Below are 57,671 nucleotides of genomic sequence, written 5' to 3' on the forward strand. Positions count from 1 at the left end.
AAGAAACGATATCATTAACGTTTTGTTGTTCAGTTTTCAAGGTTCATTCATTTATTGCCGCTTCATTTTAACAGCGACTTTTATATCATATCACTGTGCTCGTTTGGCGTCAAGAACTTTTAAAATAAAGTTTTTTCATTCAATCGAGACAACTTTTATATAATATCAACTTATCAATCAGAAGTCAACTATCTTTTTCGTTTATTAATAAGTTTTATTGTGCGTCACATCAGCGACTTTTAATATACTACATTGTTCATTCGTCATTGTCAACACTTTATAAATATAAAATCATATTGTTTTACGGCGTACGTTACAATATAAAAGAAAAGAAGCTATTTAATTTAATCTAATTAGAAGGAAAAACAAGTTTCTTTGCTTTAGTCAACGCCTTAGCAACAAAGGAAATTTACTTTTAGAATAAAAAGAGTGCAGATAAAAATCAGGCTAGACTTTATCTGCACATCTATATTGTTATAAATTATTTTCATACCACTGTTTTGCGGCCTGAACTTCATTCATGGTTAATTGGTGGCCGTGATTTTCCCAATGCACATCAACCTTGGCTCCAGCCGCTTCCAGTAATTGCTTAAGTTCCACCGACTCCTGTTGCGGACAAATCGGATCGTTTGTACCAGCTGCTATATATACGTTCTTAGCGGTTAGATCCGGCAATTCAATACCTCGTCTAGGTACCATCGGATGGTGTAAAATTGCTCCCATTAAAGCATCTTTATAATGGAATAAGAGACTTGCTGCAATATTGGCTCCGTTTGAATACCCTAATGCCAGGATGTTTTGGCGATTAAATCTATATTCCTTTGAAGCATGATCTAAAAACTCATTTAATTCCTTTGTGCGGTAAATTAAATCCTCTTCATCAAATACACCTTCTGCTAAACGTCTGAAGAAACGGGGCATGCCATTCTCCAATACATTCCCTCTCACACTTAAATATGAAGCTTCGGGATCTACAATATCAGCTAGTGGAATTAAACCGTTTTCGTCGCCTCCTGTGCCATGCAATAATAGCAATACCGGCTTATCCTGGTTTGTTCCCTCTTTAAATATATGTCTCACGCATTATCCTCCTTGCAATATTTATTCAGGTCTTATAATGGAGAATAATTCTCCTATTTCGGCGTATTCAGAACCCGCCAAACGGCTGACAGGGTTTAATATTTCCGCATTTATTCTGCCATTTTCCTCGTAAATCTCTTCATTTAAATGGAACTGAATTACTTGTCCGATTAGTAGATCACAGAGCGATCCACCTTCTGAATCCAGTGGGATGGCTTTGACCAGTTTGCATTCCATCCGAACTTTCGACTCCCTTATACCCGGTACGCTGATTGATGTGCTTGGAACCTGTGTCATCTTCGCAAGCTCTAGTTCACTTTCGTTAAAAGGCAAAGGTGCTGCTGTTTCATTGACCTGCGTCACATTATCGCGATCGACAATATGAACGACAAATTCTTCATTACTCTTTATATTTCTTGTAGTATCTTTCATGGCCCCATTCTCTCTTTGAATTGCCAAAGAGATCATCGGTGGATGGGCACATACAATATTGAAGTAACTAAAAGGTGCCCCGTTCACGATATTTTGATCAGAGCTTGTTGTCACAAAGGCAATAGGTCTCGGAATAATAGTGCCTTTAAGAATCTTTGAAACTTCGTGTTCAGTAAGATCGTTGGGATTAATGGAAATCATGTCGCCCTCCTTAGTCAAGTGGTCTAACTTCAATAGGGATCAGAGATTTCTCTAGTCGATCCCGTAGATGTTCGTATTGTTCCGGCAGCATTAGCTGGTTACCCATTATCTCGTAAGTCTCATCATGGGCAAAACCAGGTGGATCTGTAGCAATTTCGAATAAAATTTCACCCGACTCACGGAAGTAGATTGCATCAAAGTAGTTCCGATCCTTGATTTCAGTAACGTGTTGGCCTTGATTCATCGCGTAATTCTGCCATTCTCGGTGGTCTTTTGCATCGTTTGCACGCCATGCGATATGATGGACTGTCCCAACACCCATTGTGCCTCGAACACCAGTAGTCATTTTTACATCTATAATATTTCCAATTTCAGCCGTTGCTTTAAAGCGAGTATAATCTCCTTCTGTTCCTACTATCTCTAGTCCCATTACATTAACTAACGTCGCCGCTGTTTCTTCCGGATGAACGGAGTATAGAGTAGCGCCGCCAAATCCCTTAATGGCCACATCTTTTGATATCCCACCAAATGTCCAAGGATCCAACGCTCCATCTCCACGTTCCACTATTTCAAGATGAAGACCATGTGGATCGTCAAATTGGAGATAAGTTTCTCCAAACCGTTTTGCTTCCATATATTCAATTTCAAATTTCAATAAGCGATTTTTCCAAAAATCCAGAGCTCCAGCAGGTACTACATATGTAGTCACACCGACTTGGCCGTCTCCTATTCTCCCCTGGTACGCATTCGCCCAAGGGAAGAATGTAATAATTGAACCAGGATTACCGCTTCCATCACCAAAATATAAATGATATGTTTCTGGATCATCAAAATTAATGGTTTTTTTCACAAGTCTTAAACCTAATACCCCTGCATAAAAATCGATATTTTCTTGAGGATGGCCAACAATCGCAGTAATGTGGTGAATCCCCGTTGTTTGTTTTTTCATAGTGGTGCCTCCTAAAGTTATATGAACATAAAATCTGAGCACATCCTTCAATCGAATTTAATTGATTTGCTCAAATTTCATATTGTTAGAATTAGAATGATGCTTACCTTACAACACGTACACAAATAACTGTGTACATGTTGTCTTTTGTAAGCAATTTTTATGTCCCCATCAGTCAGTTTCTCCAAGCGAATGCGAAAAGTAAGACAATGCCGCATTGCCGTTATCAACAACGCGGAGGCTTGCACATGCACCTTTAGAGCTTTTCTATTAGCGGATAGTTTTTAACGCTGTCGCCCAAGGAATTACTTGGTCCAACATCTGGTTAACAGAATCTGCTTGAACTTCTTTCGGCTTAAAGTCAGTGCCATTTTCAAAATCAGTGAATAAAGATAATGCTGGGTGCACCCGTACGTCCGCTACTAATAATTCACCCAAGATACCGCGCAAGTGCTCTGCAGCACGCGCCCCTCCTACAGAACCGTAAGATACGATTCCAGCCGATTTGTTATTCCACTCTTCTCGCAAATAGTCCAAGGCGTTTTTAAGGGCACCCGTGATAGAGTGATTATATTCTTGTACAATAAAAACAAATCCATCTTGAGCAGCTACTGCTTGTGACCAAGCCGCCACCCCTGAGGTGTCACCGCCTGCTTCCCCTAGCAACGGCAGCTTGTAGTCTGCGATATCAATGATTGTATAGTTTGCGTCCCCGCGTTTGTCTGCTAATTCTTTTACCCAAGAACCCACTTGAGGGCTTACTCGTCCTTCACGAGTTGAACCTAAAATAATACCAATATTTAACTTCGTCATTGTTTGTTCCTCCTCTTGTTTGTTTCCGAATAGTCTATTCAAAAATCCCATCTGATTAAATTCACCTTCTCATTCATATTGTTTTTCGAAATGTTTTGTACTTCGTACTGTATCGATCGGTCTGACTAAATTTACTATTTCATCACGTTTTTCTTCGAAGAATGGTGGTAACGATAACTTTTCACCAAGCGTTTCATATGGTTCATCTCCCATAAATCCCGGGCCATCTGTTGCCAATTCAAATAAAATCGAAGGAGCTACATTTGTGTAGAGTGATCCAAAATAATATCGCTCCACATAACCTGAGTTAGGCAATTTGAATTCTTGCAGACGTTGCTTCCAAGCTTCTAAGTCAGAACGATCATCCACGCGGAAGGCTGTATGATGCACAGTTCCAAATCCCTGTCTAGCTTGAGGTAACACCGTATTGTATTCCAAAATGACTTGGGCACCATTCCCACCTTCGCCCATTTCAAATAGATGGAAAGAATCTTCCTGTGCAATTTCTCTCATAAAGAATACTGTCTCCATAACCTCTTTAAGGTAATCAAAATAAGAAGTGCGGATATGGATTGGTCCCAACCCTGTGATGGCATATTCTAAAGGGATAGGCCCATCTTGCCACGGTGTTCCTGATTCTACACCCTCGTTTAATTCATCAGAAATTAATTGATATTGTTGTTCATCAAAATCGGCGAAACCGATAATTTTCTTGCCGAATTGTTCCTTAATCCCTGTATGCTTCACCTTGAATCGATCAAAGCGTTTTTCCCAATATTGTAATGCGGCATCATCCTGTACACGGAATGATGTTTTTGAGATTTCATTTGTCCCGTGTATTCCTTTTGGAATTCCGGGGAAATCAAAGAACGTCATATCCGTTCCCGGGCTGCCCACATCATCCGCAAAATATAAATGATATGTTTTAATATCATCCTGATTAACGGTTTTCTTTACTAAACGAAGGCCTAATGTGTAAGTAAAGAAATCATAAATCTTTTCCGCACTACTAGTAATTGCTGTTACATGGTGCAATCCTTTTAATTCATCCATTAGTATCACTCCAAAACTATCTCGAATTCGAGATATTTAATTAAAAAAATTTCACTTCTGTCTTCTATATTATTATGGATTGTTTACTTCGCTTTTATTCAGCAACTGTTATTATTCAACTTTGAAAATTACTATTAAGTGAAGAAAACTGTCATCTTGATTTCTTAATTTTTTAAAAGAGGGCAACCAACCTTGTTGTATTGCCCTCTTGTTCCCATTCTTAAGCTTTATGCTACTGGGTTAACTTCCAATTCAACTTTAATTTTAATGTCTTTACCAACTAGTACGCCACCTGTTTCAAGTGCAGCATTCCAAGTTAAACCGAATTCTTCACGGTTAAGTTTAGCTTCCGCTTCGAAACCATAAACTTCTACACCCCATGGATTTTTGCCTTTACCGCCATATTCAACGTCAAATGTTACTGGTTTTGTTACGTCCTTAATTGTTAAATCACCAGTTACTTTGTAGTCATCGCCATCTCTAGTGATGTTTGTTGATTTGAACTCGATTGAAGGGAATTGTTCTGCATCAAAGAAATCCGCACCTTTTAAGTGATTATCGCGGTCTTCGCTGCGTGTATTAACACTTGCAACATCAAATTTGAATGCAATTGTCGCTGAAGTCAAGTCTGCAAGATCTGCTGCTTCTACATCAGCAGTATAAGAATCGAAAGTTCCTTTCACTTTTGAAACCATCATATGTTTTACTTCAAATCCAACACTCGAATGAGATTGATCCACTATCCATTTTGCCATTTTATTTTCCTCCAATGTGTTTATCTTGAAATCGAGATATTATATTAAAAAAATTTTTGTTTGAATTCATTATATTATTTCGAACTGAGTTATCTCTAATTCGAGATAAATTTACCATGATTCGAACTATCTTGTCAATACGTCAATAAAAGTTTTTTAAAAAAGATTGCTCATTTCTGAGCAACCTCCATTTATTTCCTTTGTTGTTTCGTGAATTTTTCCCACTGTACAAGAGAGGGATATGGATCAAATGCCCATTCTGTCCGACCGTTAAATTTATACATTCCATAGTGCAAATGTGGCGGGAATTTCCCGGAAGTGCCTTCTTTCCCATAGCCAGAGCTCCCCACACCGCCTAGTAGCATTCCCGGTTCAACCATGTCGCCTACCTTCAAATCCTTGTTGAAGTATGCTAAATGGGCATAGTAGTGATACGTATTGTGATTATCCCTTATTCCTACACGCCAGCCACCAAATTCATTCCACCCCATCACTTCAACGACGCCATACGAAGTAGAAACTACAGGTGTACTGTAACCGGCAAATATATCAGTTCCTTCATGTATACGTCTTCCACCCCAGCCCCGGTTGGCACCCCAAGTTCCCCTGTAGCTATAATTATATCCACGCACCGGTACAGGGAAAACGTGTGTATCTAAGTCGATTGTGTCATAGTGTTTATACATTTTAGCAATCGTTAGTATCTGATTAACAGCCTCTTCGGTTTGGTAATACTCATACAAAGCAAGTTTGAAATCCTCCTCTGTCGGCCCAAACTGGCTTAAATAATTTGCTATAGTAAAAATCACATCTTCGTCATCGTCCCGGCTCGCATCGCCATCACCATTTCCATCGAGCCCTAAACCTCCAAAATACTCTATTGAGAATGGGGATGTATCATCAGGTTGAGGGTTCAATGCCCCTGCCCAGGACTCTTTAGAAAACTGTATGGCAACGGTGCTTTCTCGTTTGGGTATATCCGGCCTAACTGCTTGGATGTTTCGTTCATATTGGTCGATGGCTGCTAAGTTATACCAAGGGACAATATGGTCTTGAAATTGTATATACATAGACATACGTTGCTCGATTACTTGTTCCCTCGAGGGCGCTTCATTTGCATTAACATCCTCGGAAAGAACTGTAGTGCCAATTAACAGGAATATAGACAATAGTACTAAATGCCGAACCAAAATGAACCCTCCTTCTGCTTTTCACCATTTAGAATGTGCATAAATTTTTAATCCATGACTGCGAACAATTGCATCTATATTTTACAGTCTGAAGGAATCTCGCTGATCGCGTTTAAAAAACTATAACCACATAAATATTTTGTTCGAAATGTGGGATATTATTTAAAGAAGTTTTTGTTATTCCTTAGCTTTCTTATAGGAAATAACCAATTACTTATGGTAAGATGAGGGAAAAGTATTGGGGGAATTTAAGTGGAAAACTTACAATCCGTTGAACAATTTGAAAAGTTGAAAGCAGTAGGAAAAACGATCTTCATGTTTTCAGCAGATTGGTGTGGAGATTGCCGTTTCATTGATCCAGTAATGCCGACAATCGAAGAGAAATATTCGGGCACATATCAATTTATCAAAGTAGATCGGGATGAATTCATCGATTTATGTATTCAGTTAGATATTTTTGGCATCCCTAGTTTCGTTGCATTTAATGATAATGAAGAAATAGGTCGTTTCGTAAACAAGGATCGTAAAACTCAAGAAGAAATCGAGTCATTTATTGATGGTTTAAAATAACAAACATGATTTTTGATTCTGCGGGTACTATAACTGTACAATCAATCATTTAAAAAGCGCCTCCTTTAAGACGCTTTTCATAATAAAATGGACAGATGGCTGCAGAAAATAACATCCCCGACGCAATAGGCGAAGGGGGTTTTTCGCTTTTAAAATAAGCCAATCCTTACTATGAAGGATTGAGTGAACTTCGAACAAGCCATGTTGCTGTTCGAGCTAAAATTTCTGTCCGTAATTGAACCAATTCCTCATACTCATAAAAAAACAAAAGCTTTTCTTCCATTACATTTTTTCCGGAAGGAGTTTCAGTCAACACGAAATGAGCAAAAGATTCCGAGAAATCCTCTTCGGGAGAAGACATGGCATACCTTGAAACATAAAAATCCTCTATCTTCCCATGACCCCCCGGCTCCCAAAATCGTTTATAAAAAGCATTTAAGTAGGCATCCTCATAAAAACAGCCTGAATCCTTTAAAACTAACGAGGTACACCCATCTATTTCTGTCCAATAATCTATTTGACTCTCGTTTAAGGACAGGAAATGTGCATATTCATGCAAGTATGTCACCAATGTTTCAGAAGCAAGTTCAATATCTTCATTATTCATTCCCAACGTCCAAAATCGCCCATATTTATCACGCAAAGAGATATAGGCAAGTGTGTCACCACTTTCAAACACCTCGAATCGATTGATCTCTTTTCGATATTTTTCAGGTATTAGCCAGCTAAAGCTATTCCAAAGATGGGAATGATAATCCGTTAACTCTTTGGAAAGTTTCTGCTCTTCTGCAAAAATCATTTCCCCATCATGATCGACATTATAGCTAGCAAGCAGGGTAATTCCTTCCTGTCCAGTTGCAACAGATTCTTCATAAACTAGTGACCCGTAATCAGCTTCAAGATTTGCAACTATTGTATTGCCCCATTTTGCACAGGAATCAGCATCGTTGCATTCAATGTTCAATGAACAAGTTTTTTCATCTTCGATAAAAACCTCATTCTCGTAGCATGCATTTACCAACTCAATTTCCTCACTGGAAGTCTCCAATTTTAGTTCTTGTTCTGAAACTTCTATAGTTGGACTAGTTTCAATTACTGGTTTTGCATATACCATGACAACTGGATTTTCTTCCACCGACTCTTCACAACCAACTAAAAAAATAATGATGGAAACTAAGAGAAAGCGGAAAAACTTCAAAAAGGCACCCTCCTCCTTTCATAAATGTCACTATATATTACTAAACATAATGATTTGAAATGAATGAAATTTAAACTTTTTCCTAGGAGCTATAATAGACAGCAATTTACTCAAAAGAAAAAAGTGCACAACTTTGTAATTTCGGAACGTGTGCACTTTTGTTATTTTTTTAGTTATATCCATTTTCCCCATAAGGTTTCAACTGTTCCAACCATTTCTCTTCCAGCTCTTTTAAAGCTTCTTTCTCATTATAGTATGGATTATTCTCATCTTTTTTCAATGTCTCCAAGATTTCAATGGAAAAATCATCTTTACCAAATTCATTCCAGTCCGATTGCAATTTTTTATTCATATGTGTATTGTTATTCAGCGTAAATTTAACCCCGTTAATGGTTTTTAGATTTCTCGTACTCTCGACAAATCGCTTTCCATTCATATTATTCTTGATTTGATAAACTCCTGCAACAATTTCCAGTTCCTGGTACATATGTTTTAATTCCTTTTTTCTATCCATATTCTTCACTCACTTCCTGCTTCCCCGCTTTATTTTTTTACCCAATATTCGCTTCCATCAGATTTTCGATCAAAAAATCCATACTCGATTAAATACCTTCTCAGCAGTACAAAATCTTCGTAAATTTCTTTTAAGATCCCGTTCATCTCTTTCTCGTTGTATACTGCCGTTTCATCAAATCTGCCTACAATCGCCCGCAAGATTACAATACGCTGCTTTTCCTTCGGGGGGAATTTTACTAATGGTCCGTTAAGTCCATTTGCAAAATATTTTTCCAATATCTTCTCCTGTTCCTCCGTCGTAACCGAATAACGGTCATCCACCATTGTTGCATGCTTATGGGGAGTTACAAATGATGGCGCATTATGATCTCTTTCTTTTAGCAACTCCATAATGGCTAGCAATGTTTTTGCCTGACGTTCTTTTTCCTTCAATACAAAACGGTGATGGCGAATTGTCGAGCTGCTTCCTATTCCCATCTCTTCCTGCACTTCTTTATCACGTTTTCCTGCATAAAAATATCGTAAGAGTGTTGTTTGATGCTCTGTTAACCCTGTAAATTTTTTATCTAAGTCAACTAAATATTCAAACACCGAACCGTGACTTTGTTCAATATGCAGCCTGATAAAGCGCTGTGCTTCATACAGAATCCCGCCTTGAGGATAGATAACGCCTTTTTCCACTGTTTGCCCACACATCAGACATATAAATTGGTTCGCATCCTCTGTGTATCCTTTCTTCATTTCATCCAACTTAGCATTCCAAAACAATTCTGATTGGCTCATATATAGTACAAACCTCTTTTCTCTAAACGAACATCAATTATGTTTGCTATAAATTAAACTAAATAACATTTCGTTTGTATTATTACTAACAATTTAACAAAACGTTTATTTGGTGTCAAGATGGATGGTAAAAGTTAATATTTGTTTTCACGAACAAGTGATAAGAGTCTAAAGGGGAATTTCTTCATTATGCTAATAATATAAAGATAGATGGGAACACAAAAAAAGAGAGAAGTAACTCTCCCCTCCGATTCGGTCCTCTTCGTTTAGTTGACGAACAATAACTTTGTAGCAATATATTTCCTAGCTTCGGCAGTTAGTAATTTTAGTTGGACGACTTCCCGTTCACTAGCCCCTTCACCTGTAACAAAATCAACAAATGTACCACTTAAATTCTCAAAGATACTGATGACTTGATAGCCTCTGTCAAAGTAACTATCGATTTTACTTTTCTCCTCCATATATGTTTCATATTCAGACATACCCACACCTCGCTTTATACTAGAAGTCGATTCACTGACCAAAAGCATCATTACAAGATATGTGGTCATATTGCATTTTATGCCTGCCTTTCACATTTATGTCCAAATTAACCCCATTGGATCTTTCTTTACGGGAGCAACACCGGTGAAAGAAAAAAGTGAAAAGCTTGAACTTTTCACCTCATCGTTTGTCTATTTAATTCACTGTACTTTTTTTGCTTCGAACCGCATGAATAATAAAAGTTAGAATAAACGCCAAAATCAATACGATTATAAATATTTCGTTTGGAATATGTATATCTATAATAGTGAGTCCCATTTTGACAGCAATGAAGACAATCAAAACGTAAGCAGTCGTTTCCAGTTCCGGCACTTTATTCATCAAGGCGATAAAGAACGTAGCAATCCCTCGCATTAACAGAATTCCAATCATACCACCAAGCAACACGACCCAAACTTGTTCAGAAATGGCTAGTGCCGTTAAAATACTATCTACGGAAAAGGCCAAATCCATGAGCTCCACACTTATAACCGTAGCCCAAAACACTCCGAATACCCTAACAAGCCAGCCCTTTGGTTTGGCGTCAGCTTCGTCGTCTCCATCTTTTCCTTTACTTTTCTCGCGGAAAAACTTAATAGCGAGGTACAATAAATAAAGTGCGCCGATCAATTTAATTGCCCAGAATTTAATCAATACAGTACCCAGTCCAATAAAAATGAAACGGAATATGTAAGCTCCCCATAAGCCATAAATTAGCGCCTTTTTTTGCTGTTCTTTTGGTAGTGGCTTTACAAATGCAGAAAGCACCAATGCGTTATCTGCAGATAATATGCATTCCATGACAGCCAAAGATAAAATAAGTCCCCAGCTTTCCGAACTTGATAAAGCTTCTACCCACATATGCCAATCGAACATGGAAGCATAGGTTGAAAATATTTCTTCTAGCACTTGATTCGTCTCCTTGAAAATATGAATTGTCAATTATATTTCGTAACAGAAAAAGATATATCTATATAATTGTTGAACTTCTTTAGTTTTTTGCATCAATTATATAGCATATTATTTCTGATAGTTTTTATTATATACCTTCAAATAAATTTCAACCATTTTCGACTACAATTATTATATATATTTACTTCCCAACATCCCCCCTCTTCTTCATCGAATTACTTTTCTGGAAAAATTATTGTCATTATGAGTTTAAGATACTAATTCCCCTAATTTGCGAATATGATGAATAACACTACGTATAGATGGGGGTTAGGGAGTTGGAAAATGTGAAAGCAATCGCTACCTTTCAACTAATTGGGGAGGAAGTTTATCGGACAAATACGTATATACAATTCGGCACTTCCCGGAAGTCGCTAGGTGCAGTAGTTATGTTAAATCCCGGTTCTGCCGATTTGCAAGGAGAAGCAAGGAAGAAGCTGATTATGAACGGTTCCCATACCGATGAAACAACTATTGACAATACCATGCGGCAACTAATCCAATTTATGAAGGAAGCTCACACAAATTTGGATGGCCGGCTTCATATCTATAATTTATTTTACGTAAGAAATACGAACGGGGTGGAATCCATAAACCTTTTTGAACATTTAAAGGCCACTGGAAAATACCCTACCATTGCACTGCCTTCTTTATTTGAAATGACGCAGCATCCCTGGTTACTAATTGGCTGGGGTGTCGAGAAAAGAAGCAAATGGAAGTATTTCGAAAAAGAAAAAAGAGAATGGCTCCAGCTAATCCAGGATAGCGGTATTCCTTCATTCGGAATACTTTCCGAAAACAATGAATACTACCACCCGTGCCCAAGAGGTCCCGTCAAGACTGAAAGACTCCAACAACTCATCGAAGCATATAACTCAAACATCAAACCGCTATCAATAAAAAAGCTGTAAAACCCTCCTTTTCAACCGATTACTACTCACTAGCGTATTTACTTTCTAGCCAAATGAGGAAAAGAGCTAGGATACCTTTCCTAGTTCTTACTCATTGTCTAAGTTTGGCTTGTTTCCGCATTCGGTCAACTAAGAAACCGCCCTTAAATGATTTTGGTTCATATGATATGATAAACGCTTTTGGCTCAATTGATTCAACTAATGTAAATACTTCTTTTTCGCGATTTCGTTTTGCCAATATCTCATATTTGTAACGGTCACTATCTCGCCCTTCGCCTATGTAGGTTGTTATGGCAAACCCATTTATTCTTAACGTATCAATCAGCTCTTGATTTTTATCTTGGGTATTAATCGTGATATATACATAGCCAATAGCCAATTTATTTTCTATCTTCGTTCCCAAGAACATTCCCAATCCAAACCCTACAGCATAGACAATCATCGCTACCAAGCTTTGATCACCATTGAATACTAAAGAAAGCCCGAAAACATAAATAAGCATCTCCAATATTCCAAAAATCGCCGCAAATAAAGTAAGATTTTTTACCAGGAAAATCGTTCGTAATGTTAGTAGGGGGACGTACACGAGCTGTAATATCAGAATCAAAATTATGTTAGACATCCGAACTCCTCTTTCAAAAGTTATATACTCTTATTGTTTACCCATAACGCCGCATTGTACTCTTATTATTTTTAAGGAGCGGAGCTGTGAATGATGAAAAAAAAAGAGTCACTAGCTTCTGACTAGCGGCTCGAAGTGATTTTTTAAATTATTTTCTTGTCAGTGCTTCTTTAATTTCCTCAATTTGACCAATGTGCCGCTGTTCATGGTAGCCAACCAATGCAATCCATTGATTTATGCTCAGTACTCCAAAACGGCGATGAGCAAACGTCTTTTGGCTCAACTCTTCCTCGTTATGCAAGTGTGCAATCTGTTTTAAAGATGCTCTTGATGCAGCTAATTTCTCATTCAGCTCCTCTAACGTGTGAAAATTGTTGGATGGGACTAAATAATCTGGAGCATCGATTTTCTTCGTGCGGTCTACAACAACATGAAGAGGGAATGTGCCGGGTTCTTCATGTTCCTCCTCGTTGAGCGCGTTGTGGATCTGCCCTACTATCTTTTCTTCCATAATATATAAATGCTCAAGGACCTGAGCGATACTCCATGACCCTTCCGCCACAACCTCGTTAAGCTGTTCATCTGTTAAACTACCAACACTTTCCAGTATTTCCTCACGTACTCTATCAAGATTCTCCATTATCCTTCACCCCATAAATAGTCATTACTATAACATATTCCTTTCCTAGCTGACTTAGAACAACCCGAAAACATCAAAAGTGAGATACACGAGGCATCTCACTTTGCAGTAGGATTGATTCAAAATTTAGGGGTGTGAATCACTAGATTAGCGGATTAATAGCATTGGAAGAACAAGATATTATTTCGGTTGATAGAGTCATAAACCCAGCCTCTTGTTCCTCTCCATCGGAAACCGATAATTTGGTTTCCAAAGGCCAGCATCGGGAAGAACCAAAAGCTATTGCCGTTTCTCATCCACACAAAAGTGTTTCTGAAAAAGCAACGTCTTATTCCACCTACTCCACCACCACGAGTGAATTGTTGTTGCTGAAGTGTTGTCATTTGAGGTGTAAAGTTGGGTGGAGGTGAAGTCGGTGCTTGTAGTTGACCTTGACCACCCCCTGGGAAACCTCCTGGACTACCCGGGAAACCTCCAGGGAAACCGGGCATACCTGGGAAGCCACCAGGCACACCAGGTGCCCCCCCTGGAAATCCAGGTTGTCTTCCACCTCTTCCACGACCTCTTCTCGGAGATTCATCATCAAATCGATCTAAAAAATCATCATCATAATCAAAAGGGTACATTTCACTCCTCCTTTCTACTAAACTACAATCAATTTATGTAGAAATCGGAAGCCCACATAGGTTGAATATCCCTACTTTAAAAGTTTATAAGGAAAATTGGCGTACTTCCTTTTTTATTGCAAAATAAAGAATTGAACATACTTATTTTATCGGTAACCCATACTGCATCGATAGATAAAGCAATAATGATGAATATTATTAAATTTTGTGAATATGTTTTAACGAATCGCTTTTTCTTAAGCAGCCAAAAATTGGCTTAACAACCTAGAAGGAGCTGAATGCTATTCTTCAATTTGTCATTCCGAGGGAAAAATACAGCCTATGTCTTGTAAATCCAAGTAAAAAGGACGTTCATGATGTTTATTTGAAGTATTCTGGTCACGCGGTGGAAGGTTCGACTTATTACGAATTCGAACCAGTCCAAATGCAGACTGATGTACTTTACGGAGAGAGTTACGCCATTTTGGAAGAAGACAATACATGGGCAGTCGACACAACATTTCATTATGAAGTACTTTATGTTTCTGATGAAGGTCTTATTTTAAAGAAATTTTATCGCAAAAAATTAGACAATGTGCAAACGCTGGAATCCCATCCACTATTTCAATCGGCCATCTGTGTAATAGAAGAAACGGCGAGCGAATACATTAACGAGGAAGATATTATTCAAATTGTCACAAAAGATGTGTACGCTTCGAAAGTCCCCATGAACAGTAGCACTTATCGGTATTTGATGGAAAGAAGCGAGTTATTCGAGCAGTTTTTTGAAGATCTATATAGTGAGATGGACCAGTATTATAATGGAGTTAAACAGAATGCCCCGGAAAAATGGGATTTTGCAAATTTCCTTCAAACAAGTTATGGTGTGCAGTTTGAACAATCTGAAGGAGCAGACATTATATTATCGAACTGTCTGGGAATAATGCGAAAATTAAATTTAACTTATGAAGAGATGGCTGAGTATTTTTGTAAATACATCTACTAGTGAATAATTGGCCTAATCATTAGTTGGGCCAATTAAATTTATCATTCCGCACATACTTCCCCTTCCTATTTTAGATTCCCCCTTTTATTTTAAAAGCCATATTCAATATCCTCGAAAGATTACAGATGATAAACAATCCCATTTAACTATTTTTATTGAGGATCGGCCAATTCGTATGTTGGGTATAATAGCGTTTTTTTGATTTTATGAACAATTTTTTCTTTGAAAATCAATAATATTGTGACGATTTTCCTCATAAGTTTTAAACATAAAAAAATTTGCTGGCGAAGAAGGAGGTCATTGGTCATTTTATACGTATTTCTAGTACTCTCAGGGCTCTGTTTATTAGTCGCTTTAAGAAGAAAACGCTTTGGCGTTTTAGCCGTCCCGTTTGTTGCGATCGCACTATATATAGTTGCTGAAATCATACTCGTACCGGCCCCGTTTATCGATACCGTAAAATTTATCTTTAGCCTGCAGTAACCATACTGCCTTAACCTCCCATCAGTAATTCCAGCTAACCAGCCAATCAACTAATTTCTCATCATTTACTCGCATTTTTATTTTTCCCATGCCCCAACAAATGGGGCAGGTAAAAATACAATCCGTTCATAAAGGAGGTTGGAGGAAAGACTTTGCAAGAAAGATGATAAACATCCTTGCAACAAAAAATTTTTAAGGAAATCGAGAACAGGGGTGATATAGTGAAAAAAATCGACAAAAGTAAAGCAGATGCGTACTTCCGTGAAAAAAATACTTATATGATCGTTTACTTTATCATTTGGGCGATTGTTTCTTATGGCATAGTTCTTTTTGCTGAACCTTTAAGCGATATTTACTTTAATGGATTTCCATTACACTACTACATGGGAGCACAAGGCGCTTTAGCAGTCTTCATCATTTTACTGTTTGTTAATGCCGTTATGGGGGATAAAATCGACAAAAAGTATGGAATTGACCCTAACAAGAACGAGGCGATTGGACGGGGGTCTACGGTCGATCATTAATGTTTGGAACATAGCGACAAAGGGGGATGATTTTTGGATACACAGTTTATTACATCGTTAGCAATCATTTTAGCGACATTTGCTTTGTATATTTTTATAGCCATTTATAATAAGGCAAAAGAAACATCAGAATTCTACGTCGCCGGCCGTGGGGTTCCACCGATTTGGAACGGTATGGCTATTGGCGCCGACTGGATGAGTGCCGCTTCTTTCATCGGTATGGCCGGGACAATTATGATGTTGGGCTACGATGGTTTAGCCTACATTATGGGTTGGACTGGTGGTTATTTACTTTTAACATTCTTGCTTGCTCCCCAACTAAGAAAGTCCGGAAGTTATACTGTACCTGAATTTATCGGGGATCGCTATAAAAGTAAGACAGCGCTCATTATTGCCGCTATTTGTACGATGATTATCAGTTTCACTTACTCGATTGGCCAGTTATCTGGATCCGGTGTAGTTATCGGCCGTCTTTTCGAAATTGATGCGAAACTCGGAACGATGATTGGTGTGGTATTAATAGCATTCTATGCCGCATTTGGGGGAATGAAAGGGATTACATGGACACAAGTTGCCCAATATATTGTGCTGATTGTTGCTTATCTTGTACCCGTTATCTTCATGTCGCTGCAGATTACGGGCAACCCGCTACCATGGTTATCATATGGGGAGATTGTTGGAAAGTTGGGTGAACTCGACCGGGAATTAGGGTTATCTGAATACTTTGCACCATTTGAAAAAGGTACCAAGTGGCAATTCCTTGCATTGATGTTTACTTTAATGGCGGGTACTGCCGGTCTTCCTCACGTTATTGCACGTTTCTATACCGTATCAACGATGAAAGCCGCTCGTTGGTCAGGTGCTTGGGCGCTATTATTCATCGGGCTATTATACTTCTCTGCACCGGCATATGCGGCATTTTCCCGTTTCATCCTAATGACTCAAGTTGCTGGCAGTAAAATTGCGGAACTTCCGGCGTGGACAAAAACATGGGTGGACACCGGGCTTTTAAAAGTGGCCGATACTAGTGGAAATGGAATTCTTGAGTGGAGTGAGCTAATTATCGCAAATGACATTGTCGTAATGGCCACACCGGAAATTGCAAACCTGGGCATATTCGTTATCGGCCTAGTTGCTGCCGGTGCTATGGCTGCAGCCCTTTCAACGGCAGGCGGCTTATTGATTGCCATTTCATCTGCATTTGCTCATGATATTTATTATCGTATTATAAAACCGACTGCCACTGATAAACAACGTTTAAATGTTGGACGTATTACAATTGTTATAGCTACACTTTTAGCTGGCTTAGTAGCCCTAAATCCTCCGGGAGCCATTACACAAATTGTGGCTTGGGCATTCGCACTCGCTACAGGAACATTCTTCCCAGCATTAGTGCTAGGTGTATGGTGGAAGCGTTCAAATTCGAAAGGTTTAATCGCCGGCTTACTGGTTGGTTTGGGCGTAACTTTAACTTACATCTTTGCGGCGAAATACGGAGGCTTTACAATTCTCGGAATTATCGATACTGGTGCAGGAGTATTCGGCGCAATTGCGGCATTTGCAACGAACATCATCGTATCCCTTGCAACAAAACCACCTTCACAAGAAATCCAAGATGCCGTTATCAACCTTCGCTACCCTGAACAAATGACCTACAAAGACGGCGAAGTTTATATGGAAGAATAAAAAAAGAAAGTGCCAGGCACTCAAACAATTCAGAATTGTTTGAGTGCCTGGTACTTTTTGTGGACCAAGAAGTAGTATAAAACTAGAGCCAACAGAATAATAGGCACCATTGCCAGGAATAGTTGACGATAGGTTGTGTAAGGTTCTACCAGGCCTAATATAAACGGACCTACCCCTAAACCAATATCGAGCAGTATAAAATAAGTAGATGTCGCCAATCCGTAACGATGCGGTTCAGTTGATTTGACTGCTAGTGCTTGTGCAATTGAGTTCATATTTCCATATCCGATGCCGATTAATCCCGCAGCAATCAAGAAAACAATTGAATTCGTCGCTTGGCTAAATAGAAACATACCCATTGCAAAGATAGCTAACGCTGGATAAGAAACTATATTCGCCCCTTTGCGATCCATCAATGGGCCCGTAATCGGACGTGTGCAGAGGATTGTTATAGCATAAACAAGGAAAAAGAAACTTCCCGCTTTTACTAAATTGATACTCTCAGAATAGAATGAGAGAAAAGACATCACACCGGAATATGCAAATCCGATAAACAATACGATAATGGAAATCGGCAATGCTTTCGGTTCGATATAATTACTTAATTTAAAGCCTTTTTCATCTGTTGCTTCTGTAACTTTTGCCGGCGCTTTTATATGATTCAAGTTCACCGTGAAGTACATCAATACACAGACAACCACCAATATGGCATTAAACAAGAAGATCGAGGTGAAACTCTCTGTATGTTGAGTAAGCAGTATTCCGATGAAAGGACCAATTGCCGTTGCCAGAACCGCACTCATGGAGAAATAGCCAATTCCTTCACCACGTCTAGATGGAGGAATAATTTGTGCAATTAATGTTCCTGTCGTGGTCCCTATAATTCCGACCGCAATCCCATGCAATAAACGAATCAATATTAACATTGGTAAGTTGATGGCAATAAAATATGCCCATGTTGTAATGAAGAAGGCGATCAACCCGATTTGAAAGGTTCTCTTACTTCCTATAGAGGTGATCACGCGCCCTGTCAGTAGCCGTCCCAATAAGGAACCAACTATAAAAATACTGGATACTAATCCCGCTATGCTTGTCGACGCATTGAATTTATCTACTGCAAATCCAGCTATGACAACAATTAACAAATAAAAAATTAACGTAACCAAAAAGTTGGTCAACGATATCATGATAAAATTTTTGGTCCATAGCGGTTCTTTTTGTTTTACCATCTTAATTCTCCTACCTTAATAATTTTACTAGTATTTGATTTAACACATCCCGGGTAGTCTTTAAATCCGCTTCGTCAATTCCGACCGTAAGCTCATCTAAGAATATAGATAGCTCTGTTTGCAGGGATGTATACACTTCCGATCCTCGTGCAGTGAGGTGGACATACTTTTCTCTTTTGTCATCCCCTTGCTGTATTTCAACGTACCCTAGTTCCATCAGCTTTTGAATAATACGTGTCACGCTAGGTTTTTCCACTCGTGTTTCTTTTGCCAATTCTGCCAAAGTACAAGATTTTTTAATGCTGATCAAGCGCAATACCACCCACTGAGATGTATATAGTTGATGCTTCGCCAATCGATTGTTCACGGCGTTCACATAAGGCCTGTACAAGTCCCTGTAGCTATCAAAAAGGGTTGGTTCCATATTATTCATTCAATAACCTCCATAATAGATAGTTAACCTAACTAACTATTATACTTTACACTAGATTAAAAACGAAGTCCAGATGGTAAAACAAATAACATTCACTAATTTAATGAAACTAATATTACTTTTAAACGTATAATAAATAACAACAAAATTAGCTACAACATTTTGATATAACTAAGACTATTAGGAGGAATAATTGTATGTTCGATAAGATATTAAAGGGATTGCTAGGTGGCAGCCATGGAAAGCGCCGGAACCATTCCAGCAGTAAAAGACATTATTCCAATAAGCATAATTATTACGGGCATAAGCATTACAAAAAAGGTTACAAACGAAGCAGCAAATCCGGCTTTTTCGGTTCAAGAAGTTCTCGCAGCTTTTTCAGTAGCTGATGATTTTTGAATACTTCTCCGAAAAGAAATATGATCGACTCGTAAAAGGCTTTGTTAATAATGAAACGCCCTATAACTTTATAGAAGAAATTGGCATAGGTGCATATGGTGTAGCATATTTACTGGAGGATGCCGCCTCTGATAAAAAATATGTGCTAAAACGCTTGAAAACAAAGCATCGCCACAAGAAAAAAATAAGGCAAAAATTTGATCGAGAAATAAAAATATTAAAAGAAACCGGTCTTCACCATGTACCAGCCATCATTTCGCACGGTAAAATACAGGATATTCCATTTTATATTATGGATTATATAGAGGGCAAGACTTTTGAACAGGCTATTTTTGCAGAGGGGAAGAGATTCCCGCTGGAACGGTCACTTCAAATTACGAAAGAACTCCTTTCAATTATAAAAGAATTCCACAAAAAGGGAATCGTCCATCGGGATCTACGCATTCCAAATATTTTATTGAAAGGCAACACGCTCTATATTATTGATTTCGGACTGGCTTCATATATAAATGAAGAAATCAAATACGATAAAATAATCAATCCAAAGCGGACTGAAAACCATATAAGTGATTTGTATTTTATTGGGCATTTCTTGCTCTTTCTACTTTACTCCAATTACACGCCAACAATCAAAAAGGAGAAAAGTTGGCAGGAAGAGCTGCAGCTGCCATCTGCTGTTGTTGACTATATCGAACGACTTTTGCTAATACGCCCTGCCTTTTCCAGTGCCGAAGAAGCATTCAATCAAATTCCTGAAATTTAGCTTACCGCATAATATATCTAATTGTTCATCTATTCTGTTGTAAAATTTGTGTATCGCTTCTTCCATATTTGTCTATCCTTATAATAAGAAATAGATGGAGGAGTTAGACGCCAATGCTACAATTCGAATCTGAACTTGAAGGAAAACATGCACAGTTTGGTTATTTACGCGATAAGCTTAAAAACTATGGTTTTTGTCTTGGGGGATATTGGGATTATGACCGTGGTTTTTTTGATGCTATTTTGTCCAGACAAGAGGGAGAAACAATTTATTTACGTCTGCCCTTCGTTGTCATAAGTGGGGAGCTTGACTCCGATCATGCTCATATACAATTCAAAACACCGTATGTCATCAAACATATTGTAAACTATGGGCTGGATTTTGATGATGGCTCGCTTCTTGATGCAACTGGGTTTAGTCAATTCCAAACACCTATAGATACGGACGGGAATATTCAAAATAAACACAAATGGGTACAAGCCGGTGAGCAAGTTGTAGATAAAGTACTTCAATACGTCCATTAATAATTTAAAGGCCCTAAAGAACCGCCCCATTAAACGGTTTTTTTAGGGCCTCTTTTATGTCCTTTGGAAATAACTAGAAACTTGTTCGTAAACAAATTCTGTATTTGGTATCGGTTGATTCTTTATTCTTAGTGTAGTCATTTGATTTATGAGCCGCGCTAAATAATCTTCATACGTCCGATTTAAACGGAACAACACCCCATAGGAATAGACGTCCGGAAGTTCCTCCTCAATCCATCGCAGCCTTCCATACAGTTCAATCACCTCTCCAAGTACTTTAAACTCAAATTTAAATTTCATATTGGAGTTCACTGGCAGTTTTAAATTGGATAAGACTCTTATGCCGCCCAAGCTTAAATTTTCAATTAAAATCGGTGTCGAACCAACATGGACAACCTGATCATTGACTTCTGCAATCGTCATTTCACCTTGGATATGGAGTGGCAACTCAAAACGATAGAATTTCCTATTTTCCCGCATGCCACTTTTCCTTTTAGATTTTTGCACTGCTTTTAAATAACCAACTTGAATCATTTTCTCATATTTTTCCTTCGGTACAGGCTCCGAAAATAGAAAACCTTGGATCATATCACATTCATTGTGCTTTAAGAACTCCAGTTGCCCCTTTTCTTCCACCCCTTCCGCAACAACTTTCATTTCCAACCTTTTCCCTAAAAATAAAATGGAAGCAATCACACCTTTATCGATTTCACTGTCGCTTTTAATATTATTGATGAACGTTTGATCGATCTTGATGGTATCTGGTTTAATCTTTCGCAAATAGTCAAGGGATGAATATCCTGTTCCAAAATCATCAATCGCTATTTTTACACCTAATTCCTTCAATTCATTTAAGATGGTTAATACCGTTTGATCCGTTTTTAATAGAGAACTTTCTGTTATCTCTAACTCTAGATAATGGGGCTCCACATCGTACTTTTCTAGTTGTTTTTGTATCAGTTCCACCAAGCCATCTTTCATAAAGCGCATGGGTGAAATATTGATTGAGATCGGATAAATTCGATAACCTTTTACCTTCCATTCATGAAGGATTGCACAAACTTTTTCAATCTCCCAATCAATTATGTTATTAATCATATGATTTTCCTCTGCTAATGGGATAAATTCTGCAGGGGAAATATCTCCCCATTCAGGATGCTGCCAGCGAATGAGCACCTCTGCTCCAACAATGAACCCTTCCCTAGGCTCAACTTGGGGTTGGAAGTATAAGTTAAACTCGTCATTTATTAGTGCCAAGCGCATATCTCGGTCCAAGACATATTTTTTATAGGATGGAATATCTTTGGAATATGAAAACAACTGGTAATTATTTTTTCCCTGCCGCTTTGCTTGATAAAGGGCTGTATGGGCATTTTCCAACAAAGTTAGCCTGCCTTCCCCTTCTTCAGGGAAAAACGTTATGCCGATACTCGTCGTCATATGTAATACATAGTCCCGGATAGTGATGGGCTTTTCAAAAGAACGAAGTATTTTGTCTGCTACTTCGTAAACTTCTTCTTCGTACTCATAGTTTTTCACTACCAAAATAAAGTCATTACTATTTAAACGTGCTAAGTATCCTTCTTCTGGTGTTAAATCGGAAAGGCGAAGTGCAATCTTTTTCAGTGCTTCGTCTCCAATTTGATAACCTAAGGAGTTATTTATGACATGGAATCGATCAATGTCCAGGTAAAGAAGGGAAAACTTTATGCCCTCTCGACAAAAATGATCCAGCTTTTCAAACAGGCTTTTCTGATTTGGAAGCCGTGTTAACGAGTCATAGTGAGCCAAGAAATTCAGTTTTTCTTCGATTTTCATTTCGTGGGTGACATCTGTGATCATGCCGAAAATTTGTGTAACGATTCCATCATCCTTGACTCTCGGAATAATTTGTTCGAGTAGCCACTTTTTTTGACCTTTGCCATCGTTGATAGGATAAAGCATTTGGACCTTTTTTCCTTCAGCAACCATCTCTAGATGAGCAGCCACTTCTTTTTTATGCATTGAATGAACCATTTGAAACCTTAATGACGGTGTTTCATAAATTTTATCTAAAGGGAGATTTAGGATTTCTTCAAAGCCCTTTGAAGCATAGACTAAGTCCCCTTGTATTTCCTCACGCATCCAAATTCCGGATGTTAAGTGGTCAAATATGTATTGAAAATTGTTAAATTCGATTTCAAACCCATTTTCAGCCAAATGTGTATGCTCAAAATAATCTTCCTTCATAGCCCCGCTCAGTTTTGTTGTTTCCACATTATTGAATAGGCGCTTCAAAATATTCAACTTTTGCTCCTTATACTTCAAATCCCCACCTCCTCCTAAACTATTAATTATTAGTGATTTGGAATTGTATAATATAAACATTTTAGTTCAAAGGTCACTAATTAGACATAGGTAATATTTACTTATATCAATATTATAGTCCCCCTGCACGAATAATTGCAAAAAAATGCCCAAAAGCTTGTTGAACAAACTTTGGGCATTCTCGTTTTTAACTGTATTGATGTTGATGTAATCTAGCAAAGATGCCATTCTCTGCAACCAGATCATTATAGGAACCATCTTCTTCAATACCATTCGGAGTTACGACCATTACACGGTCCGCATCTTTTATGGTTGCCAATCGATGGGCAATCACAAGCGTTGTACGATTTTCTGCTAGTTCCGCCAGCGATTCTTGAATTATTTTTTCTGTTTCCGTATCAAGAGCAGAAGTTGCCTCATCTAAGATTAGAATCGGTGGATTTTTCAAAAACATGCGGGCTATCGCCAGTCTCTGTTTTTGCCCTCCTGAAAGCTTTAATCCACGCTCGCCAATCTCTGTTTCCAGACCATCAGATAAATTATTAACAAAGTCTTCTAAATGGGCTTTTCGGAGTGCTTCCAAAATTTCTTCCTCTGTAGCACCAAGTTTTCCGTAAGCAATATTTTCCCTGATTGTCCCAGTGAATAAAAATACATCTTGTTGAACAATCCCGATTTGATTGCGCAATGAACGTTTCGACATATCGCGAATATCAATGCCGTCAATAGAAATGGTACCGCTCGTTACATCATAAAAACGCGGTATCAATGAACAGATCGTTGTTTTCCCTGCTCCAGAAGGTCCAACAAAAGCAGTCATTTCCCCTGCTCTCAAATCGAATGAAATATTATTTAAGATGACCTTGTCTCCCTCATATCCGAAGGTTACATGTTCAAATTTTATATCGCCATGCAAATAAGAAACGTCAATTGCACCCTCTTTATCCTGCACTTCCGGTTGCTCATTTAACATCTCCTGGAACCGTTTGAATCCAGCCATTCCTTTTGGGTACAATTCGAGCAATGCACTAATTTTATCGATTGGTTTAATTAATACATTTGTATAAAGGACAAAGCTCACTAGTTCCCCATAAGTTAGTTTTCCATTAAAGCTTAACCACGCTCCAAAAACTAAAACGACTAGTGTTAGTAGCCTTGTCATCATATAAATGCCCGAGTGGGTTCCGGCCATTACTTTATAACCTAGTAGTTTCGCTGTCTTGAATAACCCATTTTGCTTACGGAAACGTTCCATTTCAAACTTTTCGTTTGTGAATGATTGGACGACACGAATCCCCGAAACGCTATCTTCTATACGGCCATTTACATCCGCAATTTTGCCGTACATCTCTTTCCAGGCAGCATTCATTTTTTTATTGCTATATGTAACAATCCAAATCAAAAATGGTACTGCAACCAAAGCGACCAGAGCTAATGTCGGATTGACATTGAACATAATTGCAAATGCCCCGATAAAGGTCATAATGGCGATGAAAAAGTCTTCCGGTCCGTGGTGGGCAAATTCGCCAATGTCGAACAAATCGTTTGTAATACGGCTCATTAAATGTCCGGTTTTGTTATTATCGAAAAATCGGAAAGATTGTTTTTGGAAATGGTTAAATAAGTCTTGTCGCATATCCGTCTCAATATTGATTCCTAGTTTGTGCCCTAAGTAGTTGACGATAAAATTCAAGATTGTACTCAGTACATACACCAACAACAACAATACACTTACTTTGACGATCATTCCCCACTCATTGGTTGGAAGCAGTTCATCAATGAACCACTGAACAGCTATAGGAAATGCTAATTCTAAAATTGCAACAATTATCGCACTTGAAAAATCGATTATAAATAACCGTTTGTGCGGTTTATAATAAGCAAAAAACTTTGAAAACATAGATGTCTCCTCTCATTTCGGTTTACGAAGTATAATGTCTTATTCTAACCTATCCAAAGGTGAAATGTTAGCGAAAGTTAAGTCAGCCTCAAAATTTTAACAAGCTGCTCATTTAAGTAGTTTGCCTTCTGCTCAAAGTCATCCTGATACCATTGTATAATAAGCCCTAAAATAGCATTGGCCGCGTAAGATGCTTGCCATTTCAGGTCAATCTCCCCTTCTTTCCTATAATCCTTCTCTAGGTTGCCCGTTAATAAATTTTTAACTTCTTCAAGCAGTAAATAATAATAAGTAAGTGGTACATTTTTTGATAATATAATACGATAATAATCTTTATATTTTTCCACATGATGAAAAATACGTATCGTGGATGGGTTAAGTTCTCTTGGGTTGAGTTTTGCCACATAACGATATGGCTCATGATAAGAGGTTGCTAAATCATCCATGATTTCCTTGAAGTACTCTTCAAATAAGTCTCCTACTTGTGCGTAGTGCAAATAAAAAGTTCCCCTATTTACTTTTGCAATTCGGCAAATTTCAGAAATTGAAATGGCTTCTAACGGTTTATTCTTTAATAAAGTTAATAATGCTATATGAAGTGCTTCCTTCGTTTTCACTACCCGTAGATCTATTTGGCCCAATTTTTTCACCCTTTGTTGAACAAAAATTTTAAAATGTGTTCATTACTCAACATTATACTCTTTTTTGCTGATTGAAAGCGTTTACTTATTTCCCTTATACTTTTATTGTACAACTGTTCATTAAATTTATTCAGGAGGTTTTCTTAATGAGATTACAAGGCAAAGTAGCAATCGTTACAGGGGCAGCTTCCGGTATGGGAAAAGCTATAGCCGAAGCTTATGGAAAAGAAGGGGCAAAAGTTGTTGTATCCGACTTCAATTTCGAGGGAGCTAAAGCTGTAGCAGAAGGCATTAATGCTAGTGGTGGAGAAGCAATTGCAAACCGTACGAATGTTGCTGAATTAACCGATCTAGAAAATCTATTTGCTGAAACGAAAGCGGCCTTCGGTAAACTAGATATTTTAGTAAACAATGCTGGAATCATGGATGGCATGGAGCCAGTTGGTGAAATTTCGGATGAAAAATGGGATCGCGTATTTGCGGTGAATACAACGGGTGTGATGCGAGCGATGCGTATCGCAACGAATATTTTCCTAGCGCAAGGCCATGGCGTCATCGTTAACAATATTTCTGCTGGTGGCCTACGGGGAGCTCGTGCCGGCGCTGCATATACGGCGTCAAAACATGCTGTAACCGGGTTAACCAAAAATACTGCTTACATGTATGCGAATTCCGGCATACGTTGTAACGGAATTGCTCCAGGGGGAGTTGAAACGAATATCGGCGCGTCAATGGCAAATATTTCAGAGTTTGGTATGGGGCGTCAAATGACTGGTAGCGGGACGATGCCGCGAGTTGGTAAACCCGAAGAAATCGCCCAACTTGCATTATTCCTCGGCTCCGACGAATCAAGTTTCATTAACGGCCAGGTGATTGCTGCTGACGCAGGTTGGACTGCCTACTAATGCTTTTATATTGATAGAGGGGACCCAGAAAATGGGTTCTCTTTTTCTATGGTCATACTTGTTGGCGATGTTTAATCAATAGGGAATAGGGAGGGTTATCTTGGACGCTAGCTTGGTGCTGTTGGGGAGACGAGACACTCAGAGATCAGTTTTCACTCGATTGCTTCTTAACTGCTTGCTCACGGACACTTTCAGTAACGTTTTCGCTCAACTTGTCTTTTAACTGCTTTCTTATGGACAGTTAATGCTCGCCTTTCGCTCGAACTGTCTATTAGCCGCCTTCTTTTGGACACTTTGAGCACGTTTCCGCTCAACTTGTCTCTTAGCTGCTTGCTTATGGACAGTTAAAGCTCGCCTTTCACTCGAACTGTCTCTTAGCCGCCTTCTCTTGGACACTTTGAGCACGTTTCCGCTCAACTTGTCTCTTAGCCGCTTGCTTATGGACAGTTAAAGCTCGCCTTTTACTCGAACTGTCTCTTAGCCGCCTTCTCTTGGACACTTTGAGCACTCCTTTCCCTCGAACTGTCTATTAGCCGCTTTCTCTTGGACACTTTGAGCACTCCTTTCCCTCGATTTGTCTATTAGCCACTCTCTCTTGGACACTTAGAGCCCAACTTACGCTCGAACTGTCTATTAGCTACCTTCTCTTGGACACTTAATGCTCGCCTTTCACTCGAACTGTCTATTAGCGGCCTTCTTTTGGACACTTTGAGCACGTTTCCGCTCAACTTGTCTCTTAGCCGCTTTCTTATGGACAGTTAAAGCTCGCCTTTTACTCGAACTGTCTATTAGCGGCCTTCTCTTGGACACTTTGAGCACTGCTTTCGCTCGAACTGTCTATTAGCAACCTTCTCTTGGACACTTTGAGAACTCCTTTCCCTCGAACTGTCTATTAGCCGCTTTCTCTTGGACACTTTGAGCACTGCTTTCCCTCGATTTGTCTATTAGCCACTCTCTCTTGGACACTTTGAGCACTGCTTTCCCTCGAACTGTCTATTAGCCGGCTTCTCTTGGACACTTCGAGCACTGCTTTCACACGAACTGTCTATTAGCCGCTTGCTTATGGACGTTAATCACTCAACTCGTCTATAATACCCCTCCTCATAAACTGTAGGACCCTATAAAACTCGACGTGTTCTTTTATTATCATCGGCATCAAGCTTCTTGGGTGAATCTGCCGTAAGTGCTAAATTTACTCAACCGACTCCAAATACCGATAAAGTGTAGACTTGCTGATCCCTGTTTCATTTTTAATCTCAAGTAAGGTGTAATTTCCTGAATGGTACATTGAAATCGCTTTTTGGATATTATCATCCGATTTTTTCGGCCGTCCTATCGATTTGCCTTGCGCTTTTGCATTTGCAAGTCCAAGAATGGTTGATTGTTTGACGATGTCTGTTTGAAAGGCTATCAAGTGCTCCAAAATATCCGTCAATTCTAAAGATAACGTCTCCTTGCTCCGTATCCCTTCCTTCATAAACTGAATGGTTACACCGTCTTTTTCACATAATTTTAGTAGTTCCATCAGGTGCCTTGTCGTGTCAGCTATGGCAAACATTCGTTCAACAACAATGACATCGCCCTTTTGCAAGCACATCAACATTTGTTCAAGTTCTACTCTTTTTTTGGGGTAACCGTGTGCTTCCTGATAGATCTCCCCGCAATTTTGTAGCTGATTCAACTGATTTTCGCAGTTTTCATCGTTATATAAAGGGCGTATGTACCCATATTTCATATTTTTCACTCCCAAGCACTTCCCATAAGGGTTCCTTTATGGGAATTAAAATGTTATGATATCCAAAGAATTTTATTTTGAAGGAGAATTCCATGCAAAGTTTAAAACAACAATGGTTCGGAAATATTCGTGGCGATATTTTATCTGGTATTGTCGTGGCCCTTGCGCTTATACCCGAAGCCATTGCCTTTTCCATTATCGCCGGTGTTGACCCTATGGTAGGTCTTTATGCATCCTTTACTATGGCTGTGATCATTGCATTTGCGGGCGGGCGTCCTGGAATGATTTCGGCAGCAACTGGTGCAATGGCTTTAGTGATGGTTCCATTGATAAAAGACTATGGTCTGGAATATTTATTCGCCGCAACCCTTTTAACCGGAGTCATCCAAATACTATTCGGTGTTTTAAAAGTGGCAAGATTAATGAAGTTTATTCCAAATGCAGTCATGATTGGTTTCGTAAATTCATTGGCGATTTTGATTTTTATGGCTCAAGTACCGCATTTCATCGGAATTTCTACGATGACCTATATTTTTGTCGGAATTACTTTATTGCTTGTCTATACATTACCACGTTTTATAAAAGTGATTCCAGCACCACTTATCGCAATAATTTCTTTAACCATTGTCGCGATTTTTAGCGGCGTTAACTTAAGGACGATCGGAGACCTGGGGACAATCACCCAATCCTTGCCAACCTTTATGATTCCCGATGTTCCCTTCAGTTTGGAAACATTGAAAATCATATTTCCTTTCTCTCTTTCACTCGCCATCGTCGGTTTGGTCGAGTCATTATTAACCTCTCAAATTGTTGATGATATGACAGGTACCGAGAGCAATAAAAACCAAGAAGCGAGGGGACAAGGGATTGCCAATATAGTTACGGGATTTTTCGGAGGAATGGCTGGTTGTGCGATGATCGGTCAATCTGTTATTAACGTCAAGTCTGGTGGGCGGGGACGTCTGTCCACATTGATTGCCGGACTCTTCCTTATGTTTTTAATACTTGTTCTTGGGGATTTAGTAGTCAAAATTCCAATGCCCGTACTTGTAGGAATCATGATCATGGTGTGTATAGGAACCTTTGATTGGGCTTCGTTTAAGTATCTTGTCAAAGCCCCGCGTACAGATGCCATTGTCATGCTTACAACAGTTGTAATTGTAGTTTGGACACATGACCTTTCAAAAGGGGTTATTGCTGGAGTCATACTTAGTGCCGTATTTTTCGTTGTCAAAATATCCTCCGTCAGTATCACCCATGAGGATAATCGTTATTATGTAAATGGGCAGCTTTTCTTTGCTTCAACCGATTCTTTTATCGACTTCTTTAAATATAATGAAATTAATAGCAAATCGATTCTTATTGACTTCTCCAATAGCCGCATTTGGGACGAATCAGGTGTTGGAGCGCTTTTAAAGGTAAAGGAGCTCTTAAAAGAGAAAAATATTCACATTGAAGTCGTGGAACTGGATTCTTCCAGCAAGAAAATAATTTCGAGACTAGAAGGTGCAACTTCATCACATTAGGAGGGGTTCAAGGTGTACAAACATATTTTGCTAGCTGCAGATGGTTCAGAAAACGCAGCCCGAGCCGCAAAGGAAGCGATTAAGATTGCTTCATGCCGCAAAGATTCAATGATTGAAGTCGCCTATGTGGTAGACTTCGATCAATCGAAAACCGATGTGTTGCACTCGGGCTCAAGTGAGGCAATCAATCTGGAGCGACGTAAAAAGATTGTCAAAGTAGAACAATTACTTAAAGATTCTGGGGTTTCTTATAAAGTGACATTTTTGCATGGTACACCTGGTCTGGAAATCGTCAACTATGCAAACGAACAACAAGTTGAATTAGTTGTGATTGGTAGTCGCGGTTTAAATGGTCTACAGGAGATGGTATTAGGAAGCGTTAGTCATAAAGTAATGAAGCGCGTCAATTGTCCTGCATTAATCGTGAAGTAGTAAAGACACAATCAAAACAAGCATCTCCTTTTCATTTGAGATGCTTGTTTTTTTGAATTTGTTACTTTACATAAAAATCTGCTTAACCATATTCCCATTATTATTGTATATTCTTACTTCTGCATAGGCCCCATTAATAAAAGTTAGCTGTGGAGGCAAATGTCCACAATCCATATCATACGCAATCGGCACATTTAGCTCCTCGGCAAGCTCCATATAGACATCCAAAACGTGGTAATCATTGACTGTCTCATTTGCGTTGCTTCTACCAAAGAGAATCCCGCTGCAACGCTCAAACCATCCCGCCAGCTTCATTTGGATGAGCGATCTGCGTAAATCTGTCACCGTCAATTCACAATTCTCAAGGTACCAAATAATCGGTTCATTGTTTATGTACTTTTTCTGGAAGCGCCCTATATCTCCAAATGGTGTACCGATTAAATGGCGTATTACATCAATACAGCCTCCCAATAAGCGTCCTTTAATATGTATGGGCGTATTATTAATGGTTTTCCATTTCGTAGGTTCGGTTAAGTGATAAATCCAATCCGTAACATAATCGTGCTGCCATCTTAACTGATACAATTCGGATGGATATTGAATGATTTCTTCACCAACTTTCGTACTTAACACTTTCTCCCACATAGCCGTCGTTGGGTCGGATGTTTGCCCACGCAGATCGACCAAGTTTGGGCCATGTGCTGTGGCAATTCCCGTCTTTAACGTCATAGCCAGTAAAAGTACACTGATATCTGAATAGCCCAAAATCCACTTGGGCTTAATGTTCTCGAAATCAATCAACCCCAATATTTCAATTAACAACTCCCCTCCCCAGGGAGGAAAAATTAGCTGTAACGAGTCGTCCTGCAGCATGGAGTTCAGTTCAGCTGCCCGTACTTCCGCAGGTGCAGATTTCGCCTTATATTGGGTCCAACAGGTTTGTCCGATTTTAAAATGATAGCCTTTACTTTCCATTCGGTAAACTGCCTCTTCCAAAAAGGGATGTTCATCTAAATGCAGCCCTGATGACGGTGCAGTTACACCCACTCTAATCGGCTTACTTAAACTTGGATAACGTATCATCGCCTTCAGCCCCCCTCTCTCTTTTAATTCTGTCTTAATAGCATATTATCGGCTTCTTTTATTTACGAATGAATTTTAAAAAATAAAGCCGATTTCTTAGTAGAAATCGGCTCGGCTTTAATTTAATTATCGTTCTTCATCCGCTTTATCCATATCCGTTGTTCCGTCAGTGCCCGTTCCTGTACCGCTTGATTCATTACCATCAGTAGCTGTTCCTCCAGCACCACCTGTTCCAGTGCCACCAGTACCTGTTCCTCCAGTTCCACCTGTAGTGCCGCCAGTACCTGCACCATTTGTAGTACCACCCGTTCCACCTGTCGTACCGTTTGTTGTTCCGCCTGTGGAATTATTAGTGCCGCCCATGCCGTCAGTTGTACCGTTGTTAGTGCCCATGCCATCTTGTGTATCCAACGCTTCATCATCGCCAACACTATTGTTATTAGTACCTGTATCGTTATTTGTACCATCATTTAAGTTGTTAGTACCTTGATCATGTACATCTTCATTTATAATGTCATTATTTTGTCCTGCTTCATCATTCATGCCACAACCAACTAATGCACCTGCAAAAAGAAACATAAACGGTATCGCTAATATTTTTTTCAATATCTTTTCCCTCCTTGACGTGATGGTAATAGAATGCGTTTTTTCAAGGAGGTTATACATAAAATTATTTAAATATCCTCACCATAAATTGCTGCTGTTTGGCGCACAATAATAAACTCCCGGCCGTTCCAATGGAGAAGGTTTTCAATGTACCCCAATCCATCTGCATGGAATCGTCCTGCAATTTGCTGCATGCCGAGCAAGTCATACTTCCCATTGCGTGCCAAATCAATTGGATATAAAGCACTCGGAGGGTCCACCCATCCTTCAATCGGTTGTTTTAATGTTCCATTTGCATTATAAATTTCATCTAGATATTCCTTTCCTTTATATTGCAGATCTAAAGTATATTTTTTTCTTGGATTCTCACTATATACATTCGCCTTATAATTATTTGCATATTGTACCTTAAAGGAATGCTGTTCATTAAATTGAATGGAATCAAAAATTTTTGTCATTCTTCCATGGAGAGAGGCATATACATAGGCCAAAATGATGCCTCCGCTCCCGCCAGAATCCATGACGACAAAGACATCCTTTACACCATTTCCCGTCAAATCGCCCAACCAGATTGTCGGCTCATATCCCGCACTTTCTGGAAGTGTGATTGCTTGAACTTGATTTGTACGGCCATCTCTAATCATTAACTTTACATTCGTAATATACGGGCTATCCGGTTGTTTAGTGCCGACTAGATATACCCAGTCCAAAAATCCGTCCCCAGTTACATCACCGACTTGGCTTGCAATAACAGTTTGGCCTATGGATTGAGGTAAGGCAGGCACCCTTCTCCACTGGAATTGATTATTCAACTTCATTCTCCTCGCTCATCAAGTTTCTTCTTACTAGTAAATGACAGGACATTCAAATGTGTCATGAATCTACCATTTTTTATGGTTTTCAACGGAATTTATGGGAAGCGAGGTAGCCCTCTAACAATTTTTCATTCTTTATAACCAAAATAACCCCCGCTAGCCACGGAGGTTACCTTTTCGTTATCCAGGAGAAGAAGATGGCGATTATGATGAAAAAGCCCAAATACCCCATTAAGGAATACACCTTGCCAACCAAAGTAGTAAACCCTATAAAGCTTGCCATAAACCCAATCGCACCTACCATAATAACTGCTGGTTTGTAAGTTGGATCTTTTGCGGGAACAAATCGTATGATAAACGAGTAGAGAAGCCCCACCGCGGTACTATAAATCATTCCCAACAGCGCGATAGCCATTATAATTCCCAATAACGGATGCATATTAGACGCAATTTCCAAAATCGGCATGTCTTTACCTGCAACAATATCCATTTTGGCGAACATTGCAATGTTGATTAATAGAATTAAAATTCCAAGAATGATGCCGCCAATCAGCCCTCCAGCTCCAGCAACCTTCCGACTGCTCGCTGTACTGCCGATAACCGTCATCATTGCAACTCCTGTAGCGATATTATAAGAAACATAAAGCAAAGCACCCATCAGCCAATTAGGAGCCGCTACCCGTTGATGCTGTGCTAACATATTCTGTTCCGCTATAGTTAAATCCATTGTGAAAATAGAATAGATCGCGATAATGAGCATGACGCCCAGCAAATAAGGTGTAGCTACGGCAATAATACTAATAATGTTCTTTACGTTCAGCATTAAAGTAAGCACCGTGATGATGACCATAAATAGACTGCCTATTATGGGATCCATACCCAGAATCTGATAAAATGTAGCCCCAGCCCCTGCAAACATGGCTACTGTGACAGCGAATAAAAAGAACGTGATCAGAATATCCAATATCGCTCCAAAAGAACGCCCTGCTATGTGATAAACAACTTCCTTATGCGATGTAGTATGTAGTTCATACCCTAATTGTGCGATACTCATCCCCAAAAATGAAAATCCGATCATGGCGACAATGGCACCGGTAATTCCGTAGGTACCAAAGCCAGTAAAAAATTGCATGATCTCTTGTCCGGAAGCAAAGCCCCCGCCAACAACTAAACCAACAAACGCTCCGCCGATTTGAAAACTTTTTTTCACCAATTCCCTCATTTCTAAATTGGACAATCATATCTTTGAAGCGATCAAGATATGTTTTCTCTATATACATACGTCAAATAAAGCCATGAAATGTTTTTCAAATTTCGACGAAAAAATCGCAGGAGGTCAAAGGTTAAAGTCTCCTGCGATATTGCACGCTATTTGTATGTTTTACTAGTTGTTGTATATTTGTTGATGGCCTCCAAATTTGGAGCAAAGCCTATTCCAACTTCTTGAGGGACTGTAATATAACCATCCTTTACAACTACTTCCGGCGTAATAATATCTTGTTCAAAGTAATGATTGGAGCCTGCTGTGTCTCCGGGCATAACGAAATTCGATAGTGCCGTCAGAGCGATATTGTGTGCCCGGCCTATCCCGGATTCAAGCATACCGCCGCACCATACCGGAATCCCCTTTTTCTCACAATAATCATGAATTCTTTTAGCTTCTGATATCCCGCCGACACGGCCAATTTTAATATTGATGATACCACAGCTTCCCATTTCAACCGCTTTTCTAGCATCCTCCAATGAAAGGATGCTTTCATCTAAACAAATCGGGGTTTTGATCATTTTTTGCAACTCAGCATGGTCAATAATATCGTCCGGTGCAAGTGGTTGTTCTATCATCATTAAATTAAATTCGTCCAATTGTTTAAATATCTCCACATCCGCCAAAGTGTAAGCCGAATTCGCATCAGCCATCATTGGCAGTTCAGGGAAATTTTCACGTAGAACGCGCATTACATCTACGTCCCAACCTGGCTTGATTTTAAGTTTAATACGCTTATATCCTTCATTAACCGCTTTAGCGACTACCTCAATTTGTTTTTCAATCGTCTCTTGAATTCCTAGGCTAATACCCACTTCGATTTTATCCTTTTTACCACCAAGGGCCTGTGCCAAAGATTGGTTTGTTTGTTGGGCATAAATATCCCATAGCGCTCCTTCGATCGCAGATTTAGCCATATAATTTTTTCGAATCCCTTTAAATAACTCGATTGTTTCTTCGGGATGCCGTATTTCTCGGTCCAAAATTAAGGGAATTAAAAAATCCTCCAGCATATGCCAAGTTGTTTTCATTGTTTCCTCGGTATACCACGGCGCCTCGAAGGCAACCGATTCTCCAAATCCGATTGTTCCCTTTTCATCTTCTACTTCTAAAAGCAAAAATCCTTTGTTAGAAATAGTGCCAAAGCTTGTCGAGAATGGATGTTTAAGTTTCATATTTAAATGGCGTATAGTTACTTTTTTTATTTTCATCTTGATTTCCTTCCTATATGCTAACTAATTCGTATTTTTTCGAACATCAATGCAATCTCTATCTTGGTACACTGCCCTCTTTAAATCACATTATTATAAATATACATCTTATATAAAGAAATTCGTGAATTCACGTCTGTAAATACAACTTTTCTAAACAGCTATACTCACCTTTGTTAGTTAGATCGTGGTGGAATTCTCTCCTGTTATTACCTCTATATAGCTTAAAATCGACGCTCCTCGATTTATATAGCTTGTTTCCTCATGATAGAATGTTACAATTATATGAAAGTTTTTGAAGTTTTTCACAAATTAGTCATAAGGGGATGTACGAATGCAAAGACAACACATAGAGGTGCTATTTGGAGGCGTGTTGCTTTTAGTAGTTGCAATGGGGATCAGTCGTTTTGCATTTACACCGATCTTACCGTTCATGCGAATAGAGGAAGGGCTCTCCTTTGAAAAAGGTGGCTACCTAGCTTCTAGTAATTATATCGGTTACTTTGCAGGGGCTCTTGGCGCGGGGTTTATTTACCGCAATAAAAAAAATTTCTTGATTATAACTGTGATACTTAATGTGATCTCGATTTTCATAATGGGGTTGACACATTCTTTTTTGCTATGGCTGTTATTGCGATTTATTGCAGGTGCAACAAGTGGTTTTATTTTCGTATTGACCTCTAGTATTATTATGGATTACCTGGCTTCCCACTCGAAGACTCGTTATTCGGGCTTTTTATTCTCCGGAATCGGGATCGGTATTGCTATCTCGGGTTTACTCGTACCGTTTATCGAGGGCCGTTTCGGTTGGGAGGGATCTTGGCTGGGGCTCGGTATATTATCTGCGCTATTTCTCATTATGACAATCGTTTTTTGGAGGAGTATCTCTATCCAAAATGGCGAGAAAGTTGAAAAATCGAATGATACTAAAATCTTCAAAGGGTTTATGCCTTGGTTAATCATTGCTTATGGTTTGGAAGGCCTTGGTTATATTATTACAGGTACATTTTTGGTAGATATCATCTACAATATTGAGAGTTTAAGATCGTTTGCCAGTTTTAGTTGGGTAATCGCCGGAATAGCCGCCGCACCGGCTGCACCGTTATGGATGCTGTTAATATCCCGGTTCACTACCGTGAAAGTATTATCAATTGCTTATATTTTGCAGGTGATTGGGATACTATTGCCTGTTTTTGCACAGACATCCTGGAGTGTTCTTTTATCAGCGTTTTTATTCGGCTTTACTTTTGTAGGGATTGTTTCTCTATCAACGGCTTATGCACGTGAGCTATTTCCGAAACAAAGTGGGGTTGTGGTCTCTGCATTGACTACCTCCTATGCGCTCGGTCAAATTATCGGGCCTATACTGGCAAGTTCGGTTGAATCATATTTTAATAGCTTTAAAGCGCCTCTTTCCTTCGCAGGCTCCATCGTAACTGTTGCACTTGCTATTCTATTAATAGGGAAACGGTATAGTGATCGTAAGGAGTTGGCAAAGGATATCGAAGTTTTTCATCATTCTAGTTAGATATTTCCATATTAGCAGTTTCCCGGCAAACAAAGGGAAACTGTTTTTATTTCTCCGCCACTTCTTCAGGATACCGATGTGGTCTCCGTTTTGTTGGGGGCAATTTCCCAACATTTACTTATGGTAGATTCTAAGTAGATTCATTCCTCATGATTTCTATCTAGACTTCAGCACATTTTTAGCTTTCATGGCTATATGTCCATTAACTAAATCTATTAACCGAATAAAATGATACAGAAAGGAGGTGAAACAAGGTTTGTAAATGTTCTCCTCATCATCGTTGCCATGTTCACACTCCTCCAAATAGGCAAATTGATGATGTATAATCTGGAAGAATGGCTACAACCCTTATATTAATCTATTAGTACTCTAATGTTTTTAAGAAATGGCACCATGACCAAATGGAGATTCAAGGATTGAATCTTTTCGGCAATCATACTCACCTGGTAGATTCATGCCTTAAAGAATTGTGATTCAATCTCTTCCCCCTCTTAAAAGAAACTCCATGGAAGATTGGAAATGCGAATGCAGCATTTTTTGAAGACAATGCTTTACTGTTGGGAATCAAGAAAGAGAATTGTCAATTTGATGATGTAAGCAGATGCTATAAATATGAATAGATAGTTTAAAAACATGTGAACAGCATGATATTAGTAAGCTCGGGTCTCCAAAAGATTTAAGAAGAAAACTAAGATCATCCATTCATCCAGCAAATGCGGACATTATGACAATTGCACAATTACTCTATTTCATGTAAGGGAATCCGAATTCCGACAAATCTCTCAAAAACAAGCAAATAGAGTATATTTTAAAATAGGCGGGGAACAAAGCTTCCCTCGGTTAAAGCAGAAAAAAATCACATCTTCTGTAATGGCGAAAACTTCCTCCTTTCTGACATTATGAGCAAGTGTGATTATAGCTGGAATTTCAAAGCTTTTAAGTAACAACTATGCTTTTGGCTTCTCGTAAATACTCTTTATTGAAAAGGATTATTCAATTTAATAAGGTGCAGTAATTTTTCCACAAACCCATTTTATACAACCTGTTTAATGCTTATTGGTTCAAAGCCAATAGGCATCTTTTTATTGATAAGGCAAGTATTGTTGGGTTATATGATTGCCGAGTTGTTCTCTTTGTAGAAGGTTTGAGGAAAAATGAGATTCCTTTTCCCAGATTTCAAGAGCTTCTAACAAGGTGAATATTCTTAGCATGCGTAATTATCTTTTCAATAAAAAGTATTTCTATAAGCTAGTTGATTTAGATGCTTTCAATAAAAAGGTGGCGGGAACAACTAAATTCCCACCACCTTTTTTATTTTTATCCTATTCTTTTTTTCTTGAGAATACGTTTTTCATTTTTTCAGTCAGCCCCATTACTGCTGGCATGAAGACCGGCAGCATAATAAAGCTTAATAATACAAGGCCGACCAAAACCAAAATCGCTACTTGCATTAGTGTAACAATACCCGAAGGAATTAACGCCGCAAACGTACCACCCAAGATTAGGGCCGCTGACAAGACAACGCCGCCGATATGTTTGGCTGCATCAATAATTCCTGCACTTCCCTGTTCCTTCACTTCATGATAACGCATCATTAAGAAGATACTATAATCCACCCCTAGTGTTACGATCATGATAAAGCTGAAGAATGGAACATTCCAACTCAGTATACTTTGCCCCAGCAATGCTTCACTCAGTAATTCAGAAAGGCCGAGTGATGTGTAGTAAGCAAGAATAAGCGACGCAATAATTATAATCGGTTGCCAAATAGAGCGTGTGATAACTACTAATACAAGTGCAATACCAATCATCATGATAACAATCGTACGCGTAAAGTCATCACTGGAAATTTGCTGCAAATCTACATTGGCTGATGATTTACCGCCCAATGCGATTTCTGCATCGGCAAGACTTGAATTTTTTGCAGTTGCCTTGATTTGTTCATCGATATCTTTGATAATCGACATCGCTTCTTTTGAATATGGATTTACGTCCAAGATAATCGTCATTTTTGTCATTGTCCGATCTTCCGACATGTACATATCCAAGCTTTCTTCAAATTCTTCACCGTCTAATACTTCTTGCGGTATATAGAAGACGCTATTTGAATCTGAACTGCTGACTTCTCCAAGATAGTCTTGTGCGTCCAATAGACCATCACTGATCTCCGTTAAACCATCTGTGCTTTGGGCCAAGCCGTCCTGCAATTGCTTCATTTTATCTTGAAGTGTCGTTAAACCTTCTTGCAATTGTTTTTGGCCGTCGTTAACTGTAGATAATCCTGTTTCCAGATCTCCAGTTTTGGAGCTAATTTGGTTAACCCCTGCTTCACCTGATTGGAGTCCTGTCGCTAACGTATTAGCTCCCGTTTGCAGTTGTCCTACTCCCTTTTCCACCTGCTCCAAGCCATTTGTAATTTGAGCGAAAGATGTATTTGCTTGTTGCAGAGAAGTGATGGCTACATTGTATTGTGGCGTTAACTCTTGTAATTTTGTTGCTAGTTGCGCCAGCTGAGCCTGGGCGGATACTGCTGTACCGATAACAGTTTGGACATTCACATCAGTGGCTAAATCCGGATTAGATTCAACTAAGACATTCATGGATTGTTCAATGGCTGCATAACCTTGTGCACTGCTTGCAATTGCATTTTCCACTGTAGTGAAAAGTTCACTAAATGCACTTAATCCATTTTCAATTTCCCCGTACCCTTTTTGTAATTCAGAGGCACCACTACTTAAATTACCAATACTTGTTTTTAAGGCACTTAGACCACCTTCCAGTTCGGTTGCCCCATTAGCACCATTTTCCAAGCCATTCGCTACTTGGTTTAAAGCATCCCCTAACTTGCCAACCCCCTGCTCCATTGCAGTAGTACCATCAATTAGTTGTTGGACGCTATCAAAGCTGTTTTCGTCTACTTCACCAAGCTTGCCTTCTGCTTCAGAAAGACCTTCGTTAATAGTTCCCAAGCCTTCTTGAGCCGAACCAAGACCTTCATTTAGTGTATTTGTTTGATCCTGGATATATAAATCTTGAATTTTATCCCCCGCCGGACGTGTTACAGATAACACTTGGGAGACACCATCTACATTTGAGATCACATCTGCCAATTGGTCTATATCTTGCAAACCAGATTGAGTGGCAAGTGAATCTTCTTCTTTAATAACCAATGTTGTTGGGGATGAGAACCCAGATGGGAAATGATCCTCAATTACATTGATTGCTTGTTTTGATTCATATTCATCGCTGATTTCAACCAAATCATTATAATTCAGTTCACCGGTATATTTAATAATGAACGGTGTTGAAATGACAGCTACCAATACCAATGCAACAATCGGTCTAAAGAAAGAATGCTTCGATAAAAATAACCATATTTTATTTTCACTATGGCCATTAATCGATTTAGCCGGCCAGAACATCTTAATGCCAAATACAGCCATAAAGAACGGATTTAATGTAAGTAATACAAGCATTAAAACTGCTACCCCGATTGCAACAGCCGATGTCGCCTGGTAAAGTTTAAATTCCGCTAAATACAGTACGATAAATCCGATAAATACTGCAATCCCACTATATATAACCGTTTTACCTGCCGTCTTGTATGTCTCAGTAATCGCTTTTAAAATTTGTCCGCCTTTTCCGAGCTCTTCTTTAAAACGTGTGTAAAGTAGGATATTATAATCTGTTCCTATTCCAAACAAGATAACAATCAAAAAGACTTGCGTAAAATTTGAGAATGGAAAGTTGAACTTATCAACAAGCTGGGTCACAATCCCAAGGGAAACAATATAGGATACGCCTACTGTAATTAACGAAATTAAAGGAACCACTGGAGATCGGAATACTAAAACTAATACGACCAGTATGAAAACAATCGCAATGACCTCAGTTTTCTTAATTCCCGCCTGTGATGACTTTGCAAAATCATCCATTACGATATCTGTTCCTGTATAATAAGAATCTACAGATTGCAGTTCCGTTTCTTCCCTCAAGCTTTGGGCAGCTTCTTCTACTGTCCCTTGATTTTTATCAACGGAAATTTGAGTTAATATCGTTGTTCCATCTTCGGAAACAAGTTGTTTCTCTGCCTCTTCGCTATCTGCGGGAGCAAGCATGTCCGTTATCCCCAGCTCATCGCGATGATCTTTCAGGGTTTGGATTGCCTGATCAACCTCTTCAAGCTGTGCTTCAGTCAATGCTTCCTCATTGCCACTCGTAAATACCGCTATAAACTCATAGGTATCGGTTCCCTCATCGGCCATCTCCGTCAGCAGCTTTGATGCCACCTTACTTTGAGTGTAGGATGGAATATCTGTCTGACCTTTTTCACGTACTAATGTATCTAAATTTGGCATTGTAACAATCATGACGATTGATATTATTACCCATACTACAAACGATGCAGTACGCATATTCAGCCAATTCTTCAAGTTGAATCACCTTTCTTCTATATAATTCGTTTGTTTCTCCAGTACTTCTTTTCGAGAAACATTTCTATTAATACACTAACATGATAAAAAAGTTTAAAATATAGACAATGAGGGCCCAATTGTTTAAAAAATTTTTAATCCGGGGTGAAAAATGAAACATAGTGAAGAAACAAAAAGAATACTTGCCGTATCCTTAAAGGAATTAATGAAAAATAAGCCCCTTGAAAAAATCTCCATCCGTGAACTGACTGAAAATGCGAATGTGAACCGCCAAACCTTTTACTACCATTTCGAAGACATTTACGATTTACTCAAATGGACATTCCAACAGGAAACAATTCAATTTCTGGATGTACATGATGATGCACTTGTTTGGAAAGAAGGACTACTTCAGCTTTTTAAATATTTGGAGGCCAATAAAGAATTTTGTTTATGTGCATTACAATCTTTGGGCCGAGGTCATCTTAAGCGTTTTTTCTATTCCGATATTTCCAGCATTTTCGGAAGAGTTATTAAGGCATGTGGAGAGAGATTGGATGCAACGGAAGAATATATGTCATTTTTAACTCACTTCTACACCATCTCATTGGCGGGTTTAGTAGAGAGCTGGCTTACCGGTGAAATGGACCAAACACCCGAGGAGATAATTGAGATGATTGATATCTTTATAGCTGATCAACTACTCGGTGCGGAACAACGGATAAAAGGAAATAGTTAGTAGTTAGTGCAGCCTGATAAAATAAGTGATTAGCTTTTTTTTAGGATTTTGTGCTTTGCGATTTGCGCAAAATTCAAAGTGTGTTCAACATAACTACCAAAAAAGCAGCATCCCTCTCTCCTATGGAGATGTGGTGCTACTTTTTTGTCCTTCTTGCAGATTGGGGGATGCTGAGCTCTTCTCTATATTTTGCAACGGTACGCCTTGCGATCGGAATCCCTTCTGCTAGTAAAAGGTTGGCGATTTTCTGATCGGACAACGGCTTATTCCTATCTTCTGAGTCGATAATCGCCTTGATTTTTTCCTTAATTAATAATGGAGACTCCACTTCACCATTATGCATTTTTACGCCACGAATAAAAAAGGTCTTCAGAGCAAATATCCCTTTTGGCGTTCGTATATATTTATTACTGATTGTACGACTGACAGTGGATTCATGAAGTCCTACATGATCCGCTATCTCCTTTAGGCGAAGGGGGACCAATGCCTTTGTTCCTTTTTGGAAAAAAGCCCTTTGTTTTTTCAAAATACTTTCTGTTACCTTATACAATGTTTCGTGACGCTGCTCAATTCCACGCATCAACAATATAGCATCCGAAAGTTTTGTTTTTAAATATGTCCCCGTCTCCCCGCAATCAGTTATTCGAAGCAATTCTTCATAATGTGGGTTAATTGAAATTTGGGGAAGATACATATCATTTATCGAAATGATATGCTCCCCATTAAATTCTTCTACAATAATATCGGGTATGATGAGTTCTTGTCTCGCGGACTGCACTGCCATTAGTGGCCGTGGATTTAACTGCTTAATATATGAGAATGCATTTTCTATTTCTCTTTTTGGTACGCCATACAGGTCAGCTACAAACTGAAAATCTCCTTGAGCCAAATCCTCAAGATGTCTTAGGATAAGTGCCTCGGTATGTTTCGGAGCGTTTCCATCCCGAGCTGCTTGTAGTTGCAAACACTCTCTTAAACTACGTGCACCTATTCCGGCAGGTTCAAAGCTTTGAAGCAGGGAAATAAGTTCGTCACATTTCTCAATCGGTACACGAAATCGTTCAGCTGTTTCTTCCATATCACAATCTAAATAGCCTGATTCATTCAAATTACGAATCAAATAAAGGACAATTTCCCTTTCACTTTTCGTTAGCCGTCTTTGAACAGCTAGCTGCTCCATTAAATAGGGTTCAATCGAGCTATCTTGTTGTGGAATATGCAAAAGCGGATCAAAAAGGGCATCACTTTCATAATTGGAAGCCTGGGAATTCGGTACACGCGCCATTTCCAGTAAATGCTCGCTATTCGGTTCTATCAATTCGATAAGAGGGTTGGCGTTAGCTTCCTCTCTTATAATATGTTCAAGCTCCTCCAAAGAATATTTAAGAATCTCTAATGATTGCTTTACGTAAGGTGTTAGGGAAAGTTTGGTTTCTAGCTTATGCTGTAAATGTAATGATACCTCCACTAGAATACCCCCTTTTTTATGTCTTCGGCACCTGTATATTTAGACGTTTCATTCGGTATTGCAAGCTTTGCCTGCTTAAATTCAACGCCAAGGCCGTATTGGTTATATGGTTTTTGTGAGCTCTTAAATACTGCTCTATCGTTCGCTTTTCAAACAACGCTAATTGTTCCGTCAAACCCGTGTTTTCATTATTTTTCGGCGCTTCTGTAATTACCTGATGCGGAATAGGTCTTCTAGCTTCACTTTTACGATATTGATAAGGTAAATGATCAAACTCTATCACTTGTTCATGATTCACCAAATTCATGGAAGCTTCAATGACATGCTCCAATTCGCGAATATTTCCCGGCCAACTTAAAGAGTCAAAAAATTGAAGTACATCTTCTGATACACACTTTACGTTCAATTTGAACAATCCATTATATTTTTTTATAAATTCTTCAATCAGTATCGGGATATCCCCGTTACGTTCCCTTAATGGCGGGATAAATAGGGTCACCACCGCTAAACGGTAATATAAATCCTTTCTTAAACGGTTATTGGCGATCGCATCAATTGGATCTTCGTTTATCGTTGCAATAACTCGTACATCGATTGAAGTTTCCTTCGAGTCTCCAATTCTGCGTACTTTACGCTCTTGCAATAGGCGCAATAGTTTTGCTTGCAACGCAATATTTAAGGAATTCAACTCATCGAGCAATATAGTCCCGCCCTGTGCTTGCTCAAAAAGCCCCGGACTATCAATCGCCCCTGTAAATGCCCCTTTTGTCGTACCAAACAAAATCCCTTCGATTAGGGTGTCCGGCAATGCAGCACAGTTCTGTGTGATGAATGGGGCTTCTGAGCGTTCGCTTTCCGCATGAATGCTCTGTGCGAATAATTCCTTACCTGTTCCGGTTTCACCGATAATCAAGACATTCGAATTTGTCCGTGTCGCACGTTTTGCCAAGGCAATAACTTCTTTTAATTCACTGCTCTTGCCTATGATATGATTAAACGTAAAATCTGTTTTCGTTTGTCTAAGATTTTGGCGGATCAATCGTTCCATCTTTGTCACGTCTGCCGCAATTTCTACGGCCGCACATATATCTCCGTCAACCTTTAGAGGAAATGTGTTATTAACGGTTGTAATCTCTACACCACGATTATTAAAATAGGTTTGTTTCACATTGACGATTTCCTCGCCATGCTGCAATGATTTCAATAACGTACTACTCTGGTTTTCTTGAAATTGAAAGACATCCCTTACGTCCTTATGCAAAACATCTTCCTTGTTCATCGCTTCCATCTCACGCATTTTTTTATTATAGATAATCGTTTTCCCATCTCCATCCACTGCATGAATTCCAACGCCTACCCGCTCGATAATTTCTTCATATAATTGTTTCATTATACGCTCACTGTGATTCAATTCTCATCACCTCATTCCTATCATACTGCAAAAATATTATGCTAAAAAGGTTGAATTGCTATAAATTTTGCGCAAAATTATTTGGCAAAAGATAAAAACTAGTGATAACTACAGAAGAATGAAGTTGGCATGAAAATTGCTTATTAAAATATGATACTAGAAAGAAGAGTTTTTAATATCAATAATTCAACTGCAATGGGTAACCAATACTGTGTTTCGCTCTGCATTTTGATTGTTGGTCATCGATTCAGACAATTTTTTTAGCAAGACTTTCTAAGGAGGAATTTAAATGTCGACAAAATCAGCTAACGTAATTGAACAAACAGAAAAATTTGGTGCGCATAACTATCATCCGCTGCCAATCGTCATTTCGGAGGCCGAAGGGGTATGGGTACAAGACCCTGAAGGCAATAAGTATATGGATATGCTATCTGCTTATTCCGCACTCAATCAAGGTCATCGCCATCCTAAAATTATTCAAGCATTAATTGACCAAGCAAACCGCGCTACTTTAACATCCCGTGCATTTCATAATGACCAGCTTGGACCTTGGTATGAGAAATTAACGAAAATAACTGGGAAAAATATGGTATTACCAATGAATACCGGTGCAGAAGCTGTGGAATCTGCAATAAAAGTTGCACGACGATGGGCGTATGATGTAAAGGGTGTAGCAGAGAACAAAGCTGAAATCATCGGCTGTTATGGAAACTTCCATGGCCGAACGATGGGCGCCGTTTCCCTGTCATCCGACGAAGAGTATAAAAGGGGCTTTGGACCTCTATTACCAGGGTTTATATTAATTCCCTACGGAGACGCCGAAGCTCTTAAAGCTGCTATTACACCAAACACAGCAGCATTCATTGTGGAGCCGATTCAAGGGGAAGCAGGAATCGTAATGCCTCCAAAAGGATTCTTGAAAGAAGTGGAACAAATCTGTAAAGAAAACAATGTTCTGTTTATTGCCGACGAAATCCAGACAGGGCTTGCCCGTACAGGTAAAATGTTCGCCCATCAGTGGGAAGAAGTAAATCCAGATGTGATGATCCTTGGCAAGGCTCTTGGCGGAGGTGTATTGCCGATATCTGCTGTTGTGGCAAATAGCGATATTCTTGGTGTATTAAATCCAGGTTCCCACGGCTCCACATTTGGTGGCAACCCACTTGCTTGTGCAGTTTCAATTGCTTCCTTGGAGGTGCTTGAAGATGAAAAATTAACTGAACGTTCATTGGAATTGGGTAACTACTTCCAAGAACAATTACGTTCGATTAATCACCCTTCAATTAAGGAAGTACGAGGCAGTGGTTTATTTATTGGGGTTGAATTAACAGTTCCTGCCCGTTCATATTGCGAACAATTAAAGGACTTAGGTTTATTATGTAAAGAAACGCATGAATTTGTAATCCGATTTGCCCCACCATTAATTATTACAAAAGAAGAAATCGATTGGGCTTTGGAAAAAATAAAATCAGTATTCGCTTAATCAAGTTTTACAAGAGGCTGTTCGAATTATTTTCGGATTGCCTCTTTTCTGCGTTAAGATAAGGGAAATAACTAAAGGAGTCATGTATATGCAAACCATTTATCTATCTGGATACCGCCCTCACGAACTTGGTATCTTTAATGATAAACACCCCGGTATCCCAATTATTAAGAAAGCAATCGAAAATGAATTAAGAGGATTGTTTGACGAAGGGCTTGAATGGGTAGTGATTAGTGGGCAGCAAGGAGTAGAAACCTGGGCAGCAGAAGTCATAATCCATCTGAAAAATGAATATCCTAATCTTAAGTATTCTGTTATCACACCTTTTTTAGATCAGGAAAAGAATTGGAACGAAATAAAGCAACAAAAATATCACGATATTCTCTCCAAGGCAGATTTCGTAACAAGTGTCACGAAAAAACCCTATGAGGCTCCATGGCAATTTATCGAAAAAGATAAGTTCATTATTCAAAACACCGATGGGTTGCTCCTGGTTTATGATGAAGATAATGAAGGCTCTCCGAAATATGTAAAAAAACTTGCACAAAAATATGAGGAACAGCATAACTATAGGATTATAGAAATTAATGCCTACGATTTACAATCAATTGCAGACGAAATGCAAAGAGAGGAATGGTAGCGTTCATCTTGCATCTTGGCAGTATCGGTGGTTGGCACACCTATTATCCTCAGCGAAACTTCTTCATTCTTCACCCTTCTAGCTTTATCATTTATTCAAATGTTTTTCGAGGCAAAAATAAATTGATTAAATTTTCTGTCATTTTTATTTATTTTTGTTATAATGATATGAAATCCAAAACATTAACTATTTTGAAGGAGATGATGCTATGCAACAAATCAGATTTGTAAAGGAAGCAAAACCTATTAATGTATCCCATGATACTTACAGGAGGGAGTGCTGTTATACGAGCGGTGTCCATATTCCATATGATGATTTTGTCGGAATTTTGGAGAGTATGCCACATGATACAAAGCTTTACTTTGAATTCCACAATCCAGGAAAACAAATTGCTCCGGGCACTTATTTAAATGGTCATGCAGGGCTAGCAAGAAGTATCGTCAATTATTATCAACAAACGAAAGACTTGAATGTTAACGGTGTAATCGGCCAGGATTTCTATGTTAAAATTGTTTAATTTCGGGGTGACAATCAGGTGAATACCAAGTAAAAACACCGCTCTGTTCGAATGCCAATGGCGCTTCGCTTCAAGCGGTGTTTATTTTAAACTATTTCTTTTGAATTGAGATTGTCCAAGATGCTTCATCTAGTTGCTCAAAGTTTGTAACCGTATGGCCAGCTTCTGCAGCCCAAGTTGGAATTGACTCTGTCCCTTGTGTACAGTCAAATTCAACTACGAGCACATCCCCTGAATTCATTTCTTCAATCGCATTTTGTGCTTCTATTAATGGAAATGGGCAAACCATTCCTTTTACTTCTAAAGTCTTTTGCATGTCTTTTCCTCCTAAAAAGTTTATCCTGCTCGATTAAGCGGGTGTTACTTGTTCTTTTAGCTTTGCTGCTTTCGCTTTTTGGCGCGGACGTACAAACACGAAGTAAGATGCTGTCCAAGTACCTAAAATCATGAATATGAGGCCGATCCAACCTTGCCAAGTCATCATCGCGGTCATCACCAACCCGTTCCCGATAGAACAGCCCCCGGCAAGACTTGCACCTACCCCCATTAAATTACCGCCGATAAAGCTATTGATACCCGTTTTAACATCTGGCATTCTAAAGCGGAATTCCTTACTTGCTTTCGCTGCAATAAATGATCCTGCAAAAATCCCCAGCACCAAGAATACACCCCAGTTGATAAATCCTTTATCGCCCGTTGTCAAGTATTGCAGGATATTCGCTGATGGCGTTGTAATACCTAAACCAAAAACTCGGCCCGTTGCCGCGCTTAATGGCCATGCGATCAAAGCAATAACACCGATTAAGGTAGCAGTTACAAATGGATGCCAACGTTTTTCAAATAAAATATGGGCCAAACCTGTACGTTTCGGTTTTAATGCTGGAATAACTACTTTCGGTTTTGTTAATTGTTTATAAACTATTAATGCAACAATCACAACAAAAGGAATAATGATAATCCAATGATTAATGCCGAAAGTTTCTGCAATTGAGTTTGTTGGGAATACAGCACTTTGTTGTGCTTGTTGGTTGAATGATGCCAAAACACCTGACTTCATGATCGTACTCATTAGCATATAACCAGCTAATGCAATCCAGCTACCAATTAGCCCTTCCCCTGCACGATACCATGTACCTGTCGCACAGCCCCCTGCTAGAATAATTCCTATTCCGAAAACAAAAGATCCAATAATGACAGAGACAATGGAAATAGAACCAGCAGAATACTCAAATACGCCTAAATCTATTAGTAAAAATACACCCACACTTTGTACTGCAATGGCAATAAGCAATGCATAAAACATGCGGTTATTTTTTGCTATATACATATCACGGAATCCACCTGTTAAACAAAAACGGCCTCTTTGCATAACGAAGCCTAGTAATGCTCCACAAAGCAGTCCGGTAATAATCATGTAAGACACAATCTCACTCCTATTCTATTTTAATTCATAGTAAGTTGATATGATTATATTACATTCATTATTGCTACTTTACAATAGTTTTTTTGTATACAAAAACAATAATAGAACCTTTGTCCTATTACAGAGTATTATTTTTACATTCCAACTATTTTTATAAAGTGGGAATAATTTGTATGAAAAATGTTGACAATTCAATTGATAATGATTATCATTATCGTATATTACTACTCTTTCGAGACGAACCCCTCACACTTCTCGAATAAATTTGATGGAAAATGGCAAATCTACTAAAGGTTTGCCATTTACTATTTTGTCTTCTAATTTCGGGTATAGCATACATATATACTATTAAAGGAGTGTTGATAGAATGGAATTTCGAATTGAAAAAGATACATTGGGTGAAGTGCGCGTACCAGCAGACAAAATTTGGGGCGCTCAAACTCAACGAAGCAGAGAAAATTTCCAAATTGGCGAAGAAAAAATGCCTATCGAAATTATTCACGCATTTGCTACATTAAAAAAGGCAGCCGCCATCGCAAATAAGAAATTAGGCAAGCTACCAGAAGTTAAAGCGGATGTAATTGTTGCTGCTGCAGATGAAATTCTAGCTGGTAAATGGGATGACCAATTCCCTCTCGTAGTGTGGCAAACCGGAAGTGGTACACAATCCAATATGAATGTAAATGAAGTGATTGCCTTCCGCGCCAACCAAATGCTTGAAGAACAAGGGAGTTCAGAACGAATCCATCCAAATGATGATGTCAACAAATCACAAAGCTCAAATGACACATTCCCTACCGCTTTGCATATCGCAGCAGTAGAAATCGTCGAGAACTATTTAATGCCCCGACTCCAATTATTAAAGGCTACTTTAAAGGAAAAGTCGGATGCATTTAACGATATTATTAAAATAGGCCGCACTCACCTTCAGGATGCAACGCCACTAACATTAGGCCAGGAAATTGGCGGCTGGCACCATATGCTTGTAAAATCCGAAAAGATGATCATGGTGAATACACAATTTTTAAAAGATCTTGCCATTGGCGGAACGGCTGTTGGAACCGGCATTAATGCACATCCAAAGTTTGGCGACATGGTTGCTGAAGAGATAAGTTCATTAACCGGCATGTCCTTTAAATCTTCCGAAAACAAATTCCATGCACTGACAAGCCATGATGAAATCGTCTCTGCTCACGGTGCATTAAAGGCTCTTGCAGTAGATTTGATGAAGATTGCCAACGATGTTCGTTGGCTGGCAAGTGGACCGCGGAGTGGAATCGGTGAAATTACTATTCCAGAAAATGAGCCTGGAAGTTCGATTATGCCCGGGAAAGTAAATCCTACCCAGAGCGAAGCGATGACAATGGTTGTCACACAAGTGGTCGGAAACGATGCAACAATCGCCTTTGCAGCATCACAGGGGAACTTCGAGTTGAATGTTTTCAAGCCTGTTATCATTTATAACTTCCTGCAATCAGCTCGTCTTCTAGCAGATTCCATGAAGTCATTTAACGATAATTGCGCAATCGGTATTGAGCCAAATAAAGAAGTCCTTGAACGAAATCTCGAAAATTCATTGATGTTGGTCACAGCATTAAACCCGTATATCGGCTATGAAAATGCGGCTAAAATTGCGAAAAAGGCACATAAGGACAGTACGACATTGAAAGAGGCTACACTTTCGCTTGGGTTATTGACCGAAGAACAGTTCGAGGAATATATTGATCCAAAGAAAATGATTTATCCAAATGCAGAATAATACCAAAGACAAATGATGCTGGGACAGAATCCGAAGACACCATTTCCTTGATTAGGAAAATGGTGTCTTCTTGATGTAGCTAAGAAATTCCCACTTCTATCCCGGCCTCTTTTATCGTTCAGCAAGGAAATCGTATCGAAGTTTGTTAATCCCAGTCTTAGATAATAAAATCAAAATAATGGTAGTAAGTGATATCGTAGTTCTTGCCATTGGGATGACTTCCCATAAACTATTTACTATTGAGTACTTCCTCTTTCGATTTCAATTCCTTTAATTCTTTTAAAATTGTTTCGTTCTTTCCAAAAAGCGTACTTAATTTTTGATAGATTTCATACAATTGTTGGTACTTCTTTTGATATTGAGCATTTGGTTTAAATTGCACAATTTGCTTTGCAGCATATTGTTTAATCAGATCATTCACTGGTTCCCGTTTAGCAGCAGCAACACCAATAATCGCCGCCCCTAATGCAGATACATGATCTTGATTAATTACGGTTATCTCTTTTTGCAGGACATCCGCATAAACCTGGACAAGAAAATGATTCTTTCTAGGGATTCCACCCGTCAGCACTACCCGATTTACCGGAACTTGGTTTCGTTCAAATAAATCCAGGATGACCTTTGTACCAAAAGCTGTACTTTCCACTAATGCCCGATAGACCTCATAGCTTTCTGTCAGTAGGGTTTCACCTACCATTACACTTGATAGGTTCGGGTTAACAAAAGGTGTACGATTTCCATTATGCCAATCAAGTGCTACAAGCCCTGATTCCCCCACTTCCAATTTGCTTGCGTAATCGTTCAACACTTCGAAAACTGATTTCCCTGCTAAGTTCGCTTCGATGTAGTACTTTTCCGGCAACTGTTTTTTTACAAAATACGAAAAAATATCACCTACCGCGACTTGCCCTGCTTCATAAGCAAATAAGCCCGGGATAATTCCATCTTCCACAACACCGGAAATGCCGGGGATGACTGTTTCTTTTTCACTTAATAATAAATGGCAACTAGATGTCCCAACAACAATTAGAAGTTCGTTTGGTTCGCTCAACCCCGCTCCTATAACCGCTGCATGGGCATCTATCATACCCACCCCTACAGCTGTTCCACAGGATAGACCTAACCAGTTCGCCATGTCTTCCCGTAAATATCCTGCAAACGTGCCAACCGGCAATACATCGCCCACCAGCTTCGTATCATATACTTCTTCAAGTGCTGGATGAATAGAGGCCAATGTTGCTCTATCCAAGTAATTACCGCTTTTTTGCCATAGCCCTTTATATCCGGCCATGCAATTACTGCGCACTAAACGACCTGTAAGCTTCGCCACTAACCAATCACCAGCTTCGATGAAATAATCCATTTTATTGAACAAAGTTGGTTCATCGTGAATAACTTCCAAAAGTTTGGGTAAAAGCCATTCAGATGAAATGATATTTCCGTACTTTTCCAAGTATGGGTGGGCTGCTAACCTCTCTGTAATGATTCTTGCTTCCTTATCGGCACTATGGCTCTTCCATAACTTTGCGTATGCATGGGGGTTTTTTGAAAACTCGGGCGTCTTCATAAGCGGTTCAAAATCTGCTGTTATGGGTAAAACCGTGCTGCTAGTAAAATCAATCCCAATGCCTTTAATTTGCTCCTTGGAGATGTTTGTTTCCTTCACTATCCTCTCCGTAAGCTCCTTTAAGGTCCACTCATAATCATTTGGATTTTGCAGAACCATTGCGTTTTTTAAAGGACGATCATTTAATTGTTTTGCAATCACCCCATGGGGATAAGCAACCTCGATCGTGGCGATAATTTCCGCGGTTTCAATATGAATAAGTAATGCCCTGCCGGTTTCCGTACCAAAGTCAAAGCCGATTGCATACATCGTCATCCCTCCTTATTTGTATAGAGGACCAAAATTCTGACAAGCTCTAAAATCAGCTTGTTCACTTTCTTGGGTACCAAACATGTTCCAAGCGCTTGGGCGGTAAATGCTCTCACTGCTAACATTATGCATATTAACCGGGATACGCAGCATGGAAGCTAATGTCATAAATTCCGAACCGACATGTCCGTAAGTTACGACACAGTGATTGGAGCCCCAGTTATTCATCACCGAGTAGACATCCTTGAAGGCGCCTTCGCCAGTTAAATTTGGGACAAACCAAGTTGTTGGCCATGTCGGATCTGTTCTAAGGTCTAGCGAATCATGCATCTCATCTCCCAATTCCACCGTGTATCCTTCCGCAATTTGCAATACCGGCCCCAAACCTTTAATATAGTTCAATCTACTTATCGTTACTGGCATATCCCCTTTTGTCGTGAAATCTGTTGAATAGCCTCCTCCACGGAAATAACCAGTATTCCCTGGACGTAATTGTGTATTTTTTATACAAGCCATCATTTCATCGTCCGTAATATCCCAAAATGGTTTGATAGCCGGATTTCCATCAATTTTTTGTTGTCCCGTACCATCCAATGCCGCGGGGCCGGAGTTGATCAAATGAATAAAGCCTCCCTGCGCTTTTCCTGTTGGCACCTTGCCTGTCACACGTTTTACCGCATCGGGACTCCAATACGTACGAACATCCGCGAACACCTGTGCAGTATTTGTCAGCAAGTGACCGAATGCCATCGTGACACCATTCATGCAGTCATTTTCTGTTGCCAAAATATAAGGAGCCCTTTTCCCGTTCCAATCAAAAGATGAGTTAAGGATTGCTTCCATAAAATCACCATTTGGATAATGGTCCGTCCACTGCCTTTGTCCCTGGAATCCGGCAATAAGCGCATTATGTCCGCATGCCTCTTCGACCCAGCCTTGTTCTGCCAGTTTTTCATTTCCAATCATTAAATCCCGGGCAATAATCGCCATTTTAATAGAAGTTTGCAAGTCTTTTTCTTTCTGTTCGGCCGTGCGTTGCCCTTTAGGTTCGTTAATATCCTCGCCAAACACAAAATGCTCTTTTACCCATTTATAGGCCTTTTCATATTCTTCTTTATCGAAAATCTCCAATTCCATTCTTCTTAGAAACTCTACAGATTCCACATACTCATTACGCATGCCTAAGTACTCTTGGAAAAAGTCATCTTTTACAATGCTCCCTGCAATTCCCATCGAAACAGAACCCATTGATAAATAGGATTTCCCGCGCAACGTTGCTACCGCTAAACCAGCCTTAGCAAATTTCAGAAGCTTTTCCTGAACATCGCCTGGAATCGTTGTATCTCCCAAGTCTTGAACATCTCGTCCGTAAATACCAAAGGCAGGCAGACCTTTGTGATTGTGGGCTGCCAATACAGCCGCCAAATATACCGCTCCCGGACGTTCTGTTCCGTTAAAACCCCAAACCGCTTTAGGTATATGCGGATCCATATCCATTGTCTCTATTCCATAGCACCAGCTCGGAGTAACAGTAATCGATACGCCAACACCTTCACGCCTAAACTTTTCCGCGCAGGCTGCAGCTTCAGCTACCCCACCAATACATGTATCGGCAACTACACATTGAACCGATTCACCATTAGAATACTTTAAGTTTTCACTTAAAAATTGAGCAACCGCATTTGCTAAACCAATTGCATGATCTTCAATGGACTCACGCACCCCTCTACGTCTTCCATCAACCGTCGGGCGAATTCCAATTTTCGGAAACTCCCCAATAAATCTATTTTCCCCCATTTTAAGAAACCCCCTTATTGATATGTGCATCTGCAAATTGTATGCTCATTTCCCGCCACATTTCGGCTTGTTGTGGCTCATATTCTTTAGCTGGAAAGGATCGTTTTATCAATTGCCGTCCTTCATCCAGCGAAGCTATTTCCCCTAGTGCCCTCAACTGCGAGAGCCCATTTCCTAATGAACTTGCTTCTGCAGGGCCTGTCACTACTTTTTTGTTTGCTGCATTTGCAATCAGCTGGCAAATAATTTCATTTTGAGCCCCGCCTCCACCAATGTATATGGTTGAACAGCTATGTTTGGACAATTCCTCCATCCGATTGATGACAGCAGCATATTGCATTGCCAAGCTTTCGCTGACACACCGAACAAATTCCCCAACATTGTTGGGAACAGGCTGATTCGTATTGTGACAGTATGCTTGTATTGCTTTGGACATGGAGTTCGGGTTAAAGAAGCTTGCATCCTCTGGCTGAATGAATGATTGAAATGGTTCTGCTTTATGGAATGCCTCCCTTTCATCATCGAAATCTATGGCCATACCACGTTGTTTCCACTCTTTCCGCAATTGCTGGATCACCCAGAATCCCGTCGCATTTTTCTGGAATCGAATGTCCCCTTCACTTGTTCTCTCATTCGTAAAACCGCCATTAAAAGCATCCATTGTTAGCACAGGTTCTTTAATTTCCATACCGATTACTCCCCATGTCCCTAAGCTAATAAACATTGCATCGCCCTCTTCAATCGGCAAAGCGGATAAAGCACAAGCCGTATCATGGCCAGGTACTAGGGCCGCCTTAATAGAAGGAAAATCCGAAATTTTTCCAATAATTTGATGCGGATTGTCGATCAAACTTAAAGGCAATGACCGTTTGAATATGGAGTGGATTAACTCTTCATCCCATTGAGATGAATGAATATTTAACAACTGTGTCGTCGAAGCAATGGTTCTTTCATTCACAATCTCATTGGATAACGCATGGATAAATAGATTCGGCATGAGTAATATCTCCTTTGCCTCTTCCAAAAAAAATGGGTGATGTTCTTGAATCATCCTTAATTGAAACAAAGTATTGATCGGAGATACTTCATTACCTGTCCGCTTAAACAACTCATTATGACTGATTGTCTTCTCTAGTTCTTGAACAAAAGGGACGGTATGTGTATCCCTATAGGAAAATGGATTGGATATTAACTTTCCTTTTGTATTTAATAGACCTATATCAACGCCCCAAGTATCAATCCCTAATGAGGCTGCATTGTTTTCTGCTTTATTCAAACCTTCACTCAAATTTTTGAGGATGGAAGGAAAATCCCAGTAATAATGTTTTCCTATTTGGATTGGTTCATTTTTAAACCGATGAACTTCTGATAAACTCAAGCTTTCTCCATCAAACTTTTGAGCAGTTAATCGTCCACTGGAAGCACCTAGATCATATGCTAATACGACCGTCACGTTAGCACCTCCCTATCTTTCTAAAAGTTTTGCACGGTATTTTTCCGCAGATAGATTTCGTAATGCACCGCACTCTTCCTCTGTTAGGATACGTGGCTCACCCAATATGGAACTGTAGGTAAATACTTTGGCAGATTCCTCTGTCAGCTGCATAAAGAAGAATGCTTCCTTCATCGTCTTTCCTACGGTTAATACACCATGATTACGCATTATCATGACATCCGTGTCGCTCACTAATTCGGCAACCTTTTCGGCAAGCAATGAAGTTGTCGGGATAACATAATCGATATAGCCCACTTTTTTTACCATTGCCGGGAAATCCGGAAATAACGGTGGAATTTCCTTGCCTGCAGTGGCGACGGCGACAGAGTACGTGGGATGGGCATGTAAACATGCGTTGATACTTGAATTATTTCGGAAACACTCTAGATGCATTAATACTTCCGAGGAAGGACGAATCTCGCTTTCATGGTGCCCTGTTTCGATATGCACTTTCACCCACTCATGGTCAGCAATTTCTTTTAAGTCGTACCCACTTGGAGAAATATACATATATTCCCCATCTCTCATGCTCAAGTTTCCTCCCGCACCAACAACTAGACCACTGCTTACTAATTCCTTTGCATATTTCTGAAGCTCTTCTATCACTTTTGACATATGCCGGCCCCTCTCTCCAGTTCATATTGAAGTTGCTCCAATAACTCCATTTGCATTAACATTTCATTCCAAGCATAGCTAGATTCCGATTCTCCCAATAGCACATGGTGGAAATGTTCAATCTGCAAATGATAAGCATCCCCTTCCAAATAAACCCGCTCCATCTCTTCACCTCTCACTATTTCGATTACACCCGTATGTTCATTGAGGTCTGTCCGAAAGGCGTATGGCAACCGCATGGTGCCTTTTGTGCCAACAATGTCCACATTTTGAGTGAAGCTTCCATAAAAACTGCAATCCATAATTCCCAGCACTCCATTTTCATAGAGGATATTTGCTGCGATATGAACATCCAGAGCAGCTCTTTTAGAGTGGATTACTTGCAATTCAGTTACATTCTCTTCCAGGAATAATTGTTGAATATTAATGCAATAACAACCGATATCCCGCAAAACACCGCCACCAAGCGAGGGGTTAACGCGAATATCATTTTCCCAATCCAGCAGTTCAAAATGAAACTGACTACGAACCGTCACGATATCCCCAATAGTGCCTTCGTCTAGCAACCGTTTCGCCTCTTTAATTTGCGGATGATGCCGATACATGAAAGCTTCGAGAATGAATAAGCCCTTTTCACTCGCTTTCTCTTTAATCTGCAATAGCTCGCCTTTTGTAAGAACAATCGGCTTTTCCACTAAAACGTGCTTTCCATATTCGATTGATTTCATGACCCAATGAAAATGTTCACTATTGGGTAATGGAATGTAGACAGCCTCTATTTCCTCGACTTTCAACAGCTGTTCGTAATCATCGAAAGTGAAGGATATCTTGTGTTGTTCTTTAACTTCATTCAAATTATTGGATTTACTGGCAATAGCAATAATCTCACCACCGGCTTTTTGAATAGCCGGCATGACTTTTTCCTTTGCAATTGTTGCTGCTCCCAGTATTCCCCATCGAATTCCCATGCCGATGCCTCCTTTGAAGAGGAGCTGCCTTATTTCAGCTCCTCAACTCACCTTCACTTATTCATAGATCGCCGATTGAATCTCTTCGCTCTCGATATTTTCTTTGTCGTACCAATAGAACCCGGTATCAATTTGCTTTTCAACTGTTTCGCCATTAATCGCTGCAACGGCAGCCTTCACCGTTTCATAACCGATCCCCATCGGATTTTGTGTTACAGCTCCAGCCATTACCTCATTTTTAATTGCATCAATTTGCTGTTTACCAGAATCGAATCCA

Annotated in this window: 55 protein-coding genes (1 of these 55 running past the window's edge); 18 read left to right on the forward strand and 37 right to left on the reverse strand. The window is 39.4% G+C overall.

Annotation, left to right across the window (positions count from 1 at the left end):
• Nucleotides 1–474: 474 nt before the first annotated feature.
• From CD33_RS02885 to CD33_RS02915, 7 genes are all read right to left on the reverse strand, one after another.
• The gene (locus tag CD33_RS02885) at nucleotides 475–1,080 is read right to left on the reverse strand and encodes an alpha/beta hydrolase (protein WP_036198017.1); all 606 of its coding nucleotides are present in this window, start codon (nucleotides 1,078–1,080) and stop codon (nucleotides 475–477) included.
• Between the two features lie 21 nt (nucleotides 1,081–1,101).
• Entirely contained in the window at nucleotides 1,102–1,713 is a 612-nt protein-coding gene (locus tag CD33_RS02890; RefSeq protein WP_036198019.1) for a flavin reductase family protein, read from the reverse strand.
• Between the two features lie 10 nt (nucleotides 1,714–1,723).
• A complete protein-coding gene (locus tag CD33_RS02895) occupies nucleotides 1,724–2,662 on the reverse strand; it encodes a ring-cleaving dioxygenase (RefSeq protein ID WP_036198021.1) in 939 nt (312 codons plus the stop codon).
• 270 nt (nucleotides 2,663–2,932) lie between these two features.
• Complete coding sequence (locus CD33_RS02900) at nucleotides 2,933–3,526, reverse strand: NADPH-dependent FMN reductase (RefSeq protein WP_084591238.1); 594 nt, start codon at nucleotides 3,524–3,526, stop codon at nucleotides 2,933–2,935.
• Between the two features lie 18 nt (nucleotides 3,527–3,544).
• Entirely contained in the window at nucleotides 3,545–4,528 is a 984-nt protein-coding gene (locus tag CD33_RS02905) for a ring-cleaving dioxygenase (RefSeq protein ID WP_036198023.1), read from the reverse strand.
• Nucleotides 4,529–4,755: 227 nt separating this feature from the next.
• Complete coding sequence (locus CD33_RS02910; RefSeq protein ID WP_036198025.1) at nucleotides 4,756–5,283, reverse strand: YceI family protein; 528 nt, start codon at nucleotides 5,281–5,283, stop codon at nucleotides 4,756–4,758.
• A 191-nt stretch (nucleotides 5,284–5,474) separates the two neighbouring features.
• On the reverse strand, nucleotides 5,475–6,473 hold the full coding sequence (locus CD33_RS02915) for a M23 family metallopeptidase (RefSeq protein ID WP_036198027.1): 999 nt from the start codon (nucleotides 6,471–6,473) through the stop codon (nucleotides 5,475–5,477).
• A 252-nt stretch (nucleotides 6,474–6,725) separates the two neighbouring features.
• Between CD33_RS02915 and CD33_RS02920 the strand changes: the two genes are divergently transcribed.
• The gene (locus CD33_RS02920; RefSeq protein WP_036198029.1) at nucleotides 6,726–7,043 is read left to right on the forward strand and encodes a thioredoxin family protein; all 318 of its coding nucleotides are present in this window, start codon (nucleotides 6,726–6,728) and stop codon (nucleotides 7,041–7,043) included.
• A 169-nt stretch (nucleotides 7,044–7,212) separates the two neighbouring features.
• Here the strand turns inward: CD33_RS02920 and CD33_RS02925 are convergent, their stop codons facing one another.
• The 5 genes from CD33_RS02925 to CD33_RS02945 all read right to left on the reverse strand — a co-directional run bounded on the left by CD33_RS02925 (nucleotide 7,213) and on the right by CD33_RS02945 (nucleotide 10,938).
• Nucleotides 7,213–8,241: a zinc-binding metallopeptidase gene (locus CD33_RS02925; protein ID WP_036198031.1), complete on the reverse strand. Its 1,029-nt coding sequence runs from the start codon at nucleotides 8,239–8,241 to the stop codon at nucleotides 7,213–7,215.
• Nucleotides 8,242–8,410: 169 nt separating this feature from the next.
• On the reverse strand, nucleotides 8,411–8,755 hold the full coding sequence (locus CD33_RS02930) for a GIY-YIG nuclease family protein (RefSeq protein WP_036198034.1): 345 nt from the start codon (nucleotides 8,753–8,755) through the stop codon (nucleotides 8,411–8,413).
• Nucleotides 8,756–8,784: 29 nt separating this feature from the next.
• Nucleotides 8,785–9,540 carry a DUF2087 domain-containing protein gene (locus tag CD33_RS02935; protein ID WP_036198036.1) on the reverse strand — a complete coding sequence of 252 codons (756 nt, stop codon included), beginning with the start codon at nucleotides 9,538–9,540 and terminating at the stop codon, nucleotides 8,785–8,787.
• A gap of 266 nt (nucleotides 9,541–9,806) precedes the next feature.
• A complete protein-coding gene (locus tag CD33_RS02940; protein WP_036198038.1) occupies nucleotides 9,807–10,022 on the reverse strand; it encodes a hypothetical protein in 216 nt (71 codons plus the stop codon).
• Between the two features lie 196 nt (nucleotides 10,023–10,218).
• Entirely contained in the window at nucleotides 10,219–10,938 is a 720-nt protein-coding gene (locus CD33_RS02945) for a TerC family protein (protein WP_052129946.1), read from the reverse strand.
• A 362-nt stretch (nucleotides 10,939–11,300) separates the two neighbouring features.
• Here CD33_RS02945 and CD33_RS02950 point away from each other — a divergent pair, with 362 nt between their 5' ends.
• A complete protein-coding gene (locus CD33_RS02950; RefSeq protein ID WP_235863396.1) occupies nucleotides 11,301–11,924 on the forward strand; it encodes a DUF1643 domain-containing protein in 624 nt (207 codons plus the stop codon).
• Between the two features lie 91 nt (nucleotides 11,925–12,015).
• Here CD33_RS02950 and CD33_RS02955 read toward each other — a convergent pair whose 3' ends face one another.
• The 3 genes from CD33_RS02955 to CD33_RS02965 all read right to left on the reverse strand — a co-directional run bounded on the left by CD33_RS02955 (nucleotide 12,016) and on the right by CD33_RS02965 (nucleotide 13,812).
• Nucleotides 12,016–12,546 carry a DUF2179 domain-containing protein gene (locus CD33_RS02955; protein WP_036198044.1) on the reverse strand — a complete coding sequence of 177 codons (531 nt, stop codon included), beginning with the start codon at nucleotides 12,544–12,546 and terminating at the stop codon, nucleotides 12,016–12,018.
• Between the two features lie 148 nt (nucleotides 12,547–12,694).
• Nucleotides 12,695–13,186 carry a DinB family protein gene (locus tag CD33_RS02960; protein ID WP_036198046.1) on the reverse strand — a complete coding sequence of 164 codons (492 nt, stop codon included), beginning with the start codon at nucleotides 13,184–13,186 and terminating at the stop codon, nucleotides 12,695–12,697.
• A 155-nt stretch (nucleotides 13,187–13,341) separates the two neighbouring features.
• The gene (locus tag CD33_RS02965) at nucleotides 13,342–13,812 is read right to left on the reverse strand and encodes a hypothetical protein (RefSeq protein ID WP_036198048.1); all 471 of its coding nucleotides are present in this window, start codon (nucleotides 13,810–13,812) and stop codon (nucleotides 13,342–13,344) included.
• Between the two features lie 364 nt (nucleotides 13,813–14,176).
• Here CD33_RS02965 and CD33_RS02970 point away from each other — a divergent pair, with 364 nt between their 5' ends.
• The 4 genes from CD33_RS02970 to CD33_RS02985 all read left to right on the forward strand — a co-directional run bounded on the left by CD33_RS02970 (nucleotide 14,177) and on the right by CD33_RS02985 (nucleotide 17,490).
• Nucleotides 14,177–14,797, forward strand: coding sequence for a hypothetical protein (locus CD33_RS02970; protein WP_036198050.1), 621 nt, complete (start codon nucleotides 14,177–14,179; stop codon nucleotides 14,795–14,797).
• Nucleotides 14,798–15,097: 300 nt separating this feature from the next.
• Entirely contained in the window at nucleotides 15,098–15,280 is a 183-nt protein-coding gene (locus CD33_RS19745; protein WP_084591239.1) for a hypothetical protein, read from the forward strand.
• Between the two features lie 221 nt (nucleotides 15,281–15,501).
• Entirely contained in the window at nucleotides 15,502–15,804 is a 303-nt protein-coding gene (locus CD33_RS02980) for a DUF4212 domain-containing protein (protein WP_036198146.1), read from the forward strand.
• Between the two features lie 33 nt (nucleotides 15,805–15,837).
• Nucleotides 15,838–17,490, forward strand: coding sequence for a sodium:solute symporter family protein (locus tag CD33_RS02985; protein ID WP_036198053.1), 1,653 nt, complete (start codon nucleotides 15,838–15,840; stop codon nucleotides 17,488–17,490).
• Nucleotides 17,491–17,519: 29 nt separating this feature from the next.
• Here the strand turns inward: CD33_RS02985 and CD33_RS02990 are convergent, their stop codons facing one another.
• Both CD33_RS02990 and CD33_RS02995 read right to left on the reverse strand, forming a co-directional pair.
• Nucleotides 17,520–18,719, reverse strand: a complete 1,200-nt coding sequence (locus tag CD33_RS02990) for an MFS transporter (protein WP_036198055.1) — start codon at nucleotides 18,717–18,719, stop codon at nucleotides 17,520–17,522.
• A gap of 10 nt (nucleotides 18,720–18,729) precedes the next feature.
• Entirely contained in the window at nucleotides 18,730–19,152 is a 423-nt protein-coding gene (locus CD33_RS02995) for a MarR family winged helix-turn-helix transcriptional regulator (protein WP_052129931.1), read from the reverse strand.
• A gap of 228 nt (nucleotides 19,153–19,380) precedes the next feature.
• Between CD33_RS02995 and CD33_RS20120 the strand changes: the two genes are divergently transcribed.
• From CD33_RS20120 to CD33_RS03005, 3 genes are all read left to right on the forward strand, one after another.
• A complete protein-coding gene (locus CD33_RS20120; protein ID WP_215490541.1) occupies nucleotides 19,381–19,551 on the forward strand; it encodes a hypothetical protein in 171 nt (56 codons plus the stop codon).
• Nucleotides 19,541–20,314 carry a serine/threonine-protein kinase gene (locus tag CD33_RS03000; RefSeq protein ID WP_036198056.1) on the forward strand — a complete coding sequence of 258 codons (774 nt, stop codon included), beginning with the start codon at nucleotides 19,541–19,543 and terminating at the stop codon, nucleotides 20,312–20,314. Before CD33_RS20120 ends, CD33_RS03000 begins: the two co-directional genes overlap by 11 nt.
• A gap of 113 nt (nucleotides 20,315–20,427) precedes the next feature.
• Complete coding sequence (locus CD33_RS03005; protein ID WP_036198058.1) at nucleotides 20,428–20,838, forward strand: YugN family protein; 411 nt, start codon at nucleotides 20,428–20,430, stop codon at nucleotides 20,836–20,838.
• A 54-nt stretch (nucleotides 20,839–20,892) separates the two neighbouring features.
• On the opposite strand, the gene CD33_RS03010 is transcribed toward CD33_RS03005, so the two are convergent.
• From CD33_RS03010 to CD33_RS03020, 3 genes are all read right to left on the reverse strand, one after another.
• On the reverse strand, nucleotides 20,893–23,145 hold the full coding sequence (locus tag CD33_RS03010) for an EAL domain-containing protein (protein WP_052129933.1): 2,253 nt from the start codon (nucleotides 23,143–23,145) through the stop codon (nucleotides 20,893–20,895).
• Between the two features lie 187 nt (nucleotides 23,146–23,332).
• Nucleotides 23,333–25,045: an ABC transporter ATP-binding protein gene (locus CD33_RS03015; protein ID WP_036198060.1), complete on the reverse strand. Its 1,713-nt coding sequence runs from the start codon at nucleotides 25,043–25,045 to the stop codon at nucleotides 23,333–23,335.
• A gap of 77 nt (nucleotides 25,046–25,122) precedes the next feature.
• Nucleotides 25,123–25,686: a TetR/AcrR family transcriptional regulator gene (locus CD33_RS03020; RefSeq protein WP_036198063.1), complete on the reverse strand. Its 564-nt coding sequence runs from the start codon at nucleotides 25,684–25,686 to the stop codon at nucleotides 25,123–25,125.
• Between the two features lie 146 nt (nucleotides 25,687–25,832).
• On the opposite strand from CD33_RS03020, the gene CD33_RS03025 reads away from it, so the two are divergent.
• Complete coding sequence (locus tag CD33_RS03025; RefSeq protein ID WP_036198066.1) at nucleotides 25,833–26,591, forward strand: SDR family oxidoreductase; 759 nt, start codon at nucleotides 25,833–25,835, stop codon at nucleotides 26,589–26,591.
• 1,192 nt (nucleotides 26,592–27,783) lie between these two features.
• On the opposite strand, the gene CD33_RS03030 is transcribed toward CD33_RS03025, so the two are convergent.
• Nucleotides 27,784–28,326, reverse strand: a complete 543-nt coding sequence (locus CD33_RS03030; RefSeq protein WP_036198068.1) for a recombinase family protein — start codon at nucleotides 28,324–28,326, stop codon at nucleotides 27,784–27,786.
• 92 nt (nucleotides 28,327–28,418) lie between these two features.
• On the opposite strand from CD33_RS03030, the gene CD33_RS03035 reads away from it, so the two are divergent.
• Both CD33_RS03035 and CD33_RS03040 read left to right on the forward strand, forming a co-directional pair.
• Complete coding sequence (locus CD33_RS03035; RefSeq protein ID WP_036198070.1) at nucleotides 28,419–29,852, forward strand: SulP family inorganic anion transporter; 1,434 nt, start codon at nucleotides 28,419–28,421, stop codon at nucleotides 29,850–29,852.
• 12 nt (nucleotides 29,853–29,864) lie between these two features.
• Nucleotides 29,865–30,284, forward strand: coding sequence for a universal stress protein (locus tag CD33_RS03040; RefSeq protein WP_036198072.1), 420 nt, complete (start codon nucleotides 29,865–29,867; stop codon nucleotides 30,282–30,284).
• 66 nt (nucleotides 30,285–30,350) lie between these two features.
• On the opposite strand, the gene CD33_RS03045 is transcribed toward CD33_RS03040, so the two are convergent.
• The 5 genes from CD33_RS03045 to menC all read right to left on the reverse strand — a co-directional run bounded on the left by CD33_RS03045 (nucleotide 30,351) and on the right by menC (nucleotide 35,263).
• The gene (locus CD33_RS03045) at nucleotides 30,351–31,367 is read right to left on the reverse strand and encodes a S66 family peptidase (protein ID WP_036198074.1); all 1,017 of its coding nucleotides are present in this window, start codon (nucleotides 31,365–31,367) and stop codon (nucleotides 30,351–30,353) included.
• 126 nt (nucleotides 31,368–31,493) lie between these two features.
• Complete coding sequence (locus tag CD33_RS20405; protein ID WP_052129935.1) at nucleotides 31,494–31,973, reverse strand: hypothetical protein; 480 nt, start codon at nucleotides 31,971–31,973, stop codon at nucleotides 31,494–31,496.
• A gap of 68 nt (nucleotides 31,974–32,041) precedes the next feature.
• Nucleotides 32,042–32,791, reverse strand: a complete 750-nt coding sequence (locus CD33_RS03055; protein ID WP_408056943.1) for a YybI family spore inner coat protein — start codon at nucleotides 32,789–32,791, stop codon at nucleotides 32,042–32,044.
• Nucleotides 32,792–32,957: 166 nt separating this feature from the next.
• On the reverse strand, nucleotides 32,958–33,998 hold the full coding sequence (locus CD33_RS03060; protein ID WP_036198077.1) for a YkvI family membrane protein: 1,041 nt from the start codon (nucleotides 33,996–33,998) through the stop codon (nucleotides 32,958–32,960).
• A gap of 158 nt (nucleotides 33,999–34,156) precedes the next feature.
• Nucleotides 34,157–35,263, reverse strand: coding sequence for an o-succinylbenzoate synthase (gene menC / locus CD33_RS03065; protein ID WP_036198079.1), 1,107 nt, complete (start codon nucleotides 35,261–35,263; stop codon nucleotides 34,157–34,159).
• A 334-nt stretch (nucleotides 35,264–35,597) separates the two neighbouring features.
• Between menC and CD33_RS03070 the strand changes: the two genes are divergently transcribed.
• A complete protein-coding gene (locus tag CD33_RS03070) occupies nucleotides 35,598–36,791 on the forward strand; it encodes a YbfB/YjiJ family MFS transporter (protein WP_036198081.1) in 1,194 nt (397 codons plus the stop codon).
• A 1,322-nt stretch (nucleotides 36,792–38,113) separates the two neighbouring features.
• Here the strand turns inward: CD33_RS03070 and CD33_RS03075 are convergent.
• Nucleotides 38,114–41,206, reverse strand: coding sequence for an MMPL family transporter (locus CD33_RS03075; protein WP_036198155.1), 3,093 nt, complete (start codon nucleotides 41,204–41,206; stop codon nucleotides 38,114–38,116).
• Nucleotides 41,207–41,375: 169 nt separating this feature from the next.
• On the opposite strand from CD33_RS03075, the gene CD33_RS03080 reads away from it, so the two are divergent.
• Entirely contained in the window at nucleotides 41,376–41,942 is a 567-nt protein-coding gene (locus CD33_RS03080) for a TetR/AcrR family transcriptional regulator (protein ID WP_036198084.1), read from the forward strand.
• Between the two features lie 136 nt (nucleotides 41,943–42,078).
• On the opposite strand, the gene rpoN is transcribed toward CD33_RS03080, so the two are convergent.
• Together rpoN and CD33_RS03090 are read right to left on the reverse strand one after the other, a co-directional pair.
• On the reverse strand, nucleotides 42,079–43,410 hold the full coding sequence (gene rpoN, locus CD33_RS03085) for an RNA polymerase factor sigma-54 (protein WP_052129939.1): 1,332 nt from the start codon (nucleotides 43,408–43,410) through the stop codon (nucleotides 42,079–42,081).
• 16 nt (nucleotides 43,411–43,426) lie between these two features.
• Nucleotides 43,427–44,800 (reverse strand): sigma-54 interaction domain-containing protein, encoded by a 1,374-nt coding sequence (locus CD33_RS03090; protein ID WP_036198157.1) that lies wholly within the window; start codon nucleotides 44,798–44,800, stop codon nucleotides 43,427–43,429.
• A gap of 310 nt (nucleotides 44,801–45,110) precedes the next feature.
• Between CD33_RS03090 and CD33_RS03095 the strand changes: the two genes are divergently transcribed.
• The 3 genes from CD33_RS03095 (at nucleotide 45,111) to CD33_RS03105 (ending at nucleotide 47,461) form a co-directional block, all read left to right on the forward strand.
• Complete coding sequence (locus tag CD33_RS03095; protein WP_036198089.1) at nucleotides 45,111–46,304, forward strand: ornithine--oxo-acid transaminase; 1,194 nt, start codon at nucleotides 45,111–45,113, stop codon at nucleotides 46,302–46,304.
• An 88-nt stretch (nucleotides 46,305–46,392) separates the two neighbouring features.
• Nucleotides 46,393–46,944, forward strand: a complete 552-nt coding sequence (locus CD33_RS03100) for an SLOG family protein (RefSeq protein WP_036198090.1) — start codon at nucleotides 46,393–46,395, stop codon at nucleotides 46,942–46,944.
• A 208-nt stretch (nucleotides 46,945–47,152) separates the two neighbouring features.
• The gene (locus CD33_RS03105; protein WP_036198092.1) at nucleotides 47,153–47,461 is read left to right on the forward strand and encodes a hypothetical protein; all 309 of its coding nucleotides are present in this window, start codon (nucleotides 47,153–47,155) and stop codon (nucleotides 47,459–47,461) included.
• A 91-nt stretch (nucleotides 47,462–47,552) separates the two neighbouring features.
• Here the strand turns inward: CD33_RS03105 and CD33_RS03110 are convergent, their stop codons facing one another.
• Nucleotides 47,553–47,777: a sulfurtransferase TusA family protein gene (locus CD33_RS03110; protein WP_036198095.1), complete on the reverse strand. Its 225-nt coding sequence runs from the start codon at nucleotides 47,775–47,777 to the stop codon at nucleotides 47,553–47,555.
• Between the two features lie 33 nt (nucleotides 47,778–47,810).
• The gene (locus CD33_RS03115) at nucleotides 47,811–48,875 is read right to left on the reverse strand and encodes a YeeE/YedE family protein (RefSeq protein ID WP_036198159.1); all 1,065 of its coding nucleotides are present in this window, start codon (nucleotides 48,873–48,875) and stop codon (nucleotides 47,811–47,813) included.
• Between the two features lie 376 nt (nucleotides 48,876–49,251).
• On the opposite strand from CD33_RS03115, the gene fumC reads away from it, so the two are divergent.
• Nucleotides 49,252–50,643 carry a class II fumarate hydratase gene (gene fumC, locus CD33_RS03120; RefSeq protein WP_036198096.1) on the forward strand — a complete coding sequence of 464 codons (1,392 nt, stop codon included), beginning with the start codon at nucleotides 49,252–49,254 and terminating at the stop codon, nucleotides 50,641–50,643.
• A gap of 229 nt (nucleotides 50,644–50,872) precedes the next feature.
• Here the strand turns inward: fumC and CD33_RS03125 are convergent, their stop codons facing one another.
• The 6 genes in view from CD33_RS03125 to CD33_RS03150 are tightly spaced (at most 57 nt apart) and all read right to left on the reverse strand, a layout consistent with a single transcriptional unit that may run on beyond the window.
• Nucleotides 50,873–52,519, reverse strand: a complete 1,647-nt coding sequence (locus CD33_RS03125) for a ribulokinase (RefSeq protein ID WP_052129942.1) — start codon at nucleotides 52,517–52,519, stop codon at nucleotides 50,873–50,875.
• 12 nt (nucleotides 52,520–52,531) lie between these two features.
• A complete protein-coding gene (locus tag CD33_RS03130) occupies nucleotides 52,532–54,316 on the reverse strand; it encodes an L-fucose isomerase (RefSeq protein WP_036198101.1) in 1,785 nt (594 codons plus the stop codon).
• Between the two features lies 1 nt (nucleotide 54,317).
• Nucleotides 54,318–55,769, reverse strand: coding sequence for a rhamnulokinase (locus CD33_RS03135; protein WP_036198103.1), 1,452 nt, complete (start codon nucleotides 55,767–55,769; stop codon nucleotides 54,318–54,320).
• 12 nt (nucleotides 55,770–55,781) lie between these two features.
• A complete protein-coding gene (locus CD33_RS03140) occupies nucleotides 55,782–56,426 on the reverse strand; it encodes a class II aldolase/adducin family protein (protein ID WP_036198106.1) in 645 nt (214 codons plus the stop codon).
• Nucleotides 56,414–57,394, reverse strand: a complete 981-nt coding sequence (locus tag CD33_RS03145) for a Gfo/Idh/MocA family protein (RefSeq protein ID WP_036198108.1) — start codon at nucleotides 57,392–57,394, stop codon at nucleotides 56,414–56,416. The genes CD33_RS03140 and CD33_RS03145 overlap by 13 nt, the downstream gene beginning before the upstream one ends.
• Nucleotides 57,395–57,451: 57 nt before the next feature.
• On the reverse strand, nucleotides 57,452–57,671 hold the final stretch of the coding sequence (locus CD33_RS03150) for an ABC transporter substrate-binding protein (protein WP_373906679.1). The gene runs 767 nt beyond the window's last position; 220 of the gene's 987 nt are visible here — the last part of the coding sequence; its start codon lies off the right edge, out of view — the gene reads right to left on this strand; its stop codon occupies nucleotides 57,452–57,454.

The sequence above is a fragment of the Ureibacillus sinduriensis BLB-1 = JCM 15800 genome, from assembly GCF_000772955.1.
GTDB lineage: Bacteria > Bacillota > Bacilli > Bacillales_A > Planococcaceae > Ureibacillus > Ureibacillus sinduriensis.

Bases quoted from the DNA above. Each gene is read 5' to 3' on its own strand.
- CD33_RS03070 (WP_036198081.1), top strand. From the start codon at position 35,598: ATGCAAAGACAACACATAGAGGTGCTATTTGGAGGCGTGTTGCTTTTA.
- CD33_RS03145 (WP_036198108.1), bottom strand. From the start codon at position 57,394: ATGGGAATTCGATGGGGAATACTGGGAGCAGCAACAATTGCAAAGGAA.
- CD33_RS03055 (WP_408056943.1), bottom strand. From the start codon at position 32,791: ATGAAGTTGAATAATCAATTCCAGTGGAGAAGGGTGCCTGCCTTACCT.
- CD33_RS02940 (WP_036198038.1), bottom strand. From the start codon at position 10,022: ATGTCTGAATATGAAACATATATGGAGGAGAAAAGTAAAATCGATAGT.
- CD33_RS03110 (WP_036198095.1), bottom strand. From the start codon at position 47,777: ATGCAAAAGACTTTAGAAGTAAAAGGAATGGTTTGCCCATTTCCATTA.
- CD33_RS03000 (WP_036198056.1), top strand. From the start codon at position 19,541: ATGATTTTTGAATACTTCTCCGAAAAGAAATATGATCGACTCGTAAAA.
- CD33_RS02990 (WP_036198055.1), bottom strand. From the start codon at position 18,719: ATGGTAAAACAAAAAGAACCGCTATGGACCAAAAATTTTATCATGATA.
- CD33_RS03025 (WP_036198066.1), top strand. From the start codon at position 25,833: ATGAGATTACAAGGCAAAGTAGCAATCGTTACAGGGGCAGCTTCCGGT.
- CD33_RS03030 (WP_036198068.1), bottom strand. From the start codon at position 28,326: ATGAAATATGGGTACATACGCCCTTTATATAACGATGAAAACTGCGAA.
- CD33_RS03045 (WP_036198074.1), bottom strand. From the start codon at position 31,367: ATGATACGTTATCCAAGTTTAAGTAAGCCGATTAGAGTGGGTGTAACT.
- CD33_RS03080 (WP_036198084.1), top strand. From the start codon at position 41,376: ATGAAACATAGTGAAGAAACAAAAAGAATACTTGCCGTATCCTTAAAG.
- CD33_RS02900 (WP_084591238.1), bottom strand. From the start codon at position 3,526: ATGGGATTTTTGAATAGACTATTCGGAAACAAACAAGAGGAGGAACAA.
- CD33_RS02895 (WP_036198021.1), bottom strand. From the start codon at position 2,662: ATGAAAAAACAAACAACGGGGATTCACCACATTACTGCGATTGTTGGC.
- CD33_RS03130 (WP_036198101.1), bottom strand. From the start codon at position 54,316: ATGGGGGAAAATAGATTTATTGGGGAGTTTCCGAAAATTGGAATTCGC.
- CD33_RS03105 (WP_036198092.1), top strand. From the start codon at position 47,153: ATGCAACAAATCAGATTTGTAAAGGAAGCAAAACCTATTAATGTATCC.
- CD33_RS02955 (WP_036198044.1), bottom strand. From the start codon at position 12,546: ATGTCTAACATAATTTTGATTCTGATATTACAGCTCGTGTACGTCCCC.
- CD33_RS02930 (WP_036198034.1), bottom strand. From the start codon at position 8,755: ATGGATAGAAAAAAGGAATTAAAACATATGTACCAGGAACTGGAAATT.
- menC (WP_036198079.1), bottom strand. From the start codon at position 35,263: ATGAAAATAAAAAAAGTAACTATACGCCATTTAAATATGAAACTTAAA.
- CD33_RS03090 (WP_036198157.1), bottom strand. From the start codon at position 44,800: ATGAAACAATTATATGAAGAAATTATCGAGCGGGTAGGCGTTGGAATT.
- CD33_RS03115 (WP_036198159.1), bottom strand. From the start codon at position 48,875: ATGATTATTACCGGACTGCTTTGTGGAGCATTACTAGGCTTCGTTATG.
- CD33_RS02890 (WP_036198019.1), bottom strand. From the start codon at position 1,713: ATGATTTCCATTAATCCCAACGATCTTACTGAACACGAAGTTTCAAAG.
- CD33_RS03140 (WP_036198106.1), bottom strand. From the start codon at position 56,426: ATGTCAAAAGTGATAGAAGAGCTTCAGAAATATGCAAAGGAATTAGTA.
- CD33_RS02910 (WP_036198025.1), bottom strand. From the start codon at position 5,283: ATGGCAAAATGGATAGTGGATCAATCTCATTCGAGTGTTGGATTTGAA.
- CD33_RS03095 (WP_036198089.1), top strand. From the start codon at position 45,111: ATGTCGACAAAATCAGCTAACGTAATTGAACAAACAGAAAAATTTGGT.
- CD33_RS03015 (WP_036198060.1), bottom strand. From the start codon at position 25,045: ATGTTTTCAAAGTTTTTTGCTTATTATAAACCGCACAAACGGTTATTT.
- CD33_RS03005 (WP_036198058.1), top strand. From the start codon at position 20,428: ATGCTACAATTCGAATCTGAACTTGAAGGAAAACATGCACAGTTTGGT.
- CD33_RS03100 (WP_036198090.1), top strand. From the start codon at position 46,393: ATGCAAACCATTTATCTATCTGGATACCGCCCTCACGAACTTGGTATC.
- CD33_RS02945 (WP_052129946.1), bottom strand. From the start codon at position 10,938: ATGTTCGATTGGCATATGTGGGTAGAAGCTTTATCAAGTTCGGAAAGC.
- CD33_RS02960 (WP_036198046.1), bottom strand. From the start codon at position 13,186: ATGGAGAATCTTGATAGAGTACGTGAGGAAATACTGGAAAGTGTTGGT.
- CD33_RS02935 (WP_036198036.1), bottom strand. From the start codon at position 9,540: ATGAGCCAATCAGAATTGTTTTGGAATGCTAAGTTGGATGAAATGAAG.
- CD33_RS03075 (WP_036198155.1), bottom strand. From the start codon at position 41,206: ATGCGTACTGCATCGTTTGTAGTATGGGTAATAATATCAATCGTCATG.
- CD33_RS03125 (WP_052129942.1), bottom strand. From the start codon at position 52,519: ATGTATGCAATCGGCTTTGACTTTGGTACGGAAACCGGCAGGGCATTA.
- CD33_RS02905 (WP_036198023.1), bottom strand. From the start codon at position 4,528: ATGGATGAATTAAAAGGATTGCACCATGTAACAGCAATTACTAGTAGT.
- CD33_RS02995 (WP_052129931.1), bottom strand. From the start codon at position 19,152: ATGAATAATATGGAACCAACCCTTTTTGATAGCTACAGGGACTTGTAC.
- CD33_RS03035 (WP_036198070.1), top strand. From the start codon at position 28,419: ATGCAAAGTTTAAAACAACAATGGTTCGGAAATATTCGTGGCGATATT.
- fumC (WP_036198096.1), top strand. From the start codon at position 49,252: ATGGAATTTCGAATTGAAAAAGATACATTGGGTGAAGTGCGCGTACCA.
- CD33_RS02965 (WP_036198048.1), bottom strand. From the start codon at position 13,812: ATGTACCCTTTTGATTATGATGATGATTTTTTAGATCGATTTGATGAT.